The organism is Ornatilinea apprima, assembly GCF_001306115.1.
GTDB lineage: Bacteria > Chloroflexota > Anaerolineae > Anaerolineales > Anaerolineaceae > Ornatilinea > Ornatilinea apprima.
In genome coordinates this window covers 1-57,671 of the sequence record NZ_LGCL01000022.1, presented here as the reverse complement: position 1 = coordinate 57,671, position 57,671 = coordinate 1, and the positions used below count along the sequence as shown (strand labels likewise).

The following is a 57,671-nucleotide window of genomic DNA, read 5'->3' as shown; positions in this document are numbered from 1 at the left end:
AGGCGCGCCAATCCGCTGACAGGGTGGGTTGTTTTTGTTGGGTTGCTATTCTCTTGCAGGGCGGTTTCGAGGGCGGATCAACCGGATTTACGGTAATACTTTCTTGAAACCGCCCGAAACCCGCCGGTATTGGGTGTCCGCTGCCGGTACGGCGGCTCCGCGCCCGCTTTTTTCGGGCGGACGGCCGTCTCCCCCCTACAGAAGATTGGTTTCTACCCAATCGCCTGGCGCAGGGCGCGCGCTAATTCTCCAAAACGCGGGCTGTAGCGCACCTCTTCCGCGCGCGGGCGCGGCAGGTCCACCGGCAGATCCAGACAAATGCGTCCCGGCCGCGGCGTGAACACCAGCACGCGGTCCGAAAGCAGCAAAGCCTCCGAAATGGAATGCGTAACCATCAACACCGTCTTGCGGCTGCGCTGCCAGATGTGCAGCAGTTCAGTTCCCATGCGCTCGCGGGTCAGCGCGTCCAGCGCGCCAAACGGCTCATCCAGCAGCAGCAAGTCAGGGTCCTGAATCAGCGCGCGCGCGATAGCCACGCGCTGCGCCATGCCCCCTGAAAGGTCGCCCGGCCAGTTCTTCTCAAAGCCTTCCAGCCCCACCAGTGAAATCAGCTCGCGCGCCATCTTCTCTGCCTTGGGCTCTTCCACCCCCTGCATCTCCAGCGGCAGGGTAATATTTTGCAGCACGTTGCGCCACGGCATCAGATTGGCATTCTGAAACACCAGAGCGATGCGCGGCTCACGATTGCAGTGCGCGCAGGTCTGGTAGGTTACACTCCCCTGAGTGGGCGGCACCAAGCCGGCCAGCACGCGTAGCAGCGTGCTTTTGCCGCAGCCGCTCGGCCCCAGCAGGCACACAAACTCACGCGGCTGCACGCTCAAGCTCATTTGCTCCAGCGCCTCCAGCCCGCCGGTATCGTCGGGGAACACCACGCTCAAATCGCGGACTTCGAGGATGGGCGGCAGGCTCATTTTGTCTCCGTTACAAAGGCGTTCGACCAGGCCTGGCTCAAATCCTGATCGCCGGCCAGCAGGCCCATCGTCAGCAAGATATTCTGCATATTCTCCCAGGCTTGAGGCGCGGATTGGCCCAGCGGCTCGGTCTGGTAGAATTCCAGCGAGGTTTTTAGCACCTGCTTCTGCGCGGCTTCGTCCGCCTCGGTCAGATTTTCCACATATTTCTTGCAAATCTCGTAGGCGGCGTCCGGGTCGGCCAGCGTGTCGGCCACGCCTTTTTGCAGCGCGCCCGCCATGCGCCGCACCAGCTCGGGGTTCTCGGCGATGGTCTTTTCGTTGGTGATTAATCCGTTGCCCACCAGCGGCAGGTAATCGGCGGTGCGGATCACATTCAGCTTATAGCCCTGGTTGGCCAACTGCACCGGCTCGTTAGGCACATAGATCACCACCGCGTCTACCTGTCCGCTGCTTAACGCCTCCACCTGGTTGAATCCGATCACATCCAGGGTTACATCGCTCTCTTTCAGACCGCCGGCCTGCAGCAGGGCGCGGAAGCCGATGTAGCTGGCGCCATACAGCACCGGTGTGCCGATCTTGCGCCCGCGCAGGTCTTCGGGCTTCACAATCCCCGCCTCGGCCAGCGAAGCGATTCCCACCGGGTACTCGCCGTACCAGGTATACACATACACCACCGGCAGGTCTTGAGCGCGGCCCAGCAGCACCTGCTCGCCCGAAGCAATGGAGAAGGGCAGCTCATTGGCCCCCACCAACGCCACCGCGTCGGTCTCAAAGCTGTAGTCCAGGGTTACTTCCAACCCGGCCTCTTTGAAATAGCCCTTTTCCATGGCTACATACAAGGGTGCGAACTGCACGTTGGGAATGTACCCCACCGGCAGGCGAATGGCAGTCAATTCCTGGCTGGCTGGCGCGGAAGCCGGCGCTTGCGGCGCGCAGGCGGCCAGCAGCAAAGAAATTATTACGATCGAAAAAATTATTCGTTGTTTCATAAGGTCTCCCTGAAATGGTTCGAAGCATTCCTCCAGGCCAGCAGGCGCCGCTCCAGCGAAACGACCAGCCCATACAGCGCCAGGGCCATCGCGACCAGGGTGAAGATGGCCACAAACACCAGGGCGGTATCGTACTGCCCGCGCCCGACGTTGATTAAAAATCCCAATCCGCGGTCAGAACCCACAAATTCCCCCACCACCGCGCCAATCACCGAGAGCGTGGCCCCAATGCGCAGGCCGCCCAAAAAGATCGGCAGCGCCGCCGGAATTTCCAGGTAGCGCAGCACCTGGCGGCGCGTGGCGCGCATCGAGCGCATCAGGTCGCGCAGATTATCCGGCACGGCGCGCAGGCCCACAATCGTATTAACCAGCACCGGGAAAAAGACGATCAGCGCGCAAATCAGCACTTTCGACGCCATCCCCGGCCCAAACCAGATCACCAGCAGCGGCGCGATGGCCACAATCGGAATCGCCTGGCTGGCCACCAGATAAGGTGAGAGCAGCCGCTCCAGCAGGCGCGATTTCGCCAGCAGATAGCCCAGCGCCGTGGCGCTCACGCTGCCCGCCAGCAGGCCCAGCAGCACTTCCAGCAGGGTAATGCCGCTGTGGCGCAGCAGGCTGCCATCTGCCAGCGCGCGCACGAAGCGCTCGGCCACCAGGCGCGGCCCCGGTAAAATGAAGGCCGGGTAATCACGCCACGTCGTGATCAACTGCCAGGCACCGATAAACATGCCAATCGAAAGCAAGATCACCCACGGGCTGTGTTTGCCCGCCAGGTCGCGCATGGTCAGGCGGTTCTTCTCTGGAGAAATGGGTTCCACTTTGCGTTTTCCTTGCCACGGTAAGCTCATTTGCTCGTTCATTTTGCACCTGTTTACAGATGGGGCCCCGGGGAAAAACGGCCGCCCGTTGAGAAAGAGGCCAGAGACGCGTTCTACGGAAAAACACAAACCCCGAAAACACATGGTTTTCGGGGCGTCTCATCACAGGCTGCAGCAAATGGCTTTCCGCTGTTCTGCGACCTTCTTTCGTCCGGACTATACCGTCGACTCCGGAATTTCACCGGATCATGCGCTGGCGCGCTCGTGGGTTATACCACCGATCGGGAATCGGAAGATTTCTCTACCTCACCCTGCCCCGAAGGTTTGTTCTTCAATTTTCAAAACTTAGTATAGCCTTGATTAATGGGAGTGTCAATGTGATTTTTATCACATGGTACAATCTTGCCGGTCAATTTGCGTGCCCGCGGCACTCGATATATACTTGTCATTGTGAAGAACCAAACGGTTGAAACCCTGCACCCCCCCCGGCGCGTTAAACGAAAACGCCCGCCTCATCCTCGATATTGCCTGGCCGCTCTTCCAGCAAAAAGGTTACCGCGGCTTATCGTTGGACGAGCTCTGCGAGCGCTGCGGTCTCACCAAGCCCACGCTGTATTACTACTTTCAGAGCAAAGAAAACCTTTACCTGCAGGTGCTCAAACGCCAGATCGATGGCTACCATACCGCCATCAGCGATGAAACCCTCACCACCCCGCAGCGGCTGGAAAACTTGGCCGCCATTATGCTTGAACAAATGAATTCGAACTGGCTGGCCATGCTGCGCGATCTGGAGCACTTCAAAAACCCCGAAAATCTCACCCAGATTCGCGCCATCTTCGCCAGAGACCTGCTGCAGCCGCTGGCCAATTTGATGGAGAATGCCGCGCAGCAGGGTGAACTGCGTTCAGATGATCCCGAACTGCTGGCCTGGTCGTTCTTGGGGCTGGTCAGCACCTTCACCGGCCGCCTGGCTCTCTTCGATCAGGACGCCCAGGCCGGCGCGCGCTGGCTGGTGAACTTCTTTATGCAAGGGGCGCGCCAAACCCATTGAAAATCCCATTGGATAACCGTATTTAGGAAAAAGGAGGAATAAAATGTCTGGTATTGGAGAACGAATTCAACAAGCGGATTGGAAAAAAGAAAAACACGCGCCGGTGATCCACTGTCCCGATGCAGTTGTCGCGGGTCAGGCGTTTGAGATCAAGGTCAACATTGGCGAAGAGATCGCCCACCCCAACACCACCGAGCACCACATCAGCTACATCACCGTCTTCTTCCACCCCGAAGGCGAGAAATTCACCTATCAGGTGGGTCACTTTGAGTTCAGCGGCCACGGCGAAGCCGTTGCGGGGCCCAACCAGGGGCCGGTCTACACCGAACCCTCGGTAGTGGCAATGATGAAACTCAGCAAGCCGGGCACGCTGCACGCCGTGTCGTTCTGCAACATTCACGGCCTGTGGGAAAGCGAAAAGGAAATCAAAATCGCGGCATAGCTGCTTTGGGGCCACATATCAAACAGGGCGGCGCATGCGCCGCCCTGTCTTCATTTTCATAGGCCGCCAGCGCGCCGCTGGTTAACCTTCCGCCAGGTCGGCCAGATTGGCAATCTCGGCGATGCGCGCGTCCAGCTCGGCTCCCAGGCCCTCAATATCTGCCTGCAAAAAGCCGCGAATGATCATCGAAATGGCGTCGCGCTCACCGATGCCGCGCGCCATCAGGTATTCCACCTGGTCGGGGGCAATCTTGCCGATGCTGGCCTCGTGGCTCATCTGCGCGTCGGGGTTCAAGGCACGCAGCCCCGGGTTGGACTGAATAAAGCCTTCATCCCCGGCGTTCAGCAGCATGCCTGAGCAGTCGATATGCGCGCGGCAGGCGTTGCTGCCCACCAGCAGGCCTTCCTGCAAGATCTGCCCGCCGGTGCACACCGCGCGGTGAATCAGCTCGGTGCTGGAGTTCAGCCCGTTCAGGTACACCTCGCCGCCGCTCTGAATAAACGAGCCCGGCGCGCCCAGCACAATGGATTGAAAACGCGCCGTGGCACCCTCGCCGTTCAGCCAGGTTACCGGGTTGGTGATGATATCCGCCGCGGGGCGCAGCGAAATGTAATTGCTGTTATAGCAGCCGCCAGCCGCCACTGCCGTGCCGGCCTTGGGGCGCACGGTCACTTTGGGACCCCAGGCGTGCACCATGTTGTTGGTCAGCGTGGCCTGCTTGCCAATATAGAACTCGCTCACTGCCAGGTGCAGGCCCTCTTCCACGCCCTGATGGGTGGTGCAGCCGGTGATCAGGGTCAGCTCCGCGCCTTCTTCCACAATCACCACATTGTGCAGCGTCTGCGCGCTGTTGGCCTCGGCCATGTAAAGACCCGCCTGGTAGGGCAGTTCCACTTTCACCCCCGGCATCACGCGGATGAAGAAGCCCTGCGGCTGGCTCTGCGCGGCCACATGGCGGGTAACGTCATCGGCGTCGCGCTTCACCAGCTTCCAATAATATTTCTCTCCCAGCCAGTCATATTTCTCCAGCGCCTGGTGAATGGGCAGCACTTCCAAACCGTCTACATGTGCGTACGAGCACAGGGTGTGCGAATTGCGCATCACAAACGAGCCGGCGCGCTGCGCTTCGTTGGTGATCACGCCCACCTCGGCCAGCGAGGCCGAATCGCTGCCCTGCAGGCCGTCCAGGCTCACCAGCGGCAGATCGTCCAGCGCAGCCGGCTGAACATAGTGCTGGAAATTAATCGCTTTCCCGCCTGTCAGCATGGGGCTCATAGATGCACCTCCGGAATGTGATTGACACACTCCACACATTTTTCGTAGCCGCTATCGCAGACCATATCAAAGATAATGCCCGGGTTGCCCGTGCAAGAGATTTTGCCGCGCATAATGATGTGCGCGCGGTCGGCGTGCACGTATTCCATCACTTGCCCGGTGTGGGTGATGATCAGCCCCGAGCGGCGGCGCACCGGGTGACCATGCTCTACCGAGAAAAGCTGGTTGGCCATCGCGCCGATCAGCTCAAGGGCTTCCACATCCACGCCCGAGTCGATCTCATCCAGCATGGCAAAGCGCGGGCGCATGGCCAGCAGCTGCAGCATCTCTGAGCGGCGGATTTCGCCGCCCGACAGCCCAGCGTTGATCTCGCGGTCCATAAACGGGCGCACGCGCACCGCTTCCACCAGGGCCGCCACCTCAGATTTGTGGCCTTCGTCACTGCCGGTTAAGTACTCCACCACCTGACGCAGCCGCACCCCGGGGATAGTGGGCGGGCGTTGCTGCGCCACGGCAATCCCCATGCGCGCCCGTTCGGTCAGGCTGGCCTGGGTGATGTCTTGCCCCATGAACAGGATTTTTCCGCGGGTTACCTTGTAACCCGAAAAGCCCATAATGGTCATCATCAGGCTGGTTTTTCCGCTGCCGTTGGGACCCAACAGGGCGTGCACTTCTCCTTCTGGCACGGCCAGGTCTACCCCGTGCAAAATCGGCTCGCCGCGCACCTCTACGTGCAGATCATGAATCTCAAGAATATTTGCCATTCCACGCTCCACAACCAGTATCGCTGCCGGTCAATCCATTGGACTGACGCGCCCAATGATTGTACCGCCAAATATTTGTGAATTTCATCACGATAAATATACCCCGCTTCACCCCAGAAAACTACTCACTTTTGTCCAATTTTTAGTTTGACAGGTTTCTTAATTCTATATTATAAATAACATACCGCGCGCTGAACGGTAACCGACACTGCACCCCGTTTAGCGAGAGCGCGGCAGGCTGCCTGGTCTGCCTGTTGGCTGGCATGAGGGTGAACGTACCCGATGCCAGACTTTCAAAAAAATTAAAGAAAACCGAACTACTTCGCCGTATGTCATTTTTGAGCTTTGGCCCCACCCCCTGCCCCTCCCCGCTGGCAAACAGCTCGGAAGATTCTGTTCATGAACGGGGAGGGGTGAAGATTTCGCAAAAGTGAAGGGCTTTCAGCCCCTCACTTTTACAGAATTCTTTTCCTCCCCCGGCAAAGTGCCTGGGTGATCCTGTTTCCTGGCTGCCGGGGGAGGGCAGGGTGAGGGAACCCGTAAAATGTGGCAAATGGGCGCAAGATTTGTAAACAAAAATCCATGATGCGCTCATCCTGTTGGCTGTCATTCTTTTGCCGGTATCATCTTTTTTGTATAATCGAATCAGAGATTGCTTCAGGGGGCAACGCTCGTCGCTTTTCGCAGATTGATTCGCTTGTGTGTATTGAAAAGGTCAGGTATGAAACAACTCAAGATCGCGCTGATTCACTACGCGGCTCCGCCCATCATCGGTGGCGTGGAGAGTGTGATGGGCCAGCACGCCCGTCTGATGGCCGCCGACGGCCACCAGGTTACCATTTTCGCCGGGCGCGGAGCGCCGTTCGATGAGCGCGTGGCCTGGCAAGAAATCCCGCTGCTCGATTCCGCCCACCCGCGCGTGCTGCGCGCCAAGAAAAGCCTGAACAAGGGCAAGCTGCCCGCGGATTTTAACGGCCTGCAGGCCGAGATTCTGCAGGACTTGCGCCAGCACCTGGCTCCCTTTGATGTGATCATCGCCCACAATCTGTGCTCGCTGCATAAAAACCTGGCGGCCACCGCCGCCCTGCGCCAGTACGCCGCCGAAAATCCCGCCCAACGCCTGGTCCTCTGGCACCACGACCTGGCCTGGTGCGCGCCGCGCTACCGCGCCGAGCTGCACCCCGGCTGGCCGTGGAACCTGATCGCCGAAGACTGGCCGGAGACCAACCGCCGGCATGTGGTCGTCTCGCAGTTCCGGCGCGAAGAACTATCCGGCCTCATGGGCCTGCCGCCGGAGCAAATCGCGGTGGTGCCCTCCGGCCTGGAAGCCGCCCAGTTTTACAAGCTGCACCCCTTCACCGCCGGGTTCATCCAGAAAAGCCGCCTGCTGGAAGCCTGGCCCATTCTGCTGCTGCCGGTGCGCATCACCCGCCGCAAAAACATCGAGCTGGCTATTGAAAGCCTGGCCGCCCTGAAAGAGCAGTTTCCCCAGGCCGCCCTGGTGATCACCGGCCCCCCCGGAGCGCACAACCCGGCCAACCAGCAGTACTTTGAAGAACTGGTGCGCCTGCGCGACGGCCTGGGACTGCGCCCCCAACCCGGCGCGGGGGGCGGCGCGTACCTGATGGCCGAAATCGAGAATGATTTTTTGCCCAACGAAGTGATTTACGACTTTTACCGCGTGGCCGACGCGCTCTTCATGCCCAGCCACGAAGAAGGCTTTGGCATTCCGATTCTGGAAGCCGGGCTGGAAGGCATGCCAATCTTCTGCTCGGACATTCTGCCCTTCCGCGAAATTGCCGCTGAAAACGCAACCTACTTTCAGCTTAACCAACCACCGGCAGAAGTGGCCGCGCTGATGGCAGGCCAATTGGCGCGCGTGCCCGCCCTGCGCCATCGCGCGCGCGTGCGACAGACCTACACCTGGGAAGGCATCTACCGCGCGCGCATTCTGCCTTTGTTATCGGAGGTACCCCATGAATGAATCAGACACCACCCCCACCGAGAACCTGCCCCGCCCGCAGGTGCTGATCCCCATTTTGCCCGGCGGAGACAACGCCTCGCTGCTGCGCCTGGCAAGCTGGCTGGCCCCCGACCTGCCGGTGATGCTGGTTGGTCTCATCCCCATGCAAGACCCCGAGCAGATCAGCGCCGGGGCCAAAACCGCCGAAGACCTGCGCAAACTGATCAACGAAACCACCGACCGCGTCAACATCCGCGCCCGCTCGCGCGTGCGGGTGAGCGAGCAGCCCTGGGAAGACCTGTGCGAGATCATCCGCCAGGAACCCACCATTCACCTGTTGATTCTAAACTGGCCGGAGCATCTGGACAGCCTGCGGGTAACCGCCACCGAGCTGCTCTCGCGCCCGCCCTGCGACATTGCCGTACTGCGCGGCCCGCTGCCCGAAGCCCTGGAGCATGTTCTGGTGCTTAACCGCGGCGGCCCACACGCCGAAAAAGCCCTGCGCCTGTGCCTGGACCTGATGAAAAGCCACCCGATGGACATCACCTCCATGCGCATCAAGCGCACCAGCGAGGGCAGCGAGCTGGATGAGCAGCTTTCGGGCATGGAGCAGCTGCTGGAAACCTTCCCCTTCATTCACCAGCAGTTGGTGGTGGCCGAAGACGAATACCACAGCGCGCTGGAGGCCTCCAACCATTTTGACCTGACCGTGCTGGGCACCATGGCCAGCCCCACCGATTTAACCTCTTCCTTCGGTCAAATGACCGACCTGCTGTTCAACCAATCGTCTTCCCCGGTGGTGGCGATTAAGACCAAATATTTCTCTCCCACCTCGGCCGGCCAGGAGTTCAGCAGCAAGGCCATTTCCATTCTGGTGGACCGCTGGTTTGCCGAGAACACCTTTTCGGCCACCGAATTTGAGAACCTGGAAAAGCTGCTGGCGCTCAAACAAGAGCGCGGCCTCACCATCAGTGTGGCGCTGCCTGCCCTGAATGAAGAAAAAACCGTCGGCAACGTCATCACCTGCATTCAAAAGAATCTGATGCAAGACGTGCCCCTGCTGGATGAGCTGGTGCTGATCGACTCAGACTCGGAAGACCGCACGCGCGAAATCGCCGCCGGCCTGGGTGTACCGGTCTACATTCACCAGCAGATCCTGCCGCAGTACGGCGCGCGGCGCGGCAAAGGCGAGGCGCTGTGGAAGAGCCTCTACGTTACCAGCGGCGATATTCTGCTGTGGGTGGACACCGACATCGTCAACTTTCACCCGCGCTTTGTGTACGGCCTCATCGGGCCGCTGCTGCACAGCCCGCGCTGGAAATTTGTGAAAGGTTTTTACCGCCGCCCCTTGCGCGGCGAAGACGGCCAGCTTCACCCAGGGCGCGGCGGGCGCGTTACCGAGCTGACCGCCCGGCCGCTGATCAACCTCTTTTACCCGCAGCTCAGCGGCATCATCCAACCCCTGGCCGGGGAATACGGCGGGCGGCGCGAAGTGCTGGAGCGCGTGCAGTTCACCTCCGGCTACGGGGTGGAGATCAGCCTGCTGATCGACGTGTTTGAGCAGTTTGGCCTGGACGCCATCGCCCAGGTGGATTTGGAAGAGCGCGTGCACACCAACCAGCCGCTCGATAAGCTGAGCAAAATGTCGTTCGCCATCATCCAGACCGTCATCCACAAGCTGGAAAAACGCTTCGGCACCGAGCTGGTGAAGAACATCAACCGCACCATGAAGACCATGCACTACGAACCGGACTACTTCTACCTGGAGGTGGACGAGATTGCCGAGCGCTTCCGCCCGCTGATGATTGAGCTGCCCGAATACCGCCAGCAGCGCGGCCTGGACGAAACGGCGGGCGCGTGACGGTGCTCTACCTCATTCGCCACGGCCAAACCGACTGGAACCTGCAAGGTCGCTACACCGGCCAATCGGATATTCCCCTCAACGCCACCGGCGAGCAGCAGGCCCGCGCGGCCGCCGCCCAGCTCGCCGGGGTAAAGCTGGACGCGATCGTTGCCTCCGACCTGCAGCGCGCCCGCCACACAGCCGAGATCATCGCCGCGCAGATGGGCCTGCCGGTGCAAACCGACCCGCGCCTGCGCGAGATCCACCAGGGCGTGTGGGAGGGCATGCACTTCGCCGAGATCAAGACCCACTATGAAGAAGCCTTCCAGCGCCGAAAACGCAACCCGCTGGGGGTGGCGCCCCCCGGCGGCGAAACGGTGGGCCAGGTGCAAACCCGCGTGCTGGCCGCCCTGCGAGACATCTGCGCGCAATACCCCCACCAGCAGGTGGCCGTCGTCTCGCACGGACTGTCGCTGGCGATCATCAAAGCCAGCCTCAGCGGCCATCCCATCCAGCGCGTGTGGGAGCTGATCCCGCCCAACGCCCAGGTGGAGCGCCTGCCCATGGGCTGCGAAGACCGCCCGCGGCCAGGTGGGGTATAATCGAAACAGTTAACCGCACAATGGAGCCAAAACATGACGATGAATGATCCCCAGCAGGCGCTGTTCTTCTTCCGCAAAGTGGTCTTTTGCCTGTACCGCGAAGCCGGCGCGATGAATGAAAGCACGCACGAAGAGCTGGCCAAAAAAGCACACCTGAAAACCTCTTTCTTTCACGGCGCGCGCAAGCGCATGGCCGCGCAGCTTTACCACGACATCAAAAAAGAAACCCAGACCCGGCGCATTCTGACGCCCTTCATGCTGCGCACCGGGTTAAACCTGGAAGACCTGCAGCAGCTCTTTGCGGAAGGCAACTGGCAGGGCAAGTTTAAGAAAATCTTTCAGGGCGGTCCGCGCTGGGCGCGCATCGCCGAAGAAGCCATCCGCCTGCGCGACGCCATCGATAAAGAAGACTGGCCCGCCGCCCTGCTGGTGACCCACACCATGAAGGGCATGAAGACCAACAACGGCTTCCTGATCGACGAGTTTGAGCTGACCGATAGGAATGAGTAGAAGAATGGCGCGCGGAAAAAACTATTCTTTATAGTATATAATGTTGATCAGTATGCACCATGCAAAGTAACCAGCAACATATACACATAGGTTTGCTTTTAAAATAATTAATCGGTATTGCTATCCATCGATATAAAGTAAAATCAAAGCCGGAGAAAATGAAATTAATATGACCACTGATAATGAACCTGCTGGAATTGTATTACCTCGTTCAATTCGAGAAACAGCCGAAAATTACCGTACAAAGTTAGACATTGGAACAAAACGCACATGCACTTGTGCTCCGAATAATTTAAATTGCTTGCCTGCAAAAGAATGGCTTAAAAGCCAAATTGGAGTTTGGCAATTTTTTTATGAAGGTAGAGATATTAGAGATAAGAATTTACACCCTGCTACTTTTCCAATCTCTTTAGCCAAAAAAGTAATAAGCCTTTTTACTCATGAAGGCGAATTAGTTCTAGATCCATTTGTGGGAAGTGGTACTACGCTTGTTGCAGCCCAAGACTTAAACCGTAATGCAATTGGTTTCGATTTGCAAGAAAGTTACATTGAATTATGCGTTAAGCGCTTAGCCAGCAATAATTTATTTAATCATGCTCAGCAAGTTGCAATTCAAGATGATGCCCTACATATACCAAATTATTTAGAGCGGGGTTCTGTCAGCCTAATATGGACTTCTCCACCATACGCGAACTTACTAAATAGAAAACGAAAAAATAAATCACGGCGTGAGAGAAACAACGAACAATTACATAAAGTAGAGCAATATTCCCAAGATCCAAGAGATTTAGGAACTATGCCATTGGAAGATTACACAAAAGCAATGGGGGATATTTATGAAGGATTATTACCACTGCTTCATCCTAAAGGGCATTGTGTAATCAACGTTCCCGATATGTGGTGGGAAAATGAGCGTATTACTATCCATGTATCCCTCATTAACGAATTGCGCAAACGTGGTTATGAGCTGCGCAATACGATCATTTGGGATAGGACAAATATCGTTAATAAAATAGGTATTTTTGGATATCCGAGCAATTATATTACTATGGGTACTACTTTTGAATACCTACTAGACTTTTGGAGACCACCCGAAACATGAAAACCTATACCAAAGAATCGCTCATTGCCGCATTAAAAGAAATCAAAAATCGCCGATGGATACCAAATGCTCGCCCGGGTAATTCTGGAGGAATTGGCAACACGCTTGAAGACTTACTTGGGATTCAAGAAAACAATTTACCTATTCCAAACGCTGCTGAATGGGAATTAAAGTGTCAGAGAGCAAACACAAGTGCTTTGACTACACTATTCCATATGGAACCATCGCCGAGAGCCTTAAAATTTGTGCCAAATATACTTCTACCAAATTATGGTTGGAAACACGAACTTGCGGGCACAAAATATCCAGTGAACGAAATGAGCTTTCGTCAGACAATCCATGGACTGGACCGGAGCGATAGGGGGTTCATGGTAGAGATAGACAAAACCAGCCGAAAAGTATTAATTTCCTTTGACGCAAGCAAAGTTGACCCTCGTCACACCGAATGGTTAGCATGGGTTGATAGTCGTGCCGGTTTGGACGAATTAACCCCACAACCATATTGGGGGTTTGATGACTTATATCATAAAGCAGGCACAAAACTTTTAAATACATTTTATGTTCAAGCCGAAGTTATGAAGAATGGTGACGAGGAATTTTTTTACTACAATCGAATATTAATTCTGCGCGGTTTTAGTGTTGAAAACTTTGTCAAAGCTATTGTTGAAGGAAATGTACTTGTAGATTTTGATGCTCGCACAGGTCATAATCACGGTACAAAATTCAGGTTACGACAAAATGCACTACCAATGTTGTACTCAGAAATACAAGAAGTAGTTTAATGCAATAGTCGTATCAACATTGGATATCCTCGTCTAAAAAAGGTTAACGTAAACCTCTAAAGGATTGTTTTTGCATATTTATGGTGATGCAATATGGCCGAGAAAAAATCACGAGGAGCAAGTAATCAACAAGTCGGACGAGCGGGTGAGTATTTTATTGTCGCCGAATTGAACAAGCGTGGGGCTTTTGCTGTTCCATTTGCAGGTAATATGCCAACAATTGACATAATTGCTTGCAATAGTGACGAAAGCCGTACAGTATACATTCAGGTGAAGACCAAGCGGGGTGGAAAAACCTGGCATTCCAGTATTGTTGGTAGTAAGTTGATGTCGCCCAAGTCCGATGAATTGAATTTTTGGGCATTTGTTGATCTAGGCAGTTACGATGAACATCCTCGTTTTTGGATTGTGCCAGATTGGTGGATCAAAGATGATATATTCAAGGCGCATCAAGATTATTTGGGCAGGCACGGCGGCATCAGACCTGGCAATCCAGATTCAACACACCACGCGATTCATGAAAACCGATTATGTCAGTGGCAAGGGCATTGGGAAATTCTAGAAATTTTCGAATAATTATTACGGCTGAATTGATAGTTTAATAAACCTTTTTTGGTCAATTGAGAGACCTAAACACTCTTACATTAATACTGACGAATTTTGCAGCCCTTGTGGTGATCTAGCTCAAATTCTTTCTCCTCCACCAGACGACCCGGCTTCCAGAACTACAATCCACTGGTGGGTTTCTTTCTTTTATTCTAAACCACACCATTTCAAGGAGCAGGAATGATGAACATTGAAATCTGGAATGAAGTAGATAAACGTATTCAAAACCCAAATGAGGCCTGTCAATTCATTGGCAAATTGATGGAAAACAGCAAAGATAAAACATTCAACGGGCTTATTACCGCAAACTTTACAAATACCCCGAGTGAAATTCAAAACGCCATTAATAAGTTTATATACGAATGCAACAAGACATTTGAATTAAAAGCAATTTACCTTGAAATGAACGGTTTCGATATTAATCCAAGCCGATGGTTTTTTGATTTGTTTGGATATGAGGCATTACCAGAGGATGATAGTGATCTTGATTGGCTTTCTGACTGGCAATCCCCCGATTTTCCAGATGTAACACTAAAAGGGCTTGAATCTATACAAGAATTATTCAAACAATACAATCAAGAAAAAGCGGATTTGAATCTAGATAAACCGAATCAGGTTTTGAAAAACAATCATGAACTAGCAACTCTCATGGTAATGGCTAAATTTTGCAAACTGATTGACGAGAGCCTGCACAATACTCATCTTGGCCTGCATATTTATGCTACTGCACATGATTTTGAAATAATCTATCATAAACACGCTTAACACCACCCCCCACCAGGCGCAGACCCGGCTTTCAGCCTGTATACCGCAAACCCCTGGGCGGTTAATGGATATACCCTTTCAAAACAGGACTCCAATGAATTACAACTTTGTTCCCATGAACCGCGCGTACGCATCCACGATTGTGGATACCTGGAAGTATGAACAAGAATATTCCATTTACGATTACGCCAATGAGGCGGACCACATGCTGGATGAGGAAGGCTGGGGGAGAGGAATATTTGCGGTTCTCAACCCGCAAGGGGATCTGGTTGGTGAGCTTTCTGTTGAGTTCTTTGATGCGCAGGGGCAGCCCGCTGATTTCTGCAATTTTGATGATCAAGCCCTGATCAGTGAGCGTGAACTCTGGATTGGCTTTGGTCTCCGGCCAGATTTAGTGGGCCAGGGATTTGGGGTTGACTTTGTGACCGCTTGCGTTGAATATGCCGCCCGGAGGTTTGGGTATCGCGGCGAATATATCCGGCTGGGTGTGGCTATGTTCAATCAGCGGGCCATCAAAACCTATGAAAAAGCGGGGTTTCAAAAATTTGACCAGACCGTTGGTGAAATTAGTGGAAAAACGTTTGAATGCGCATACATGCGCAAGCGTCTGTGATTCACAACCTGGATAAATGCAACCCTTCGCGGCAACGATTCGCGCTCCAGGCTCGCGCCTGTCCCCGCCAGACGACCCGGCTTCCAAAGCAAAATCCATTGGTGGGTTCCAGGCGGGTCGTTATGCTGGTTTACATTTTGGGTAGCCTTTCCCGCCTTCCACCCACCCTACCACCGGATGGAGGTATCAGGGCAGGTTGAGAAGCCACCCGAAGGGTGGTAGCCACCCGTAGGGTGGGTGCAGGGCGGCCAGAAGATGCGCGCTCAAAGCTATTCCAAACCGCCCGCAACCCACCATAGAACAACAACCCCGGCTTCCAAAGCAAAATCCATTGGTGGGTTCCAGGCGGGTCGTTATGCTGGTTTACATTTTGGGTAGCCTTTCCCGCCTTCCACCCACCCTACCATCGGATGGAGGTATCAGGGCAGGTTGAGAAGCCACCCGAAGGGTGGTAGCCACCCGTAGGGTGGGTGCAGGGCGGCCAGAAGATATGCGCTCAAAGCTGCTCCACACCGCCCGCAACCCACCATAAAACACCCCCCTTTCCCCCATCCATCCAAAATCAAGGGGCAGCCCGCTGCCGGACTGCCCCGTTTGATTCTCTGGCGGTTCCCCCCGCAACCCACCAGAAAGAGAAGGTCTGCGTTTATTCGCCGCGGGATTGTTTGCGGCGGTAGTTGCTGTAGTGGTTGAGTTTGCGCTCGGCCTCGTCCAGGCCGCCTTTCATTTTCTCAGACAGGCTGCGGTATTCCTCCAGGTCTTTTTCTTCAAAGAAGGGCGCGGCCATCTGCAGGGCCACATCCAGGCTGGCGCTGGCCTCATCGCGGCGGCCCATGCGTTCCAGGCGCAGGGCCTGGGTGGCGCGGTCGGCCACCTCTACGCGCGCGTAGGCCTTCATCACCGTCTCGTCCAGCGTGGCGGCGCGCACCGCCTCATCGGGGGCGTAGCGCAGCTCCAGGGTTTGCGCGGCCGTCAGGCTGGCCTGGTCTTCGCCCTGGGCCGCGGCGGCCACGCCGAGCGTCAGGCGATCGCTGCCGGCCGCTTGCGGCGGGGTGAGCAGGCGCACAAACACGTCGCGTTCGGCCGTAGCCGGCAGATCGCCCAGGCGGATGGTGAGCCGCGCGGCCTGCTGGTCGTGCTGCCAGCCGCCCAGCACATCGGCCGAGGTTTGCTCCGGCAGGCTGATGGTGATCTCCAGCCCGCGGGCGGTGATGGCGGTCAGCTCGCCCATTTCCCGCGCGAAAATCTGCGGAATGTCGCGCGGGTGCTCAATGAAGTAGAACTGCCCGCCGCCCTGGTTGGCCATCCCTTCCAGCAGATGCTCGTTGAAGCCCTGCCCCACGCCAAAGGTGGAGGTGGCCACTCCGCGCTGGTGCAGCTGGCGGGCGTGGAACTGCAGCTCTTCGTCGTGGGTGATGCCCACGTTGGCCAGCCCGTCGGTGAGCAGCAGGCAGCGCGCCACGTTCTGCCCGCCGTTGAGCTGGGCGGCGATCTGCTGGCAGCCTTCCAACCAGCCGCCGGAGAGGTTGGTCATGCCGCCGGAGCGGATCTCTTGCACCATGTTGCGCAGCAGGGACTTACTGGCAGGCGAGGTCTCCACGCTGGGGCAGAGCAGGCTCACCTGGTCGTCGTAGGCCACCAGGGCGGCGCGGTCGCGCTCGTCCAGCAGGTCCAGCACGTGCAGGGCGGCCTGGCGCACGTAGGCCAGTTTCTCGCCGCTCATCGAACCGCTGCGGTCGATCACCAGCGCCAGGTTGAGCGGGGTGCGCTGCTGGCGCGCCTGGGCTTGCGGCGCGCGCAGGTGAATATGCAGCACGCGCTGGGTGGGCGTGGCGATGAGAATCAGATCAGTATCCAAACGGGCGGTCATGTCGAACGGTTTCGCGGTCATTTTTCCCTCCTGAAGGGGCAGCCCCTTCAGGCTGCCGGGTCTAAAACAGGTGTCTGGCAAATTCAATCAGCTTTTTCAAGCGAAATTCGTCTTTTTGGTGCAGCGGCTGGCGCACGTGCAGCTCGATGCCGGGAGCAATCTCGATGCGCTGCCAGTTTTCGCCCTGGGTGCGGACATCCGCCTGTTCCTGAAACAGCATGGGCGGCTGGCGGCGGGCCGGGGCGGGGCGGTTGAGGTTCTGGCGGTCGCGCAGTTTGGCCAGGTAAGCCGCCGCGTCGTCTTCTTCGCTCACGCTTTTCGGGCTGGGCATGCGCCGGCTATCACTTATACTCGTTGGCGGCTCGGTGATGTCCTCCTCCGGCTCCATCTGCGCTTCTGGCCGTGGCTCGATCCTCCTGGAATAAGTGCGCTCCTCAAGTTTTTCCCAATCAGAAGGCGCTTCGACAAACAGGGATTCCGCATGAACCACCGTCCCCTGGTTGGGGAAGCCCTGCGCGCGCATCTGCTCGATCAGGCCGCGCACTTCGCTTAAGCTCAGCCCGGCAATCTTGTCGCGGATCTCTTTGAGCGGCAGGTAGGCGTCTTTGAGCAGTTGGATCAGCTCCAGCCGGTACACATATTCTTCGTCGTAGGTGGTGTATTTGCCCTGCGTCTCAGGCGCAGGCAGCAGTCCCTCCTGTATGTAATAGCGAATGGTGCGGGTGGATACGCCTGTGCGATCGGCCAGCTCGCCAATCTGCATCTGTTGCTTCATCATCGCTTTATCCTTTCCCGATCGTCAGCCTTCAACTGACGACAACGTCATTATAACAGTATTACGTTATACTGTCAATAAGCAATTTTTAGGGATTTTTACTGTCTTTATTATACCGATCCGCATCAAAAAGCGGCGCCCTGCCCAGGACGCCGCCAAATCTCCCATTCCGCCGCCCGCTCAGGCCTGGGCGGTTTCTTTCCTGGCGGTCTTGTTGAACACAATCGTCAGCCCGGCCGCCAGGCCCATCGCTACCAGCATAGAGATGAGGAAGCCCATCGGGTTATTCGACAGCCCCGGCGCGACCACCGAAGGCACATAGGCCGTGCCGCGCGCGTCGAAGAAGCCGCAGAACCCGCCCGAGACCATGGCCGCCAGCAGCGCGCCAGCAAACACGCGTTTATCGGCGAACATGAAGGGGTAGGCCGCTTCCACAAAGGTGCCAAAACCCACGTTGACCAAAAAGCCCGGCAGCGCCACCGAGGCCTCGCTGCGGTCGCGCGGGGCGATGATGTTGGCCAGGGTAATCCCCGCCGAGACCATCACCAGACCGGTCATGTCCACCGCGCCCAAAAAGCTGTAGCCGGTCTGTTCCATTTCCAGCAGCACAATCGGCAAAATGGCGGCATGGTACACCCCGCCAATGATCGCCGGCCAGATGAGCAGCCCCGCCACCGCGCCCGCCAGCACCGGGCTGAAGGCCAGCGCCTGCTCGATCAGTCCGCGGATGCCGTTGCCCAGCCACAGGGTGATGGGCGCCAGCACAAAGTAGACCAGAATGCCAGCCGCCAGACCGCTGATCGCGCCCGCCACCAAGCTGGCGGTGGTCGCCGGGAATTTCATCTTGAACGACCAGCGCAGCAGGTAGTTGGCCAGCACGCCCGCCAGCACACCGCCCACAATGCCGCCCAGAATCCCGCCGTCCACCGAGAGCGCGCCGGCAATCACGCCAGCCACAATGCCCACTTCGTCCAAACCAGAGACCTGTTTGGCCGCCACCACCGCCACCACAATCGGCAGCACGGCGATCAGCTTGTCAAACAGCGGACCCACCGACTCGGTTAAGAAGGGTAGCTTGCCCACCGCCAGAATCAACGCCATGGCGATGAAGGCCGGCAGGGAAGACATCATAATGCTGCGCAGGTTGATGCGCTCGCGCAGGCTGCCCGTGGCGGCTTCGGCCGCTCTGCCGATGACGGGCGTGTATTTGAGCTTCCACTCGCTGGCAAAAGCCGAAATGTAGCCCACAGCGCGGGTGCGGTTGGTGCTGCCGGTGGTGCCCGACGCCGAGATGACGTTGACGCCCATGGCACGCGCGGCGGCCATCGAGCTGCCGCCCGTTCCGGCCACCGGAATCTTCGTCTCGGCGGCGGCTTCCAGCGCGGCGTGGTTCAGGCCTTTGGGGTCGGCGCTCACCAGCACCAGCCCGTCCACCTCCCCGGCGCGGATGGCCGCCGCCAGGCTGTCCATCTCGGCCTGGGCGCGGGCGTTCACGTCTTCCAGCGTACCGCTGAACACCTCGCGCGGGCCTTCCGCACTTTGCGTCCACAGCGCCGCCTGGGTAGAGGCGGTTACATGGTCCAGCGTGCCAGAGGCGGCCACAAACGCGATGCTGCTCACCTCCATACCGGCGGCCTGCGCCTGGCGTGTAATTTCTCCCAGCAGGGCCTGGGGGTCTTTACCGCCCAGCACATACAGGTGCCCGCCGCTGCTGCCGATCACTGCGATCTTCTTCATACCTTCCTTACCTTTCTGAATCAACAATGGATTTCAATAAGAAGATGAATCACTATCAGCGGCGCCCGCCAGCGCCGCGACTTGCTCAGACGGGGTACAACAGGTAACCCGCAGCCGCTCTGCGCCGGGGCGCACAGGTCTGCCGGAAACATTGTGATGGGCTTATTTCACTGGATGATAAAACGCGCCGCGAGCGCCAGAGGCGCGCCCGCATTGTAGAAGAATCGGGTAAAAAACGTTCTTCTTATTCTTACCGAAAATCCCACTTTGTCAAGACCTTTTCGCGCCGAATCCGGCGCGCGGCGCACACCCGCCAACCGGGGGCGGTTTTGCATCTTTTTCGCGCCCGCAGCGTATATAGCTGTGAAATTACCAAGACACTGAATTGAGGAGTTAACCGATGTTTGAACGCATTGTACGGGCCATTCGCCTGGATAAAAGTCTTTACCGTGAAGTTGCCGACCTGCCCGCCCTTACCTCGGAAGGCGCGCTGGTCGCTGTAGGGGTGGCGCTGATCTCGTCGCTGGGCATGCTGGGCGCGGGGCCGCGCGCGCTGTTTGCCTATCTGGCTCAGGTGGCCAACAGCCTGCTGTTTGGCTGGATCTTATGGTCGCTGGTGGCCTATTTTGTGGGCACACAGTTCTTTAAGGGCCGCAGCAATGTCGAAGAGATGCTGCGCGTGCTGGGCTACGCCAACGCGCCGCGCCTGCTGGGCGTGCTGGGCTTCATCCCCTGCGTGGGCTGGCTGTTTTCGGTCACCGGCTGGGTGTTGAGCGTGATCGCCGGGGTGATCGCCATTCGCGAGGCAATGGAGTTTGAAACCAGCGATGCCATCGTCACCGCCCTGGTCAGCTTTGTGCTGTACATCATCGCCAGCATCACCATCGGTCTGGTCTTCGCCGGACTGAGCCTGCCGTTTCACTTGCTCACCAGCCTGTAAGCCATCCGCGGGAAATCTTCTTTCCCCTTAAGGCTGCCCGCCCGGTCCCCGGGCGGGCGGTTGCTTAACCCACTAGCGGCTTTTGTAAACCCACACCTGCTGGCCGTCCGTAACCAGCTCCAGCCAGCCGCCCGGAGGCAGAGCGGGCTGGCGCGCCCCATTGATCTCCATTCGTCCCTGAGCGACGGCCAGCAGCGGGTCGCCGCCTGCCGTTTCCACCCACAACAGAGCCTCCTGGTCTTCTTCACAGCCGCCGGGCATGCGCGCGGAAAAATCACCGTAACGCAGCGTCAGCGCCGCGCCCTGCGCGCAGGGCGTTTCCAGTTCCAGCTCAACCCCGCCTTCCAACCCTATACGACCATTCTCCGCCAGGGACGTCCACGGCGATTCATCGGCTGGCTCTGGCACGGCAAACACCTGCCGCGCCGCCAGCCCTTGCAGGTTGGCCGCGGAAGGCGCACCGCCGGCCAGCAGCAGCGCATCGAGCTGGCGGTTCAGCAGCGGAAGCCGCCGCCCCAGCGCGCGTCGCAGCGCGGTTGGGCTGGCCGAATCACTCTCCACCAGCAGGGTTTGTCCGCGCGGGGTGATCACCAGCAAGCCGGGGCCGCCGCGGGCATCCAGCAGGATCAGGTGCAGCCGCCCGTCTGGGCGCGCCAGAACCGCCTGCCACACCAGCGCGCTGGCCGCCATCAGACCCGCCGCCAGGGCGGCAAAGCGCAGCGGCGCTTTTCGCGCGGCGATCTGCTTCCAGCGCAAGGTGAGCAGCAACAGCAGCGCGTAAAACACCAGCGCCCACAGCGGCAAGACCGCGCCCGTATCCAGCGCGCCGCCCGGCAGTTTGGCCAGCAGGTGCGCCGCGCGCAGGGTATAGGCCAGCAGCGGCCACACCAGCCAGGCCAGCAGCTGCCCCAGCGGCGCGAAGACCAGCCCGGCCAGCGCGGTCAGACTGCCCAGCACCATAATCAGCGGCTGCACCGGCAGCACCAGGGGGTTGGCAATCAGCGCGCTCAACGAGACGCGCTGGAAGTGCAGCACAATCACCGGCAGGGTGGTGAGCTGCGCGGCCAGGGTGAAGAGCACATACTCACTCACCGGACCGCCCCAGCGTTTTGCCGCCGCCTCGCCCCAGCGCCGCTCGACCCAGGCCTCAAACCCGTTCTGCAGCGGGGCGGCGTACAGCACCAGCCCCAACGTGGCCGCGAAGGAGAGCTGAAAACTGGCGTCGTAGGGAAGCTGCGGATTGAACAGGCACATCAGCGCGGCGGTGAAGGCCAGCGAGTTGACCCCGCTCTGCCGCCGCCCAAGCTGCTCGCCCAGCAGGCCCATTACACCCATCAGCGCCGCGCGCGTTACCGGCGGCTGGCCGCCCACCATCAGGGTGTACAGCACCACCCCCAGCCCGGCCAGCGGCGGAATCCACCAGCGGGTGAAAAAGCGCCCCACCAGACGCGCGAAGAGGGCGGCCAATATGGCAATATTGAAACCGGAAATCACCACAATATGCGCCGTGCCGGTATCTTGAAAATCGCGCTCCACCTCAGCGGGAATATCCGACTCGATGCCCAGCACAATTCCGCCCAGCAGAGCGGCTTCATCGTGGGGCAAAAAGCCCTGCAGGCGGCGGTAGGCCTGCTCGCGTAGGGCGTACAGGCCGCGCAGCAGGCCACTGCGCGGCGCGCTAGGCAGATCTTCCACCTGCGGGAAGAGCATATAAGAATAAATACCCTGGCGCTCCAGGTAATCGCGATAAGAGAAACCGCCGCCCTCCGGCGGGGTGAGCAGGCGTCCCTGCAAAGCGACAGCGTCGCCGTACTGCCAGTTTCCCGCTTGTTTCACGCGCGCCTGCAGCAGACCACTGACCGGGTAGATCTGGCCGTTCACCAGCAGGCGCTCGGCGCGCAGGCGCAGCAGCGTGCCGCTCTCGCGCTGGTCGGGCGGCACAGCCAGCACCCCTTCCACGCGCGCGCTGGCATACAGATCATTGTGCCAGCCCAGCTCCGAAGGCAGCCAGGCGGGCCTCGCCAATTGCGCGCGCAGGCCGCCCAGCATCACCGCCGCCAGCACCAAAGCCACAGGCAGGCGGCACCATTTGCGCCAGGCCTTCCACCAGCCGCGGCGCTGCTCCAGCCAGGCCAGCAGCCCAAGCACCGCCGCCAGCCCGGCATACACCAGCCAGGGCAAAGGCAGCGCTTCTGCCAGCAGCAGACCGAGGATGAACGCCATTGAAAGCCAGAGCAGGGGCATAGGGCAGCAGAGGGTTATTTTTTAGAGAATTTGATAAGGGGAATCAACATGGGTGTGCTTTGGCGGTAAGCGCGGTACTGCTCGCCAAAGGCTTGGATCAATTTCGGTTCTTCCAGCAGCCAGGCGCCCAGCGCCATGTAGGCGGTGGCCCCCAGATTAAACGCCAGCACGTTCCAGCTCATCAGCGGACTGAGCCACAAAATCACCAGGCTGAAGAAGTACAGCGGGTGGCGCACATAGCGGTACGCGCCGCGCACCACCAGCTCACGCGGGTGGTCGCCCGCCGATTCAGGCCTGGTCAATTGTTCCAGTCCTAAAAAGTGCAGCGGGTGGGTTTGCAGCACGCTCACCAGCATTCCCAGGGCGGCCGCCAATTGCAGCGCGCCGGTGAGCAGCGCCCAGGGCAGCGGAATGGCGTAGATGCGCCGGTCGGGCAGCAGGGCCACCAGCGCCAAAATGGGCGCGAAGCTGATCAGCGCGCTGAGATTAAAGAACAGGCGGTAACCGAGCCGCCCGGCATCTCCAAACCAGCGCGCGGCCAGGGCTTTGGCGCGCAGCGAGGCCAGCAGCGAATGCAGGCCGCCGAACATCACAAATCCCAGCAAAATCCAGACAAAACCGCTTTGCAGCATACCGCCCTCCCAGGCAGAGGATACCAACGCTATGGTATGATTGTAGGCGCAAGCACGATGGAAGAAAAGCGCCCGTACAGCCTCACTTCATGCAGAGAGCACGCAAGCCGTAAATTCACCACCACAGGAAGAGTTAAGCACCCATGACGCACTTTGAACGCTGGACACGCAAACCGTGGAGCTTCCCGCTGGCTTTATACGCCTTGATGCTGCTGGCACACAGCCTGCAGATCTGGCAGCCGGGTTTCTTTTGGGATGACTGGCAGGTGCTGCTTCTGGCGCGGCAGGGCGGGGCCGGCGCGTTTTGGAACTATTTTCTCTCCGACCGCCCGCTGTCCATCTGGACCTATCTGATCAGCGTGCCGCTGCTGGGCAATTCGGCATTGGCCTGGCAGCTCTACTCGCTGACCTTGCGCTGGGCGGCGATATTGGCCCTGGTGCACACCCTGCGGGTTGTTTTTCCGCGCCAGGCGGGGCTGGCGCATGCGGCTGGTTTTCTGCTGGCAGTGTACCCCGGCTTTACCCAGCAGGCCATTTCGGTGGCTTACAGCCAGCACTTCACCGCCCTGGCCTTGTTCAGCGCCTCGCTGGCGCTGATGGTTGAAGCGCAGCGCCAACCAGCCCGGCGCAGGCGGTTGTATACCACTCTGGCCGCCCTGCTGGCCGCCGTTCACATGCTGACCATTGAGTATTTTGTCGGCCTGGAGGCCGCGCGCCCGCTGCTGCTGTGGATTCTGCTGCGCCAGCCCGCCGAACCCGCCGCGCAAACGGCGCGACGCGTGTTCCGCCGCTGGTGGCCCTACCTGCTGGCCGGGGCAGCCTTCTTGGCCTTCCGGTTTTTCCTGTACCCCGCGCTCTACCCGCAATTTGAACCCAACCCGCCCATTCTGATTGAGAACTTGCTGGCCAGCCCGCTGCCCGCGCTGCTGCGCCTGCTGGAACTGGTTCTGCAAGACGGTCTGTTCGCGGTGATTTTCGCCTGGCTGAACGCCTTCGACCCCACCGCCCTGAACCTGGATGCGAAAATCACCTGGTTTGGCTGGGGATTGGGCCTGCTGGCCGGGGCAGGGGTCTTCTTCTATCTACGCGGGCAGCCGTCTGACGAAACAGCGGCGCGGCGCGACCTGCCGGGCTGGCTGGCGCTGGGTGGGCTGGCGCTGCTTTCCGGCGGTCTGCCGGTGTGGAGCACCAATCGCCAGGCCATCGCCGGGGCGTTTTCCGACCGCTTCACCCTGGGGATGATGTTCGGCGCGGTGCTGCTGCTGGCGGCGGGCATGCTGTGGTTGTCTGCTTCGCAGCGGCGCTGGAGCCTGGTGTTCGCCGTGCTGGTGGCAGGCGGGGTTGCCGCGCAAACCCTGGAACTCAACCGCTACCGCCTGCATTGGGAGATGCAGCGCAGTTACACCTGGCAGCTGCTGTGGCGCGCGCCTTCGCTGCCGCCCGGCAGCGCGGTGATCGGGCCTGTGCTGCCCTACGGCTACTCCGGCGACTATTCGGTGGCCTTTTACACCAACCTGGTCTATGCCGGCGCGCTCAACAGCGACGAACTGCCCTACTGGTGGTTCAACGGCACGCGCACCTGGAGCCCTGAGCAGATCAAAGGCAAAAAGCCCACCTCAACGCTCAAAGCGGAGTTTCGCAATCTGACCTTCCAATCCACCGTCAGCCAGAGCCTGCCGGTGGCCTATAACCCGGCCGGGGGCTGCCTGCTGGTGCTGGACCCGGTCTACGCCGCCGGAACTCCGCTCAACGCAGAACAAGACTTCTACGCCTGGGCCAACCCCGCGTACCCCGCGCGCGAAGCCGGTTACAATGCCGAATTTGTGCGCCAGGTGTTTGGAGAAGCCCCACAAGGAGAATGGTGCCAGTACTTTGAACAGGCTGACCTGGCGCGCGCCTACGCCGACTGGCCCGCCGTGCTGCGCCTGTGGCAGGAAGCCCAACAACAAAATCTCACGCCCCAACAGGCGCGCGAGTTTGTGCCTTTTCTTCAAGCATTTCTTGAAAGCGGTGATTTTGAATCTGCCCGCCAATTGAGCCAGGACGCCCTGACGTTGGACGAGCAAGCCGCCCCTCTGCTGTGCGGTCTCTGGCAGGCAGCGCCCGCCGCCGAAAAGCCAGCCCTGCCTTGCCTTCCTTAAAGGTGAACCGGCTCCGACTGATGCGCGGCGGCCAATTCGGCCTGAATCTCCTTAATGCGCGGGTGCCCGGTGTAAAAACCGTGATAGCTTTCGGGCATCATGGCAGCAATGCGGCACATCACTTCATCGGTGTACTTTTTCAGCAAATCGTGACGCTGGTCGCGGTCGAGCGGTGGGTAGGTGAAGGCTGGGCCGACGCGCACATGAATTTTTGGACGGCGCAAGCGGAGCAGTTGCTTCACACTCACCTCGGTGCCGGTAACGGCCACCGGAACCACCGGCACTTTGGCGCGGGTAGCCAGCAGCACCGCACCGGGCTTGCCTTCCAGCAGCGCGCCCACTTTGCTGCGCGTGCCCTCCGGCGCGATGCCCAGCGCGCCGCCTTTGCGTAAAAAGTCTACCCCCGTGCTGAAAGCCGAGAAATCGGCCTTGGAGCGGTCGAGGTAAATTCCACCGGCGGTTCGGATGATGAAATTAAAGAGGACATAGCTCTGATACTTATCGGCCACCAGGGCTGTGATGTCTTCGCGGGAAGAGACCATGAACAGCGCCGGGAAATCCAGGCGGCTCATGTGATTGGTGGCAATGATCACGCCTCCCACAGCAGGAATATTTTCCATCCCCTCGTAGGATAACCGGGTCAGATGTTTGAATAAGAACTTAAAGATTTTAACCAGCGTTTCACGCTTCATGCACACCGCTCCTGCAGAGGTTGAGTTTTTTTATCAATGCAAGTTGTAATGAGATCGCCCTGAGTTAACCATAACACAATTTTATGGTTTGAGTTGCTCCTGGCGCAACCAGGGTGACTGCATCGATTTTTTCATGGAACTTGCAATGGGTTTTACCCATCCCCCAACCCCTTCCCGAATCGGGAAGGGGAGAAAGATTTCTTTCTGCAGTTATTTTGCCCCGCAATGCGGGGCAAAATAACTGCTTTTTTCTCATTCCCTGCCCTGGGTCGAGACACCTTTGGCTTGGGTGGGATCAACCCTTTCATGGTTTGAAATATCAATTCTGATGGGATTGCCCTCTTGCCTCAGCAGGCTCGCGCCGCGCAGCAAAATCGAGAATAAAACCAGAAACAAAACGCCCAGCGCCAGCGGGGCAACCTGCGAGAGTCGCGTGAGGCCCTGCAAGTTCTGCGGAAGATCAACCGCGCCGCCCACCGGCAGCAGCCCCATGAGAATACCAAACAGATTCCAGATGCCATGCAGCAGCACCGCGCACAGATAAGCCAGCCCCAGGCGCAAGTAACGGCCCGCCTGCCATGCGCTGGCCAGCCCCCAGCCCACCAGGCCGGTGGTAACCACGTGCAGAAGCCCGGTGCCGGTACGCCCAATCACCAGGGTCAGCCAATCCTGCGCGCCTGCGGCCGAGGCCAGCATGCCCAGGCTTTCAAACAGAGCGAACATCGCCCCGGCCAGCAGACCGCCGCTGAAGCCCTGCGCGGGGGTGAGGCGTTTGCCGGCCAGCAGCCACAGCGCCAGCGGTTTGAACAGCTCTTCCAGCAGCGGAACCAGACCAGCGGTAAAGGTCAGCGCGCCGATGATAATTTGCGGGTTCTTTAAGAAAGGCGCAATGATCCGCGAGAGCGCTTCGGGGTCCATCTGGGCATTCGAGAGACGCTGCCCGGCGCGGTAGATCTGTTCCATCGCCTCGGGGTTGCTCGTCAACCACACCACCAGGGCCACCAACAGCAGCCCGCCCACCACACCTTCAGCGGCGATGGTTACCAGCGGGGTTATCGCCAGGCTAAAACTAACCGTTCCCCAATTTTGCTGGCGGGTAAGGCGCGGAAGGCCCATCTGACCCAACAGCACAAAGGCAGCCAGCGGCAGGGCCACCACAGCAATCTGCAGCGGCGGCAGTAAGACCAGCGACAGGCCGGGGAGTTGATTGACACCGTACCCGGCGGCCAGCGCCAGCGGCCAAGCGGCCAGCGCCAGCAGCAGCCAGCGACGCGGATTGCGCTCTTTTTGGGCCAGAGGCCAGTTGAGCAGGCGCGCCAGGCCAAAGACCAGCGCGGGCGCCTGCAGCGCGGCCCCCAGCGCCGCCATCCAGGCCAGATGAACCAGCGAGATCACCTCCTGCCCAGACGCGCCCTGCGCCAGGCCGCCCATCGCAGACACAACCAGCAGCCCGGCCGCCGAGGGCAGCAGCAAAATCAACATCAGGCCGCTTAAAGCGACCTGAAGAACGGAAGGCCAATGCGTTTTTTGCGTAGGCTGCACTATTGTTCCTCGATGGTAATGGAGAGAATGCGGTCCGCGTCGGAAAGTGGCGCGCCGGCCGAGGGGTCGCGCGGGGCAAGGCTTTTCACCACGTCCAGCCCCTGCACCACCCGCCCGAAAATGGGATACTTGCCGTTGAAATCGGGCTGGGGCGAAGTGTTGATAAAGAACTGGCTGCCGTTGGTGTTGGGTCCCGAATTGGCCATCGCCAGCATGCCGGGCTGGTCAAAGGTCAGCGTGCCGATCTCATCGGCGAAGGCGTAGCCAGGGTTGCCATAACCGGTGCCCGACGGATCGCCGCCCTGGGCGATCACCCCCGGGATGACACGGTGGAAGATGGTTTCGTTGTACCAGCCGCCACGCGCCAGGAAAACAAAGTTGTTGACTGCCGCGGGGGCCTGGTCGGGGTAAAGCTCCACCAGCACATCGCCTTTGCTGGTGTGGAAGGTAGCGGTGTAAGATCGGCCGGCTTTGATTTGCGGCGCGGGGCACTCACTGAACTGCAGTTCTTCCAGCTTATTGAGGTTGATGATGGTTTCCAGGCTGGCATAATCACGCGGGCCGGCATACGCCTTGCCGTTGATGATTACAAACGGCGTGCCGGGAATATTGAGGCTGCGCGCTTCGGCCTGGTCATCCAGCACCTTTTGCTGAACCGCTTCGCTGTTCAAATCGTCCAGAAAGCGCGCGCGGTCCAGTTCCAGGGTTTCGGCCTGCTCGCCCAACCAGCTTTGCAGCTGATTGAGCGGCAGGTCTTTCCATTCGCCGGGCGAACGGAACAAATAGCTCTTTAACAAATAGGCTTTTTCAATATCCTGCCGGGCAGCCGCCTCTACCGCCTGAGCGGCGAGAACCACAGTATCCTGCCCGCGAAAGGGGTAATGTCGCATAATGATGCGTAAATCAGCGGGGTAGGCGCTGCGCAGGTCGCTTAGAGTGATGTCCAGCGCGGCGCAGTGACCGCAGAGAAAATTGGTGTACTCCACCAGGGTTACCGGCGCGCTGTCGGGGCCAAACACCAGGTCGGTCTGGCGCACGCCAGGGTAAGCCGAGGTCTGCGTTTGAGCGCCCTCCGCCGGACTGGTGACGGTGCAGCTCTGCGCGATGACTTCTTCCAGGTTGTCAGCCGCCGCGGGTGGCGGCGCCAGCACGGGCTGGGTGGGCGGCAGCGGCGTCTCTACAGGCGCAATCTCAACCTGCGACTGGCAGCCTGCCAGGAAAAGCACCGCAGCCACACACAAACCGGCCCATCCCCATTTTACGTTTCGATTCATTCCGCCACCCCGCTGCGCGTTACTGTTCGCTGATGGTTACCTTGATGATACGGTCCGCGTTTTCAACCGATTCGTTGGCTGACGGATCGATTTTGTTCAAGCTGGAGACCACGTCCATGCCTTCGGTTACCTGGCCGAAGACGGTGTAGTTGCCAGAGAGCTGCTCCACCGGCGCGAGGGTAATGAAGAACTGGCTGCCGTTGCTCTCAGGGCCGGCATTGGCCATGCCCACCACACCGGCTTTATCAAAGCCCAGGTCACTGATCTCATTGCTGTACTGGTAGCCAGGGCCGCCCAACCCCAAACCGCTGGGGTCGCCGGTCTGGGCAACAAAGCCGTCGATCACGCGGTGGAAGGGAATATCGTTGAACCAGCCTTCGTTGGCCAAAAAGACAAAGCTGTTGACCGTTACCGGGGCTTTGTCGGCGTACAGGTCCATCACAAAGTTGCCTTTGGTGGTCTCGATGGTGGCGGTGTATTTCTTGGTCGGGTCAATCACAGTCGGCGGGCACGCGTCGTAGATGCGGTCGCCGAGGGTTACGCTGAGCTGGTTGTACAGGCCAACAATTTCAACCACGTTCTCGGGGGTGTACATAAAGAGCTGGCGGGGAACGCTGGCGAGAAAGTCCTCTCCGTATTGTTTCTGCAGGTCTTGATAGGTCTGCACCACCAGGTCCACCGATTCGGGCGTGCTGATGATCATGGGGGGAATCTGGGCCAGGGCTTCGGCGCCGATTTTTTCTTCCAGGGCAACCAGCGCGTCAGAAATGGCCTTCAGAGCTGGCACGGTGCGCTCGCCTTCGTAGACAAAACCGTTAATGGTTACAAATGGGGTGTAAGCCACACCGGCATTTTGCGCGGTCTCCATATCAGCCAGCACTTTTTCTTCAATGGCCGGGTCTTGCAGGTCGGCCTTGAACTGTTCGGCGTCAAAACCCACCGTGCCGGCCTGGTCGATCAGCCACTGTTCAAATTCAGCTTCGGTCTTTTCGCCCCATTCGGCCTGCTTGTTGAAGGCCAGGTTTTTGAGATCTTCAAAGTATTTGGGGTCCTGGCGGCCAGCGGCTTCCAGCGCGCGCGCGCCCAGCAGCGCTTTGTCGTGAATGCTGGTGAGCGGGAAGTGGCGGAAAACAGAATTCGCCAGGTCGGGGTAGGTTTCAATGAACTCGGTCAGCACCGGCTCAAACTGGCCGCAGTAAGGGCACTGCAGCTCAGAGTATTCAATAATGGACACCGGAGCTTCGGGGTTGCCGTGCAACCAGTCCGTGTCGCTCAGCGGAGCAAAGCCGCTGGTCTCAGGCACTTCCAATAGACCCACCACGCGGCACACGGCCGGGCTGGTCTCAAAAGACTGGACGGGAGCCTGGGTAGGCTCGACGGCTGCCGGCGCGGGGCTTTCTGCCTCGGCGGTGGGGGTAGCCGTTTGCCCGCCGCAGGCGGCGAGCAGCAGCATGGCAAAGATACTGGCTGCAAATAACATCTTTTTCATTCGGTTTGTCCTTTCAGACAGGGAGAAAATAGGGTGCGCCCTGCCATTGTGTACAGTTTTAACAACGCTCTCATCCTATAACAACTTAAGGAATGAGTGTGTAATTTTACTTCTTTAATCGCTGTGTGACGATGCGGCGCAGCTCTTGCTGCACAACCTGCATGGGTTGTCCGGCGTCCACGGTTACCCAACGCTGCGGCTGCTGGGCGGCCAGTTCCACATAGCCCTGGCGCACGCGGCGGTGAAAGGCCAGGGCATAATCGTCGAGGCGGTTCCATTCGCCGCCGCCGCTCTTGCGGCGGTTGAGGCCGGTTTCAGCGTCCACATCCAGGTAAAGGGTCAGGTCGGGCCACAGGCCGCCGGTAGCGAAGTTGAGCAGCGAGCGCAGAAAGTCCAGGTCGTAGCCGTGACCGTAGCCCTGGTAGGCGAGGGTTGAATCGGCGTAGCGGTCGCTGAGCACAATCATTCCCTTTTCCAAAGCCGGGCAAATCACCTCTTCCACCAGTTGGGCGCGCGCCGCGCAGAAGAGCAAAATCTCGGTGCGCGGGTGCATGGATTTGTTCTCCATGCTCTTGAGAACATCGCGCACCTGGTTACTGATGGAAGTGCCGCCTGGCTCGCGGGTGGTGATGACGGAAAAACCCTGCTGGCGCAGATACTCGGCCAGGGGCTCAATCTGCGAAGATTTGCCGCTTCCATCGGGTCCTTCCAGGGTAATGAACATGCGCTGCTCCTTGGCCTGAAAAAAGTGGGTTACTCACGGTAGATGCGCACGCGGCGGCGCGGCTCTTTGCCGTAGGAATGCGATACCAGGTTGGCCTGGCGGGCCATCTCGTGCTGCAGGCGGCGAATGGCGGCCGTGGCGGGGGGCAGGTCGATAAAGCGCTGCCCGTTGAGCACCGCCTCAATGGCCGAAGCGGTGGAGTTGGCCACCTGCTCCCAATCGGCTTCCGAGCGGTCAACCTGCAGATTGAAGATCTCGGCCAGGGCCTGTTCCATTTGCGCCACCGTGTTGGCGCGCAGCACATAAATGGGCATGCCGCGCGCTTCAGCGTCTAAAATGGTGCGCTGGCGGTTGCGGTAGTAGGTTCGCAGGGTGATGAGCACATCCGCGTCGCCAAAGTCTTTGACCAGCATAATCGGCACATTCAGGCGGCGGGCGGCCTGCTGAATGCGGTTGCGCGCCACCCCATAAGCAAAAACGCGCATTGGTTGAGCCGGTATGGGCGGCTGAGAGGCTTCTTCAAAGCGCTCGCGGCTCTCGCGCACGAATTCGATGTTTTCAGAACGGCTCTGAGCCACGGCTGGCGCTTTTTCGCGCTTGCCCGCCGGGGCGATGGGACGACGTTGCCCGCCGTTCTGGAACGATTCCATCACCGGGGCGGAGGATTTTTCGATAACGATCTTGCCGTGTTCATCACGCCGGCGAATTTCGATCTGCGGCTCAAAGCCGCGCACCAGAGTATCCACGGCGTCAGCCACATCGGGGTGAATCACCAGGTAATCGCGCTCTTTGATCTCGATCAGCACGTCAAAGGTGGGCGGCGAGCGGCGCTCCAGCACGGTTTTTTGCGTGCCGCGGCGGCGGGCTTCTTCGTCCGAAAGGGTAACCGCCTCAATGCCGCCGATCAGATCGGAGAGAGTGGGGTTCATCAGCAGATTTTCCAGCGTGCGGCCGTGGGCGGTGCCGATGAGCTGCACGCCGCGCTCGGCAATGGTGCGCGCGGCGGCGGCTTCCAGCTCGCGGCCAATTTCGTCAATCACGATCACTTCAGGGTTGTGATTCTCCACGGCCTCGATCATCACCTCATGCTGAAGGGAAGGCTGGGCCACCTGCATACGGCGGGCTTTGCCCACCGCGGGGTGGGGTACGTCGCCGTCGCCGCCAATTTCATTGGAGGTGTCCACAATCACCACACGCTTGGTTTCGGCCAGGGTGCGGGCGGCCTCGCGCAGGATGGTGGTCTTACCAATTCCCGGCTGGCCGAGGATGAGCAGCGATTTGCCCGAGTCGATCAGGTCTTGCAGAATATCAATGGTGCCATAAACGGCGCGGCCTACCCGGCAGGTAAGGCCCACAATTGCAGAGCGGCGGTTGCGAATGGCCGAAATACGGTGCAGGGTGCGCTCCAGGCCGGCGCGATTATCGGCGTCAAAATCACCGATGCGCTCAACCACATAGTCAATTTCTTCGCGCAGCACTTCGTGATGGCTGAGCGGCAGCTCGCCGTCGACAAAGCGCGCCATCGGCAGCCGGCCCAAATCCATGACAATCTCAATCAATTTATCCGAGTTGTTTGCGGCCTCAATCGCGTGTGAGATGTGCGGCGGCAGCACCTCCAACAGGTTTTCCAGGTTATCAGTTATTCTTCTTTGTGTCATTCTTTATTTCCATGCCCGGTCAGGCGGGCGGGTTCGCTTTTCGGTTCCAAAAAGTGATTCATGATCGGCGCGGCGGGTTTGGCGTTGGGGTTTTCCATCACCGCCCGCGCGGCTGCGGGCACAGCGCTGCGCTGCGGTAAGGTAAAGTATTTTACCAGAAGGGCGTAACGCTCGTACAATTGCGCGCCCATTTGGCTCAGCACGGCTTCGAGCCAGCCCTGATACGAGCGCACTGCCAGGTACACCGGCCGTCCCATCAACGGCTGAAGCTGGCCGGGCAGGCTTTGGATAAGCTGGTTCACGTCTTCCACCGATGGATGAATCAAGGGGTTCACATAAAATCCGCGCGGACCGGATACACCCTCCACATAGGCGCTGATTTCGCCATTTTGCTCGTAGACCAGTCCGTTCAACTGGTGATCATTGAATACCTCGGCGCACTGCACCAGCGAAGGCACCAACGACTGGTAAAGCGAGCGCACATGGAACTCGTCCGCGCTTGAGATCGCGCGCCAAAAGCCCCCCTTAGACGTGTCTACATGCTCCTGGATGGGAAGCTGCCAGACCTGCTGCCAGCCATAAACCACAAACCCGGCGCGGCGCAGGCGCACAAAAAGCAGGCTGTCTTCGGGTAACTCGGCCACCAGGCTGTACGCGCCCAACTCACCAGCTTTGTGAACCAGACCGTCCAGCAGAAAAGCCAGCCGGGCGGGGTCGGGCGCATCATCGGATAGCAAAAAGGCCAGGTGAGCGGCGCGCTCTCCCAGGGTGAATTGGATCTGGCCAATCAGAGACTCTTGCGCGTTGTTCGCGGCGTAAACCCCGGTGAAAATTCCGCGGTTGGGGTTGAGATAATCCAGCATCGCGGAGAGGCCAATGGCATTTCCGCGAGTGAGCAGCGCGGCGCTATCGAGCAGCAGAACCTGGTCTCGGCGGCGGTAGAGGGTGATTAAATCATGCCAGGCAAGCGAGCGGATGTTAATGTGATTCTCCTTGAACATGCAGGCAGAAAGGAATTCGCGGGTGAGAAAACCTTCTTTCCGATTCTACCACGCCGCCATAAATGCGACAATCAAAGGTAGAATTGCGGAGCGGCGCGCGGTTAAGAGTTTTTTCATACAAGCAGTTAGCAGAGCAGCCAACCCACCAATGGTTTTATCACCGGCGGGTTTCGAGCGGGGACAAAATGATTTAACCTCAATGCCGTTTGACCCGCCCAGTAGACGAATCCCGTTCTTCCGTAGGGGCGGATGGCCATCCGCCCCAAAATACGGGCGTTCAGCCCCGCGCCCCTGCCGGAGAATGGCAGCCCAATGAAAACAAACACCATCCCGAAAATGCGTTCCCCAGCATTTTGGAGAGGGCTTGGTGTGGGGTCAGCAGGGTAAAAAAAGAAAAGCGCGCCTTCCGGCGCGCCTGATGTTGTATCCGCGAGAATGCAAATTTAGAATTTGCGCGCGCGCCAGAAATATACGCCCAAACCAATACCGCCAAGCAACAGCAGCCCACCCACAATCGCCATCACCGGCGAGCGCCCGCCTTCACTGGGAGCAAGGGGCTGGGCTTCAGAACTGAGCTGGGCGCCAAAGTCGAGGATGGAGCGGTCGCCGGCGCGCAGAATGAGGGGGTAGTTCATGGCGGTGGTGGGGTTGTAGCCTTCGGGCGGCGCAACGCTGATGTTGTATTCGCCTTCGGCCAGCTCGCTAAAACACAACGGCTCCGGGTCGGTGGTGGTTTCTCCGGTGAGCGAAACCTCGCCTTCCCGGTCGGTAATGCTCACCGCGCCGCCCGCAATGGACAGTTCCAGTTCTTCGGCCAGGGCGTTGCCGTTCAGGTCTTCAAACAGGAAGACGCAAATTTCACCGCTGCCGTTGAACGGGGTGGGGGTGGGCAGCGCCTGGGTAGGGGTAGGCGACGGGCCGGGGGTAACGGTAGGCTCGGTAACGACGCCCAGCAAAAGCTGTTTGCCCTCGGTGAGCAGGCATTCTTCGTCCAGATTGTTGAGCAGGCGCAGATCGTTGAGTTCAACGCCGGTGAGCAACGAAATGCTCAGGCAGCTATCCCCCGGTTTAACGATATAGATGATGCGCCCGTCCGCGCCGGGGGTGGGCGTCTGATAAAAGGCCTGGGGCTGCTGCGGGGTGGCGGTTACAGGGGCCGCCAACAAAGCCAGCAAACCGGTCAGGATTAAGCTTGTGAGAAGGAACAGTCTTTTCTTCATAGGTTTTCGCATTATAACATTTTTCAAATCCGCAAGGGGCGGCAGAATCAGGCGGTGATTTCGCGGGTGCGGCGCGAGACGTACTGCAGCGCCTCGCGGGCGGCCTGACGGTTGGCGTCGCTGCTGCCGCCCAACATCAGGGCCAGCTCTTCCTGGCGGGATTCACCGTGCAGGGCTTCCACCTGGGTGTGGGTGCGGCCGCTGCTGACCTGCTTGCGCACATGGTAGTGCTGGTCACCAAACGCGGCCAACTGCGGCAAGTGGGTAATGCACAGCACCTGGTGGCTGCGGCCCAATCGCCACAACTTTTCTCCCACCACTGTGCCCACGCGCCCGCCAATGCCCTGGTCAATTTCGTCAAACACCAGGGTGGGAACGTGGTCGGCGCTGGCAAGGACGTTTTTCAGCGCCAGCATCAGGCGCGAGGTCTCACCGCCCGAGGCGATTTTAACCAGCGGTTTGAATCCCTCGCCCTGGTTGGGCGCGATTAGAAATTCCACACGGTCCACACCGTTCTCATCATAGGCAAGGCTGCCTTTACCGGGCAGCGGCAGGCCTTTCTCATCGGGCAGGGTCTGAAAATCAACCTGAAAGCGCGCGCCAACCATGCTCAGGTCGTTCAACTCACGCTCAATGCCACGCGCCAGGGTTTTGGCGGCCTCGCGGCGCGCCTCCGAAAGCGCCCTGGCATGCTCGGCCAGGCGCGGCAGCAGGGCGGCCTCCTCGGCTTCCAGCTCTGCGATGCGCTCGCCAGCGTGGGTGATCTGCTCCAGGTCGGCGCGGGCGCGCTCGGCAAACGCCAGCACGGCCTCTTCGCTGCCGCCGTACTTGCGCTTAAGACCATTGATCAGGTCGAGGCGCACCTCCACCTGTTCCAGGCGGCGGGGGTTAAATTCAATCTGCTCCAGGTAATCGCGCAGTTCAATGGCGATATCGGCAGTGATCTCTTCCAGGCTGGCCGCCCGTTCGTGCAGTTCTGCCTGTGAAGAATCGATGCGGCTAAGCGAGGCCAGCGATTCGACCACCTGCCCCAGCAGGTCAGAGATGGAAGGCATTTCGGGGGTGCCTTCATCGAGGGCCGCCACGCTCTGCTGGGCCAGGGCGGCCAGCTTTTCAGCGTTGGCCAGGCGGCTGCGCTCCTGGCGCAGTTCTTCCTCTTCGCCGGGTTTCAGGCGCGCAGATTCGATCTCTTGAATCTGGAAGGTCAGAAATTCTGCGCGCTGATGGGCGTCGCGCTCGCCGGCGCGCAGGTCTTTCAACTGGCGGCGCAGCGCCTGAAGCTGGCGGTAGGGCGCGCGGTAGGCCTCCAGCAGGCTGTCGGCGGCGGCGTAGCGGTCTAACAGGCGCAGATGCTGGCGCACGTTGAGCAGGGAAAGGTGTTCGGACTGGCCGTGAATATCCACCAGGTATTCGCCCAGCTCGCGCAGCAGTCCAACGCTGACACTGCGGCCGTTGACGCGGGCGGTGTTGCGCCCTTCCAGGCGAATTTCGCGGCTGATGAGAATCTCGTTGGGGTCATCCAGCAGATCTTCGCGTTCCAAAATAGCCAGCACTTCCGCGCGGGTCTGTTCGGGGATGCTGAACAGCGCCTCCACACTGGCGCGTTCCGCGCCGCTGCGCACAAAGGTGGTGTCGGGGCGGCCGCCCATCAGGGCTTCCACCGCGTCGAGGATGATGGATTTGCCCGCGCCGGTTTCACCGGTAAAGGCGATCAGGCCGCCCTGAAAGCGCAGCTCAAGGCTTTGGATGATGGCGAAATTTTCAATGCGCAGTTCGAGGAGCATAGGACTTGTGTCTTCTCTATCGAATCTGGATACCGCTTAAGCGGTAGTATACCGTACTGCCCACCAAAAACGTGTAAATGCCCGGCCAGATCACCGACCAGATGATCGACAGAATGGCCTGCGGTTCGCCGGAAAGCAGCAGCACCAGCAGCCCCAGCAGAGCGGGCAGCAGCGAAGCCAGGCTTCCCACCACCGCCGCGGCAGTGGTAACTTGAAACAGGAGTTTGGAGCGGCGCTTTTTCACCATGAAACGCACCGCTTCGGCGATGATCATGCCCACTAAGGGCGCCGCCAGCAGGGTAAAAAAGCCCAGCCGCCCGGCCACCAGGCTGCCCAAAAAGGCCAGCACGCCCGCGATGAGCGCCGCCGCCACATAATCGGTGACCACGGCGGTTTCATAGGTTTTCTGCTGCACGCGCACGCACTCGCGGCAGCGATAGCCGGTGGGGGTGCGCACGGCACAGGCTGTGCAGATGGGCCGGTCGCAGCGATTGCAGCGCAGCAGGGTTTCGCGGTCGGGGTGACGGTAGCAGTATTGTTTTTCGGTTTCTTCAGTCATTCAACTACCTCAATGGAAGGCCGGAGGTTGGGTTTTGCTCCATGTAGGCCGTCAGGTTGCGATAAAAATAACCCGCGTCCTGAAAGCGCACAAAGGAAACACCGTGATCGCCGGCGTAGGCTTTAATCAGGTCGCCTTCCAGCACCTGTTCGGGGTTCTGGCCGTCCACGCTGACGACGGTATCGTAGCGTGATTCAACATGAATGGTCACACACACGCCTTCCGAGAGGATGACGGCGCGGTCCACCGAGAGATGGGGGGCAACCGGGATGATGAGAATATTGCGCAGCTCGGGGGGCATAATCGGGCCGCCAGCCGCCAGGGCGTAGGCCGAAGAGCCGGTCGGCGTGGCCGCGATGAGACCGTCGGCGACGTAGGTGGCCAGCTGGTAGCCGTCCACACAGGCGCGCAGGCGAATGGGGCGCACGTCTTTTCCACGGCAGACCACCACCTCATTCATCACCGTCCAGGCGTTAAGGCAGGTGTCACCGCGCCAGTGTTCCGCCTGCAGCATCATGCGGTCTTCCAGGCGAAAATGGCCGGCAAGCAGAGGGGAAAGGAAATCCCGCCATTGGCCGCGCTCCACTTCCATCAGAAACCCAAAGCGGCCCATGTTAATGCCGAGGACGGGCACATGGTTGGGACCGCACAGCCGCCCGGCGCGCAGCATGGTGCCGTCTCCGCCCAGGGCCACCAGCAGATCCACCGCGCCGGCGCCCACGCTGGCGTGCAGGGCTGCATCTTGCAGCGACGCGGCGTGCACCTCGCTCAACCCGGCGGCGCGCAGGGCGCTCTCCATCTCGCGCGCCTCGCGGTCAGCGTCGGGCACGTCAGGGTTCCAGGCAATGGCAATTCTTTGCGGAATGCTCTTGGGATCTCGCATTTTTCTATTATAGCCGTTTCTGCGGCAGACTGAAGTCAGCCGTTAAATGTTGGGGTGAGGCCGCGCGGAACCTCACCCTTAAAAAGTTTCGATGGACTTCCAACCGGGTTTAGCGGTTGGCCTCATCCAGGCGATTTTGCAGCGCCTCCATGGATTGCTTCAGGCGCTCTTCCTGCAAGGCGATGGTCATATCGCCGCGGGTGCGTTCCACAATGCCGCGCACCAGGTCCGTCTGGCGGCGCAGACCGTTGGTGATGGCGTCGGGGTAGTCAATCGTCACCAGAACGGAGTAAATCTCATCCATGATGGTGAGCAGGCGCTCGGCCTCTTCCGAGTAGCCGTGGCGCAGAATATCCAGCACGCGCCGGCGCAGCTCGCCGGTCACTTCGGCCAGGCCGTTGAGGTAGGTGGCCGGTTCCACGCCCAGGTCTTGCGGGGTGGGCAGCGGATCGTCTACGATGAGCGCGTAGGTGATGCTGGCTTCCACAAACTCTTTGATCGCGTCCATGGTGTAGCCGGCGTAGAGCAGGGTGGGGTAATTGGCCAGGTCGGTGTTAAGTTTATGCTGCAGCTCGCACGCCTCGGCCAGCAGGCTCTGCGCCTCTTCGCGCTCCAGGCGGTGAATGGCGCGAATGGTATGCGCCGATTTGCGGGTGAGCTGGCGGGCGTTGATCAGCGCCTGGTCGCGCGCGTGGGTTAACTCTTCAAAAACTTCCACAACCTGATCGGCTATTGTTTGTAAATTTTTCATGGCAATCCTGATAACCCAAACCCCGGGCAAACCGGGAAAAGAAGGGGGATAAACGGCCTGGCACAGGCACGCGCGGCCAGGAGTGTGGCTGCGCGCCAACCCAACCGGCCCCCATTAACTGCGCGGCGGGGCTGCTGACATACACGATGGCGGCGGATTAAAACGGCAAGTCGCCCGCGTCGCTCATTTCGTGTGAATCCATGCTGTATTCGTCCTCTCCGCCGCCGCCTTCACCGCGGGTGGAGAGAAATCGCACGGTTTGGGCGCTGACCTCAAAAGCCGCGCCGGAGGAGCCGTCTTGCCGGGTGTAGACACGCGGGCCGCCGGTGGAAGCGTCGCAGGTGAGGCGGCCTTCAACCAACACTTTGGAGCCTTTTTTCAGAAAATTATTGCAGTTTTCCGCGGTTTTGCCCCAGGCTGAAACGCGCACCCAGATGGTGCGTTTGTTTTCGCCAAAATCGTCATTCACCGCTACCGAAAAACTGGTTACCGCCTGGCCCGAAGGGGTGTAGCGCATTTCGGGATCACGTCCCAGATTACCGACCAATATGATCTTATGGTACATGTGATTGATCTCCTTTTTTAAGTTATACAGAACAATTGTACATCGAATTGATCTAGCTATGTTCTGTTTTTTACGCTCTGAACCAGGGGATGTTGGCGTTCTATAATCAGTATACCCGAATTCGGGCGGCCGGGACACCGCCCCACACTCAGGCATTTCTAGAGCAGGTGGTCAATCCGAGACAACGTGTTTTCCGATACAATATTATATAATTTGCCAAAAAAGGGGAAAAGAAGGCAGGTTCCCTCCTATTACCAACCGACCAGGAGAATGGCGTATGAATTTTTACCCTCCTTTATTCCGTCCAAATATTGCTCGGCTCAAAATGAAACGCGACCTCAAGGGACTGGTATGTGCATTCTTGTATGGGGAAGAAGAGGCCAAACAGGTATTGAGCGCGCTGGAGGAAATCAACTCGTTGGAGTGCGCGTTGATGATAACAACCGTACTTAATGAGCGCGGAATTTCTGACGAAAACAAGGAAAAATTTCTGAGCGTGCTACAAAAGCTCGATGCTGCCCATGCGATTGAAGGCTTGCTGGCTTACGCGCTCAACCAGTCTTTGCTACAGCACTCCACACACCCCCTGGACGTGGAGGTAAAGATGCATCTGATGCGATTATCTGCGCTAGCCAGTCCGCAGCAGCTCTCGCGTTACCCTAAGTACCTGCTCCCTGCCCCTTCTGAGCGTGATGAAAACTATATCCAACAACTTCTGGAAACCATTCAAGCGGAGACGCCAATCACCTACCAGCGTGAAGTAGACCAACTGCTCGAGATGGGTTGGCAGCCTCAGACGGCCTATCATCAGGCGCTGGTATTGGCTAGGCGCGGCGATTGGGAAGCCGCTGCAGCCATAGGAATGGAGGCTTTCTCCCCTCTAATTGCCTGGCGAGTGCAAGTGGAGCGAGGCTATCAAGAGTTGGAAAAAATGCGACACCTAGATCCCATCGACTCACAAAAAACCCAGGCGTATCTCGAGGAGGCAGCGCGTCTGAATCGGTTGTTGTTGAGTTTAGGAAGCGAAATTATTGAACCTCTTCTGAAAATGTGCGAAAGGTATTCATTTGCCATTGGTGTAGATCAGCCCAGAGTACGGGTCGCGTGCGAACTGCTGGTCGAATCGGCCAAACGCCACCCCGAATTCCAGAGCAAAATCATCAAGGATTGGATAAAATTGCTTGAAGACGGACATGCACCACACGAAATTGGAGCGGCGCTGTATGAAATTGCGCCGGGGAGCAACGTGCGTTTGATGCTCGCCAAACAACTTCCCCACCTGATCGAGCAGTTTGGAGAGCTGGCCATTACGCCGTTGTGCGAAATCGACCACGACGAGCGCATTCCACTTTCAGATAACGATCGGGCACTGGCTGCGAAAATCCTAATAAAGTTGCTGGCACAGTACCCGCAGTACACCAGCCAAATTGGGCGGTTTTTTGAAGCGCGCCTGGTCAGTTCAGAAAGCAATGAATACTATTGCATACGCCAGGGGCTGTGCCTAATGGATTGGCACCCTCAAACTCCACTCCTTCAGATTTTCCAGTATATATTTCAACACAACTGGCAGGGCTGCCTGGAAAGCGGCGCGGCGGCAATTTTTCCACTCTTAAAAGACCTGAATTTTTACTGCAAAACTGCGCGTGATTATCCTACCGCTCAGGGAATCAACGACATACTCAATCGGCTGTACATGACAGGAAATCTGCTCCAGGATCATCGAAAAGCCATCGAAGCGCAGGATGGTCAGGTGATCATTAAAGCATTTACGCCCGCGTCATTGACGGTATATTGGGACGACTGGCGGGATCGGCCGTCGGACGAAACAATTAATGACATCCTTTCATCAGAACAGCCAAAATCCCAACCTGCTTTTATATTTCGATTGAAACGAAATGGGTGAAAATCAATTCGGAGTGGGCGTCAGCGCGGCGGCGGGGATGGCGGCGCCCTCCAGGCTGTAAACGCTTAGATCACGAAAGCTGACCGAGACGGACGTCTCGCCGCTGGAGCGGGCCAGCACGCCAAACGTGCCCGATTGCCAGACCGGGTCGCGGGTTTCAAACTGAAAAACACCGTCCACAAACACGCGCAGCACATCGCCGCTGGCCAGAATGCCGATGCGGTTGGTTACCGGCGCGCCGGGACGCACCTGGCCGGAAGGCGTCCAGTCTTTCAGCAGGGCAACTTCGCCGTTGCGCAGGCGTTCCAGACGCAGTTGACCATCACAGCGCACCCACAAGCGGTAGGCGTTGTATTCCGACGCGGCGCGCGCCAGCACGCCGTAGGCATCTTCGCCGCGGCACAGGTTCACCTGGGCGGTCAATTCCATATAAAAATCCGAGTAGATATCGCCAGCGCGCAGACTTTTCAGGGTAATGCGCGGGCTGGCCACCGCCAGCGACAGCTCCTGGTTGCCAAAGGCAATATTACCGTCCGCGCTGCTCAGCGTGGTCCAACTCTTTTGTTGGGCGAAACCATCCTGGACGAGCATATCTCCCAGGGCGACCATGCGGTCGGGGGTGGGGGTGATGGCGCGTGTGGGCAGTTGGGTGGGCGTGTCGGTGGGCGGGAACCAGACAATCGTGGCAGTGGGCTGCGGTGACGGCGTGGCGCTGGGCAGCACCTCTTCCAATGGAAGGGGCTGCGGCGCGCAAGCAGCCAGCCAGATCACCACGATCAGACCCAGAATGGCGCGTATTTTTGCAGGGCTGCGCCCTTGCGCAGAAGTAGAAAAGATTTTCAACATAAACTGGAAGTATTATACTCTGGCTGGTTAAGCTAAAAATGAAGAAGGCGCTTCATTTTATCAAACCATCACAAGATTTTTTTCTAATTTGAAAAAACGCGCGTGAATGAGGTAATATTATTTAATGCGGATCCATTCTATTCTGGGGGAATAATGACAATGAATGAACAACCGGTTCAAATTCTTCTGCTAGGCTCACCGCTCATTCTGGTGAACGGTGAGCCGCTTCAGATTCAGCGGCGAACGGTACGCTCGACGCTCTTCTTCCTGGCCTGCCAGGGTCAGCACACCGGGCGGTCAGATCTATTGGTGTTGTTCTGGCCAGACGAACCAGAGACCAAAGCGCGCGCGAATCTGCGCGACATGATCAGCAAACTGCGCAGCCAGCTGCCGGTTGAAGGCGCGGTTTTATCGCAGGGCGATTTTGTGGCGCTCAACCCGGAAAAAGTCTTTGTGGACGTGGTTGAGTTCCGCAGGTTGGCCGCCAGCGTGCTGCAAGCATGCGAGCAAACTCCGTATTACCAGCCGCTGGACGCGGACGTGGTGCAGCAAATGGAACAAGCGGTCGGTTTATGGCGTTCTGACCGCTTCCTGGCCGGCTCCAGCCTGCCTTCCACCTGGGAATTTGAACAGTGGGCCATCTTAACCACCAACGAGTTAGAGTCGCTGCGCCTGACGCTGCTGGAACGGCTGGCGCGGCACTTCTTTTTAGCCAACGCGCCAGAGGTTTCCATCCGCTATTTGCGCGCCGCCCTGGAGACGGATGAATTTAACTTTGACCTGCACGCGATGATGCTGGCGTGCCTGGATAAATTGGGCCGCACCGGAGAGGCCGCCAATTACTGCCGCTACCTGCGCAGTCTGTTGGAAAACAACGCCTATGAGGAAATGCCACCCAGTCTGAAAGAATACTGCGACAAACATCACGCCAGTACCCAGCCCCTGAGCAAACCCCGCTTTGAGTGGCCGGTCTCCATGCCCATCCGCACGCCCTATGTTGGGCGGCAAGCGCTGCTGAACCAATTAAAACTGCTTTACCAGGCCAACCAAGTGATTTGTATAACCGGTGAGGCCGGCATTGGAAAAACCCGCCTTTTGTACGAATTCTTCCAGCGTATGGAGAGCATACCACGCCTGTTTGTTTTGCAGAGCAACCCCAATGAGACGGATCTGCCGCTGATGCCGCTGGGCGAGGCGCTGCGGCGTAGTGTTAACCAAGACACCTGGATGGAATTTGACTCGTATTGGGCAGCGCAGCTTTGTTCGCTGGTGCCAGAGCTGGAAGATTGGCGCCCGGAGCTGAGATCGGTTGAGATGAAAGGGGCAGAAAACCGCTTCTTAATTTTCGAGGCTGCCCGCCAACTGCTGCTGACCAGCGCGGAGAGAGAGATTTGCATTGTTTTGGAAGACGCGCATTGGGCGGAGGTGGATACCCTGGCGTTTTTAGATTATCTGGGTGAAAAAGGCTTTTTTAACAATGGCCATCATCTGATGCTGGCGCGCCGCGAAGACGTGCATCACCCAGCTTTGGAGAACTTTCTGCGTTCGGCGCCGTTTTATGGGGCGTATACGTCTCTGGAAATTCCACCCCTCACCAGGCCAGAAATCAGCGACCTGGCCAACTATTTATTGGGCTCCAATATTGGAGAAACCGTCAGCGCGCAGTTGGCGCAAGAAACGGGCGGCAACCCCCTGTTTCTGATTGAAATCTTAAAAGCGCTTTCGGTCCGTTCATTTAACGAACAAGATTTCGCCGAGCAGCTGCGCGAAACCCCCATTCCCGGCAGCATGCGCATGCTCATCCGTGACCGGCTGGCAACGCTGCAAATGGCAGAGCAGCAAATCCTGGTGACCGCCGCGTTGATCGGGTCTTCTTTTGAGCCAGGCCTGTTGGAGGCCGCCACCGGACAAAGCCCCGAGCAAGTGACCTCGGCGTTGGAATTGTTGGAACGGCATTACGTGATTCAATCCGACCCGCAATACCCGGTGCCTGGGGCGTATAAGTTTGTTCACGAAAAAATTCGCGAATTGATTATCCAGGACCTGAGCGCGGCGCGGCGGCGGCTGATTCATCTGCATATCGCCCAGGCGATGGAACGGCAGGGGCAGGTGGGCATTAACCGCTCAGCAGCTCTGGCCGTCCATTTTGAGGCAGGTGGGGCAGCCCAGCGCGCCTTCCACTACTGGCTGCAAGCGGCCAATTACGCCCGCCGCCTGTATTCGCAGCACAGCGCCTATTCCGCCTACACACGCGCCGACCACCTGATGCGGCAGCAGGAACACCTTTTTACCGATGAAGAAGTTTTATCGCTGTACGCGGCCTGGGGTGAAATGGCCTACGATCTGGAAGACAAGGAAACCGTCGCCACGGCCTATCACACGCTGGAACGCATTGGGCAGGAACGCGGCAGCCGTTTGTTGGTGGGCAGCGCGCTGAGCGGCAAAGCGGTTGAGAACCTGCTCCATCACCGGATGTCAGAAGGTCTGATTTACCTGGAACGCGCCCTGGCTTTGCTGGAATCATCGGAGCATGTGCTGGAGAAAACCAAAGCGCTGCTGCGCCAGGGAATCTTATTGGTCCATTCCTACCGCTATGCGGAAGCGGCCGAATCGCTGAACAAGGCCATTCAATTGGCACAAACATCAACCCACAGAGACTTAAAGACAGTGCGGCTGAATGTGGAAACCTGGTTGTCCATTCTTTTCCTACAAACGGGCTGGCCCGCCCTGGCCTTGCCGCACGCCCAGACCGCGCTGAAAGAAAGCCTGAATGAATATTTCCCGCTGATTGCCCTGCGCTCGCGCTCGGTACTGGCGCAAATCTATTATTACCTGGGAGATTACCAATCCGCCTACCGAGAGGCGATGAACGGCATTCACCAGGCCGAAACGGCTCAAATCCATCACGCCGCCGGCTGGCTGTATGCTGTAGCGGGCCGGGTGCGGTTTGCCAGCGGCTGCCTGGATGAATGCTGGAAATTCGCCCAAAAAGCGCTGGAGATCGGCCGGGAATGGAATTATTCCGATGTATTGAGTGAAGCGAACTGTTTATTGGGTGATATTTACCGCATTGCCGGAGATTTAGACCAGGCTTGCCGGTATTACGGAATGGGTGTGAAGACGGGCACAGATCATACCCTCACCTTGAACAGCATGGCGCGTCTGGGTATGGCCCGGCTGGAGTCTGGCAGTGTGGAAATTGGCCAGGAAACACTGGAAAAAGCCATCAACCTGGCGCGGGAGAACGGCCTGGGGGCCATTTACCTGATGGCGCGAGTTGCCAGGTTCGTCTATCTGGCCCATTCAGGTCAGGTCGCGCCGGTTGAAGAAACTGAGCTTGAACAGATGGAGCAGGAAGCTAAAGACCGCCAACTGGCCACCCTGCCGATGACGGTACAGATGCTGCGCGCCCGCCTGGCCTTCAACCGCGGGCAGTTGGACGAGGTGAAACAGCAGCTTGCCAGCTTTTTAACGAGCGAAGATCAATGCGAGAATTTTTGGGTGCGGTTTCTTGCCCAACGTGTGTTGTATCAATGTCTGCCTGAAGAAGACGCAGATCACCGCAAGGCGCGCGATTTATTACAAAAATCGCTGGAAATGATACGTCAGAACAGTACAGAATCGGTATTACAGTCTGTTGTGCGCCAGTTTGAGAAAAGTTTGTTCAAAAAATGAGCGAATTGGATTGCGATGTCTATGTTCTGTCTACGCCCCTTGAATATGATGTAGTCATAGCGATTACTTGAAAGAAATACCGGGACGCAGACAAAGGGGACCTGCGCCAAGAGGCTGGTTGTGTATAGGGGAACGCACAATCAGCCTTTTCTTTTTCATGCAGCAGCGGGAAAAATGACCACGATTAAAAAAGCGTGCCGCATCGGCGGCAGCGCGGGGATGAGAACCGGCAGGCTATTCGGTAACCATGTGTGCCACGGTTACGCCGTCGCCGCCTTCCGGCTCGGTTGCCACCATCCAGCTTTTCACATGCTCGGCGCGGCGCAGGGCTTTGCGCACCAGTTCCTTTAAGCGACCAGTGCCTTTACCGTGGATGATGCGCACAAAGGGCAGGCCGGCCAGATAGGCTTTTTCCAGGTAGCGGTCCAGCTCTTCCAGGGCGTCTTCACCGCGCTGGCCGCGCAGGTCCAACTCCATGCCGGGCGAGGGGTAAAAGACATTCTCAGGGGCGGCCGAAGGACCGCTGGCGCGCTTCTTTTCCGGCTCGGGGGCGGGCTTTTCCACCTCGCCAGGCCGTTGAAGATCGGCGATGCGCGCGCGCACGCGCAGCGAACCCAACTGCACCTCCACCTCGCTGTCAAAAATCGCGGCTACTTTACCGTCCATGCCCAGGCTGCGCACATGCACCTTATCACCAGCGCGCAGCGGGCGCGCCTCGGGGGTTTTTAACGTGCGGCGGCGCTCAACGGGCTGGGTGGTTTCAGCCTCCAATTTTTCCACTTTATCCTGCAGCTCGCGGATATCCTCAACAGGCTGGCGGGTGCGGCTGAGGGCGCGGCGGGCGTCTTCCACCTCGCGGTTCAGGGCGGCAATTTCATTCTGCGCCTGCTGGCGGGCTTTCTCCAGAATGGACAGACGTTCATCCTCAATGTGTTCCAGGCGATTGGCCAGCTCAGCGCGGATTTTCTCGGCCTCGCGGCGGGATTCGTCGGCTTCGGCGCGCGCCTGGCGGGCGCGGTCGCGCTGGTGGTGAATTTCATCCAGCAGGTCTTCGGCGCGCAGTTCATCCGGGTCAATCACCGTGCGGGCGGCTTTCAATATATCGCCGGGCATGCCCAATCGCTGCGCGATGAGCAGGGCGTTGGAGCGCCCCGGCAGGCCGATATTAAGGTGATAGGTGGGGCGCAGGGTTTTGACGTCAAACTCCATGCTGGCGTTCACCACCCCCGGCGCGCCGTGGGCGTAGGCCTTCAACTCGGGGTAATGGGTGGCCACCATGCAGGTGATGCGCCGGCGCACCAAATGCTGCAGAATGGCGCGCGCCAGGGCGGCGCCTTCCTGCGGATCGGTGCCCGCGCCTAACTCATCAAACAGCACCAGCGAGCGCTGGTCGGCAGCCTCCAACACGCGGATGATGTTGGTGATGTGCCCGGAAAACGTGGAAAGCGACTGCTCAATAGACTGCTCGTCGCCAATATCGGCAAACAAATTCTCGAACACGCTCAGCTTGGAACCGGATTGGGCGGGAATGTGCAAACCACTCTGCGCCATCAGCACCAGCAGGCCCACGGTTTTTAGGGTAACCGTTTTGCCGCCTGTGTTGGGGCCGGTGATGACCACCGCGAAGGTTTTTTCAAACAAATCCACATCAATCGCCACCACTTTTTGCGGGTCAAGCAGGGGGTGGCGCGCCTGGTAAAGCAGCAGCGTGCTGCCGGGGTGATTTTCCTGCTCGCGGAAAGGCTCCAGCACCGGCTCGCAGGCGTCCAGGTCGTCGGCGTATTTGGCGCACATCAGCGCCAGGTCGAACTCAGCCAGGGCGTCTACCACCTGCTGGATGGCCTCGGCGTGCAGGCCGATGCGGGAGGTCAGCTCGGCCAGAATGCGGCGCTCTTCGTCGCGCTCGGCCAATTGCAGCTCATGCCACTGGTTGTTTAATTCCACGGTAGCCAGCGGCTCCACAAACAGGGTCGCCCCTGAGGAAGACTGGTCGTGGATGATGGCGCGGATGCGCCCCTTAAACTCGGCGCGCAGGGGGATAACGTAGCGCCCGTTGCGTTGAGTGATGAGATTCTCTTGCAGCATGGGGGCGGTATCAGCGTCGTTGACCATGCGCTCCAGGCGCGAGAGCAGGCGCTCGTGTGCGGTTTTCAGCTCGCGGCGGATAGCAGCCAGCTTGGGCGAGGCGCTGTCGAGCACCTCACCGCGATCAGAGATGGACTGGGAAATCGCGTCCACCACGCCGGGCGGTGGGGCCAGGCGGGCGGAAATGGCCTGCAATTGGGGGTAGGGTGCCTCCTGGCGCTCCACGCTGCGCGCCAGCTCGCGGGCGGCGATGAGCGTGTTCTTGATCTCCAGCAGGTCGGGGGCTTCCAGCACGCCGCGCCGGCGGGCCAGTTCCACCTGGGGGCGCACATCGCGCGCGCCGCCCACCCCAATTTCATCGTGAACGCTGAGCAGGTGGCGCGCTTCCGTGGTGCGCGCCTGGCGCTCCAGAACCTCCTGCCGGTCGGTAGTGGGGCGCAGTTCGCGCGCCAGCGCCGCCGAATAGCTGAAGGCCGCGTAAGCAGCCAGCCGCTCCAGCACTTTGGGGAACTCAAGGGTTTTGAGCGTTTTCTCGTCCATCATCAAAGCGAGTTTACCATGAATCTGATTTCAAAAATGCTTGGCGTGGAGAAGGGCGGGGAAAATCTGGTCAAGTGGTCAGGGTGAAAAGCCCCGCTTAAACGCCCATTCCCCTTCGCTGCCAGGCAGAAAAGGGGAATGGGAAGGGTAAGAGAAACAACAATTACTTGACTTCGTGGGCAGCGCCGGTGGGGCAAACATCCGCGCAGTTGCCGCAGTCTTTGCACAGCGCCGGGTCGATCACATAGTAGCCATCGGCCTCAGAAATCGCGTTCTCCGGGCAATCCGCTTCGCAAGCACCGCAAGCGATGCACTCGTCTGCATCAATAATATAAGCCATGTCAAACCATCCTTTCAAATTTTTTGACAGTCATTGCTGGCAAAAGAATAGCATGAATCTCGCCAAATTGTCAACGCTGGCGGCATTGCCGTTTGTCATCGAATCGGGGGGTAAATGTCATAAAATTGGACAAGCCAGGCTGAATTTAGCGAATTCATCGTCCCACTACCAGCGAGTTAAAAATTTCTTATGCGGGCACCCAATGGAATGGGTGATTTAGGGGTAAAATTCGAAGGATATTCTCACAACCGGATCCATCCGGCGCAAGAGGAGGCTGTTTTTGATGACCGAGATCTGGCTGGTGCGCCACGCCCAAACCGATTGGAATATGGAGCGCCGCTTTCAGGGGCAGTCGGATATTCCCTTAAATGAAACCGGCCGCCAGCAGGCCCGGCAGCTGGCCGGCAGCCTTGCCGCAGCCGGTAAGGCCTTTCAGGCCGTTTACAGCAGTCCGCTTTCGCGCGCCATGCAGACTGCCAGCGCGGTGGCCGAGCGGCTGAACCTGCCGCTGCAAGCCGAGCCGCGCATCCGCGAGGCCAACCTGGGGGAATGGGAAGGCATGCTGGCCGAGGAAATTCCCCTGCGCTACCCCGACCTGGTGGAAGCACGCCGGCGCGACCCGTTCAATGTGCCCCCGCCCGGTGAGCAGGCCGAAAATGTGGCCTCGATTGCCGGCCGCGCCAGCCAGGCGATGGATGCCATTGCGCGCCATCACAACGGCCAGCCCGTGCTGGTGGTTACCCACGGGTTGGTAATTGCCACCCTGGTATGCCTGAACAGGCAGATCGCCTTTGAAGAAGTGTTTCAACAAATTCCACACAACGCTCAACCGGTGGTGCTGCATTGGAAAGTCGCCGGAAACGCATAAGGAGTGAAAAAATGAGTCACGATCACGATCACAATCACCGCTGTATGCAGTCGGATTTTGTCTTTTCCACCATCTACGGTGACGAAGAAGCCCAAAAAACTATTCTCTGGCTGCAGGCGCTGCGCGAGGCCATGCCGCTGCCTGCGCTGGACGCCGAACACCGTTTCAGCGCCGGTGACCTGTTTCTGATGGCCAACCCAACCGACTTTCTCGGCAGCGCGCCAACCGCCCTGGCAGGGCTGCGCCAGTTCGCCGAACGCTGGCTGAAGGGTTGGGTGAGCGGTTTGCACCTGCTGCCCTTCTACCCTGCCGAAGAGAACGACCCGCACGCCACGCAAGACTTCCGGCGGGTGCGTTCGGAGGTGGGGAACTGGAGCGACATTCTGGCGCTGGGCGGGCAGTTCCATTTGATGACCGACCTGCCCCTGCAGCGCACCGCGCGCGCCCATCACTGGTTCCAGGCCTTCTGCCAGGGCGAACCGGACTTTGAGGCGTATTACCTGGGGCAAGAAAACCCCACCCTTAACTATCTCAACCCGCAAATTCTGCGCGAAATGTCGGCGGCCTTGCTGCACACCGTCTACCGTGGAGCGCGCCTGGCGCGCCTGGTGGACGTGGAGCGCTTGTGGTACCGTGACGGAAGCCTAAAGCTCAACGATACCCGCTGCCACCTGGCCGCGCGCTTCTTGCGCTCGGTGGTCAATGAATGCGCCCCTGGTTTCCGGCTGATGGCAGGGGTGAGCAGCGATCAGGGCGACACGGCGCTCTACGGCGGCAACGGTGAAAACGAAGCCCACCTGCTGCCCAATAACGCCTTCGCGCCCCTGTTGCTGCACGCGCTGTGGAACGGCGACACGGCCCCGTTCCGCACCTGGGCTAAGCGTATGTCATTGCCCTTCCCGGAAGTGATGTTCTACAACCAGATCGACACGCTGGAAAGCTTCGCCGTGCAGCCGGCCGCGCGCGTATTAAGCGCCGAACAACGCCGCTCGCTGGGGCGGCAGGCGGAAGCCCGCGGCGGGCAGGTAACCTGGCAGAGCGGGGCAGACGGACAGCCCGACGCGCTGGAGCTGCGCCTGCGCCTGTGGGACGCGCTGCGCGCGGCCGACGGCGAAACTGAAGACACCGGCATCGCCCGCTACCTGGCTGCCCACGCCGTGCTCTTCTCGCTGGTGGGCCTGCCGGCGCTGTCGCTCTCCAGTCTGCTGGCCCCGGCCCTGCCCGCGCGCATCTCCGGCGAAGGGCGCATCGCGGTGTCTCAAACGGTGGATTTGAACGCGGTGGAAAACCAGATGGCGCAAGAAAACAGCCCGCTGCGCCGCGTGTACGACGGTCTGCGCCAGCTGGCCGCGGCGCGCGCTGCGGTGCCCGCCTTTGACCCAGCCGGGGTGCAGACCATTCTGGACGCGGGTGAGGGCGTGTTTGGCGTGCTGCGCTTCTCTTTGTTTGAGGCCGGGCTGGTGGTATGCCTGACCAACTTTACCAACCAAACCTGCGGCGCGTGCGCGGACATCAATGAAGAAGGCTTTGAGGTGAGCGCGTGGCGCGATGTGCTCAGTGACCAGACCTTCAGCAACGCGCAAGCGCGCCAGCTTTCCTTGCAGCCCTACCAATCACTGTGGCTGGTGCCCGTCGAAGCCTAGGCGCGGAGGTATTTACAAAAAACTTACAGCGTTTTTAGATAGGGCGACAGGTTGGTTGTGATATAGTAAAATGAGTTTATCAATATCGACTAATTTAGTAGTATTCAAAAACCTGGTTGCCGCTGTATGAAACCCGCCCTGATTCGCCCAATCACATTCGCCCTGATCGCTGCCCTGATTGCGGCGGTTATCGGGGCTTTGCCCGTTTTGGCGCAGGACTCCGCGCCAGCCGTGTTTGATGACCCGCAACAGGCCAGCTACCCGCGCCTGGCGCCCACCCCGGAGCTGGTGCGCGCGCGCAATGTGCAGGTAAACTACGACCTGCTGCGCCAGGCAGCTGCTGAGCTGCAAAGCGGCGGAGGCCCGTTCAGTATTACCCTTAACCTGTTCAGCGACGCCACCTTCATCGCCGAGCTGCAATCCGCCGCGGTGGACGCCAACGGCGTAACCACCCTCACCGGCGCGGTGAGCAGCCAGCCGGGCAGCGAGGTCAGCCTGGCTTTCACCGAATCCGCGCTGGCGGGCACGCTTAACCTGGCCGGCTCGTTCTACCGCCTGCGCATGCTGGACGCCAATCAGGCCCTGCTGGAGCAGGTGAACCTTGCCAACCTCACCCCCGACAGCACCTCACCCACACCGCCCAACACCGCTTATAACCTGCAGGCGCAGGGGCTGGTGGGCGACGACGACGGAACCCTGCTGGACGTGCTGGTGGTTTACACCCCCACGGCGCGCAGTACCGCCGGGGGCGACAGCGCCATCCAAAGCGAAATCGCCAACGCCATCGCGCTGGCCAATACCAGCTACAACAACAGCCAGATCAACACCCGGATGCAATTGGTCCACACCAGCGAGGTCAGTTATTCCGAGTCTAGCTTTGCGTATGAGACCAACCTCGACCACCTGACGTATACCAGCGACGGTTATATGGACAGCGTGCACAGCCTGCGCAATACGTACAACGCCGATCTGGTGGTGCTGATCCGTGCAGGCGGCAGCTACTGCGGCATCGCCTGGATGCTGCAGCAGGGCTACGAGAGCTTTTTTGACCAGTACGCCTTTGCGGTTGTCTCGCGCGAATGCCTTTCCGGCTACACCCTGGCGCACGAAACCGGGCACAACATGGGCGCACATCATGATTATCAGGCGGCGCAGCTCTATGGCGGAACCGGCTATTTCAGCTATTCTTACGGCTTCCTCAGCCAGGCGGGTAACTTCCGCACCATCATGTCTTATGCAAACTTCTGTCCAACCTGCACACGGATTAACTACTGGTCGAACCCCAACGTTACGTACAACGGGTATGACACCGGAAGCAGCAGCGCCGACAACGCGCGCACACTCAATACCACCCGCACCACCGCGGCGCGCTTCCGTGACGGCCCGCCGCCCGCTGTGCCAACCAATGTAAACGGATCGGCGCTCTCACGCACTTCCATTCAGGTCACCTGGACGGACGCTTCCACCAATGAAGCGGGGTTTCGCGTGGAACGCGCGGCAATCGGCAGCACAGCCTGGGCGCCCCTCGGCGGCACCGCCGCCAACCAGGCCAGCTTCACCGACAGCAGTCTCACCTGCGGCACCAGCTACCGCTACCGGGTGAAATCGTATAACGGCAACGGCACCTCGGCAGCCAGCGCCGAAAAAACGCTCACCACCCAATCTTGCCTCTACCCGCCCAACGGCCTCACTGCCACAACTCTGAGCGGCACGCAAATCCGCCTGAACTGGACGGACACCAACACCAGCGAGATCGGCTACCGCGTGGAGCGCGCGCCGCAGGGCAGCAGCAGTTGGAGCGCCATCGGCACCACAGCCGCAAACGCTACCAGCTACACCGATTCCACGCTAACCTGCGGCAGCACCTACCAGTACCGGGTCATCGGACTGGACAGCGTCAGCGAGAGCACGCCCAGCAGCACGATCACCGTCTCCAGCGGGTTGTGCGCGCCGGGCAGCCTGTCGTCCGCGGCGCTCTCCATGCAGCGCATCCGCCTCACCTGGAGTGACTCCAACAGTCTGGAAGGCAATTACCGGGTGGAACGCTCTCCGGACGGCGCAGCCTGGACGCTGCTGAGCGATCTGCCGGCGAACAGCACCCAGTTTGAAGAAGCCGGCCTCACCTGCGGCACCACCTATTATTACCGTGTCACCGCCACCGGCAGCGGACTGGTCTCCAGCACACCGGCACAGGTAACGCGCGCCACGCGCGCCTGCGGTGTGCCGTTGGCTCCTCAGGGAGGCGAAGGTAAAGGCTTTTCGCTCACGGCCATCCAAGTGGAATGGCAGGATGTGATTGACGACGAAACCGGCTACCGCGTGGAGCGCTCGCTCAACGGCAGCAGCGGTTGGACGGCGGTGGGCACCACCGGGCAGAACGAAACCTCTTTTGTAGACCTGAATCTGCAGAATGGGGTAACGTATTACTACCGCGTGATCGCCACCAACAGTTACGGCAGTTCCACGCCCGGCACGGTCTTCAGCGCGCGCCCGCACACCAAAGGCTTCTTCCTGCCCGGCTATTAACCGCCATTCATTCCCACGAATTCAAAAACAGGGCGCGAAGCCACCCGCGTAAATTTCACCATCAAACAAACAACACCAGAATCCCATCCTTCCGTAGGGTTCGGCGGTCAACCACCTTCATGGGTAGGGTGGGTGGAAGGCGGAAAATCCACTTCAAAGGTAAACCAGCGTATTGGCCCGCCTGAAACCCACCAACAGATTGATCAACGGCGGGTTTCGGGCGAGCTTCAAGATGGTTTTGATTCACAGCAGATCATCCGCCCTCAACACCGCCCTACAAGACAAACGTTCGGCGGTCAACCACCTTCATGGGTAGAGTGGGTGGAAGGCGGAAAATCCACTTCAAAGGTAAACCCGTGTAGCTACCCGCCCGAATCCCACCAATACGATACCGGCGGGTTTCGGGCGGGCTTCAAAATGGTTTTGATTCATAGCAGATCATCCGCCCTCAACACCGCCCTACAAGAGAATCGCAATCTTCCGCAGGGCGGTTTGACCTATCGATACTGATATGCATCAATCCAGGCGAATCGCTTGACGAATCCGCGATTCATCCATAAAATTAAACTACACGGGAGAAGGTGTCCGTGTGTATATTATTCGATTATGTAAGGAGTTGTAATGGAGCTTGAAGGCTCAGATAACGCCGAAAGCGTCCCTCCCAGTACGGACGATAGACAGGTGTTATCGAAAAAGGTGTTGAATAGCGAATTGCGTCGTGACGGCGGCGAAGGCGTTTCCCTTCACGTCTTTACGATGGAGCAATTCAAAGGGGGAAACCCAGCTTGAGGTTCTCAACAATCTCCTGAGGCGCGCTAAAGTCTCCGCCGGCTGGTTTCCCTCTCGGATCCGCCGGTTTTCATTTTAAATCTGGCCACCAGGTTTGGTGAATTTACAGGAGGCTGCTATGCGCTATTTTCGTTGCACGAACTGAAAATCTAACCAAAATTTATGGCACCCGCGCCGGGATTGATTCATTAACCCTGGAAGTGGAACCGGGTGAAGTGTTTGGCTTTCTCGGCCCCGATGGGGCGGGCAAAACCACAACCATTCGCCTGTTTATGGACCTGATCCGCCCAACCTCCGGACGCGCCCTGCTCTTTGGCATGGACAGCCACGCCCAGAGCGTTCACATCCGCAAGCTGGTGGGCTACCTGCCCGCGCAGATGTCGCTGCCGCGCTTCACCACCGGGGCCAATGTGCTGCGCTATTTCTCCAAACTGCGTGGTGGTGTTTCTTTCAGCAAGATTGAACATCTTGCCGGGCGGCTCAAGGTCAACCTCAACGCGCCCATCCAGCGCCTGGATGAAGCGGATACCTTCAAGATCGGATTGGTGCAGGCTTTTATGCACGACCCCGAACTGCTCCTCTTAGACGAGCCGACCCGCTACCTGGATGACGCCGGGCGTGAGGCGCTGTATGAATTAATCGCCGAAGTGCGCCGCGAAGGCCGCACCGTCTTTATCTCTTCGCGCTCGCTGAATGAAATGGAACGCATCACCGACCGGGTGGGCGTGATCCATAACGGGCGGCTGGTGGCGGTGGAACGCGCGGTTCACCTGCGCGCGCGCGCCTTCAACAAAGTGGAGATGCAGTTTGCCGGGCCGGTTACGCATGAGATCTTTGAATCTCAGCCGACCATTCGCAACCTGCGCTGGCAGGAAAACCGCCTGCAGTGCCTGGTTACCGGCGACCCGCAGGCGCTGTTGGAACTGGCTCGTAAACAAAGCGAGGTGATGGACTTCAAGGCTCGCCAACCCAGCCTTGAAGAGGCGTTCTCCCTGTACTATGGGGTTGGCCATGCCGGGTGAAGTTTTCATCCAGACATTACGATCCACACTCAGCAGCTGGCTGAAAAGCCTGCTGCTGCTGTGCGGTTTGCTGGCAGGCCTGTTGGGCTGGCACGCGGCCGGGGTGCCGCTGCCGGTCCAGCAGGTTTTTGCGCGCCTCAGCGGGGCTTCTCTGCCGCTCTCCGGCTGGGAGGCGTGGCTGTTTGCCGCCGGCTTTAACCTGCTCTTCGGGCTGGTGCTGTGCGGCTGCGCCATCCTCACCGGCAGCCGCCTGATGGCCGGCGCCGAAGAACGCGGCGCGCTGGCGCTGATTCTGGCTTTTCCCATTCCGCGCTGGCAGATTGTGGTGGAAAAAGCCCTGGGGCTGGCGGCCGGCATTCTGCTGGTGTGCACGGCGCTGCGTCTGCTGGCCGCGGCCCCTGGGTTGTTCTCGCCGCGCTACACCCTCAACGCAGACGCGCTGTCGCTGGCCGCTTTCACCCTGGCCCTGCCGCCTATTCTGCTCGGCAGCCTGGCGCTGGCGCTGGCCAGCGCGGGCGGGCGCTTGGGCTTCGCGCGCTGGGTGAGCCTGGCTGGGTGGGGAGTGTGGGGCGGCCTGGCGATTCTCTCGCGCGCGGTCAGTGGGATGGGCTTTCTCACGCCGGTAACCGGGATTTACACGGCCAACCCCAACGGAGGGCGCCCTTCTGTATGGCTGTTGCTGCTGGGAACTGCCGCCTTGCTGGCAGTGATGTGGAGCGCGGCAGCCAGCGGGTTTGAACAACGCGATCTCAGCGATTAAGGAGCTGAACATGCCACTTGAATGCACGTACACCCATACCAATATTGTTGCCAAAGACTGGCGCAAACTGGCCGCGTTTTACCAGCAAGTATTTAACTGTCAGCCCGTGCCGCCGGAGCGCGACCTGCAGGGTGAATGGCTGCAGCGCGCCACCGGGGTGGAAGATGCTCACCTGCGCGGGGCGCACTTGCGCCTGCCCGGCTGCGGGGAGAATGGCCCCACCCTGGAAATCTTTCAATACAACACCCTGGCAGCCGAGTCGCCGCGCGCGATCAACCAGCCGGGGCTGGCGCACCTGGCCTTCGCGGTGAACGATGTGCGCGCGGCGCGCGCCGAGGTGCTGGCACACGGCGGCAGCGACCTGGGCGAGGTGGTAACGGTGCAGGTGCCAGGCAAAGGTGAAATTTGCTTTGTTTACATGCGCGACCCGGAAGGCAATATTCTGGAGCTGCAGCGCTGGGGATGAGTTTTTTTCAATACGCATGCGCCTAAACAGACAACAAAAAACGCCCGCGCGGGCGTTTTTTTATTGGCTCTTCCCCGGGCGGCTGGCGATCACCAGGAAGGGACCCAGAATGGGAATCAACACGGCGACCAGCCCCCAACCCAGATAGTCCCAGAAGGTGAGCTTGCGCCTGAAAAGATAGAAAAAGGAGAGGAACAGCATGGCGAAGCTGAAAACGACCAGGAGAAGGCGCAAGATGTCGGCTGCTTGCATCTGGGGCTCCTTGGAGAGAAGATTAGTTTCATTTTAACGTTATTAGAACATTAATGCAAGGAATTAAAAACCATCCATCGTCGCGCATTGCTCAGGTGTTCTTAAATGGTTTCCCCCCTCTGCCCGGAGGGGGGAACTTGAGGAGAACAGAAGATAGAAACCAGCAGTTGCCCGACTGCCAGGTTCATCACAAAAGAATTAGATCCAGCCGCGCAGCTCCATGGCTTTGACCACACGGGCGATGGAGACCATATAGGCCGCGTCGCGCATGTAAGCCTTTTCCTTGAGCGACATCTCCAGCACGGCGTGGAAGGCTTCGGTCATCTTGGTGTCCAGCTTTTCCAGCACTTCCTGCTTGGTCCAGTAGAAGTTC

Annotated in this window: 48 protein-coding genes, 1 pseudogene and 1 riboswitch; of the genes and pseudogenes, 21 read left to right on the top strand and 28 right to left on the bottom strand. The window is 59.0% G+C overall.

The features are described 5' to 3' along the window. Positions 1 to 212: 212 nt before the first annotated feature. Genes ADN00_RS08905 through ADN00_RS08895 form a run of 3 tightly spaced genes read right to left on the bottom strand, consistent with a single transcriptional unit; the run spans position 213 to position 2,826 of the window. Entirely contained in the window at positions 213 to 971 is a 759-nt protein-coding gene (locus ADN00_RS08905; protein WP_075062619.1) for an ABC transporter ATP-binding protein, read from the bottom strand. After that, the gene (locus tag ADN00_RS08900) at positions 968 to 1,963 is read right to left on the bottom strand and encodes an ABC transporter substrate-binding protein (RefSeq protein WP_082390006.1); all 996 of its coding nucleotides are present in this window, start codon (positions 1,961 to 1,963) and stop codon (positions 968 to 970) included. Before ADN00_RS08900 ends, ADN00_RS08905 begins: the two co-directional genes overlap by 4 nt. Beyond that, the gene (locus ADN00_RS08895; RefSeq protein WP_236691498.1) at positions 1,960 to 2,826 is read right to left on the bottom strand and encodes an ABC transporter permease; all 867 of its coding nucleotides are present in this window, start codon (positions 2,824 to 2,826) and stop codon (positions 1,960 to 1,962) included. The genes ADN00_RS08900 and ADN00_RS08895 overlap by 4 nt, the downstream gene beginning before the upstream one ends. Before the next feature lie 153 nt (positions 2,827 to 2,979). Beyond that, positions 2,980 to 3,112: riboswitch (FMN riboswitch) on the bottom strand. Positions 3,113 to 3,250: 138 nt separating this feature from the next. Between ADN00_RS08895 and ADN00_RS08890 the strand changes: the two genes are divergently transcribed. Together ADN00_RS08890 and ADN00_RS08885 are read left to right on the top strand one after the other, a co-directional pair. Next, entirely contained in the window at positions 3,251 to 3,835 is a 585-nt protein-coding gene (locus tag ADN00_RS08890) for a TetR/AcrR family transcriptional regulator (RefSeq protein ID WP_075062617.1), read from the top strand. A gap of 43 nt (positions 3,836 to 3,878) precedes the next feature. Continuing rightward, a complete protein-coding gene (locus tag ADN00_RS08885) occupies positions 3,879 to 4,277 on the top strand; it encodes a class II SORL domain-containing protein (protein WP_075062616.1) in 399 nt (132 codons plus the stop codon). An 81-nt stretch (positions 4,278 to 4,358) separates the two neighbouring features. Here ADN00_RS08885 and ADN00_RS08880 read toward each other — a convergent pair whose 3' ends face one another. Continuing rightward, on the bottom strand, positions 4,359 to 5,552 hold the full coding sequence (locus tag ADN00_RS08880) for a SufD family Fe-S cluster assembly protein (protein ID WP_160317496.1): 1,194 nt from the start codon (positions 5,550 to 5,552) through the stop codon (positions 4,359 to 4,361). Then, on the bottom strand, positions 5,549 to 6,316 hold the full coding sequence (locus ADN00_RS08875; RefSeq protein WP_201781170.1) for an ABC transporter ATP-binding protein: 768 nt from the start codon (positions 6,314 to 6,316) through the stop codon (positions 5,549 to 5,551). The genes ADN00_RS08880 and ADN00_RS08875 overlap by 4 nt, the downstream gene beginning before the upstream one ends. A 721-nt stretch (positions 6,317 to 7,037) precedes the next feature. Between ADN00_RS08875 and ADN00_RS08870 the strand changes: the two genes are divergently transcribed. The 9 genes from ADN00_RS08870 (at position 7,038) to ADN00_RS08830 (ending at position 15,102) form a co-directional block, all read left to right on the top strand. Continuing rightward, positions 7,038 to 8,300, top strand: a complete 1,263-nt coding sequence (locus ADN00_RS08870) for a glycosyltransferase family 4 protein (protein ID WP_075062615.1) — start codon at positions 7,038 to 7,040, stop codon at positions 8,298 to 8,300. After that, positions 8,293 to 10,140 (top strand): glucosyl-3-phosphoglycerate synthase, encoded by a 1,848-nt coding sequence (locus ADN00_RS19520; protein ID WP_082390005.1) that lies wholly within the window; start codon positions 8,293 to 8,295, stop codon positions 10,138 to 10,140. The genes ADN00_RS08870 and ADN00_RS19520 overlap by 8 nt, the downstream gene beginning before the upstream one ends. Next, on the top strand, positions 10,137 to 10,724 hold the full coding sequence (cobC, locus tag ADN00_RS08860) for an alpha-ribazole phosphatase (protein WP_075062614.1): 588 nt from the start codon (positions 10,137 to 10,139) through the stop codon (positions 10,722 to 10,724). Before ADN00_RS19520 ends, cobC begins: the two co-directional genes overlap by 4 nt. A 33-nt stretch (positions 10,725 to 10,757) precedes the next feature. Further along, on the top strand, positions 10,758 to 11,234 hold the full coding sequence (locus ADN00_RS08855; RefSeq protein ID WP_075062613.1) for a hypothetical protein: 477 nt from the start codon (positions 10,758 to 10,760) through the stop codon (positions 11,232 to 11,234). A gap of 169 nt (positions 11,235 to 11,403) precedes the next feature. Next, positions 11,404 to 12,336, top strand: a complete 933-nt coding sequence (locus ADN00_RS08850) for a DNA methyltransferase (RefSeq protein WP_082390003.1) — start codon at positions 11,404 to 11,406, stop codon at positions 12,334 to 12,336. Continuing rightward, positions 12,333 to 13,118, top strand: coding sequence for an MvaI/BcnI family restriction endonuclease (locus ADN00_RS08845; RefSeq protein ID WP_075062612.1), 786 nt, complete (start codon positions 12,333 to 12,335; stop codon positions 13,116 to 13,118). Before ADN00_RS08850 ends, ADN00_RS08845 begins: the two co-directional genes overlap by 4 nt. A 93-nt stretch (positions 13,119 to 13,211) precedes the next feature. Continuing rightward, positions 13,212 to 13,694, top strand: coding sequence for a hypothetical protein (locus ADN00_RS08840; protein WP_075062611.1), 483 nt, complete (start codon positions 13,212 to 13,214; stop codon positions 13,692 to 13,694). Positions 13,695 to 13,904: 210 nt separating this feature from the next. Then, positions 13,905 to 14,489, top strand: a complete 585-nt coding sequence (locus ADN00_RS08835; RefSeq protein WP_075062610.1) for a hypothetical protein — start codon at positions 13,905 to 13,907, stop codon at positions 14,487 to 14,489. A gap of 94 nt (positions 14,490 to 14,583) precedes the next feature. Beyond that, positions 14,584 to 15,102: a GNAT family N-acetyltransferase gene (locus ADN00_RS08830; protein ID WP_075062609.1), complete on the top strand. Its 519-nt coding sequence runs from the start codon at positions 14,584 to 14,586 to the stop codon at positions 15,100 to 15,102. 646 nt (positions 15,103 to 15,748) lie between these two features. Here ADN00_RS08830 and ADN00_RS08825 read toward each other — a convergent pair. The 3 genes from ADN00_RS08825 to ADN00_RS08815 all read right to left on the bottom strand — a co-directional run bounded on the left by ADN00_RS08825 (position 15,749) and on the right by ADN00_RS08815 (position 19,484). Continuing rightward, positions 15,749 to 16,993, bottom strand: coding sequence for a vWA domain-containing protein (locus ADN00_RS08825; RefSeq protein ID WP_075062608.1), 1,245 nt, complete (start codon positions 16,991 to 16,993; stop codon positions 15,749 to 15,751). 40 nt (positions 16,994 to 17,033) lie between these two features. Then, positions 17,034 to 17,750: a MerR family transcriptional regulator gene (locus ADN00_RS08820; RefSeq protein WP_075062607.1), complete on the bottom strand. Its 717-nt coding sequence runs from the start codon at positions 17,748 to 17,750 to the stop codon at positions 17,034 to 17,036. Between the two features lie 177 nt (positions 17,751 to 17,927). Then, entirely contained in the window at positions 17,928 to 19,484 is a 1,557-nt protein-coding gene (locus tag ADN00_RS08815) for a PTS sugar transporter (protein WP_075062606.1), read from the bottom strand. Positions 19,485 to 19,884: 400 nt separating this feature from the next. Here ADN00_RS08815 and ADN00_RS08810 point away from each other — a divergent pair, with 400 nt between their 5' ends. Then, on the top strand, positions 19,885 to 20,424 hold the full coding sequence (locus tag ADN00_RS08810) for a YIP1 family protein (protein ID WP_075062605.1): 540 nt from the start codon (positions 19,885 to 19,887) through the stop codon (positions 20,422 to 20,424). Between the two features lie 72 nt (positions 20,425 to 20,496). Here the strand turns inward: ADN00_RS08810 and ADN00_RS08805 are convergent, their stop codons facing one another. Then, positions 20,497 to 22,668 carry a ComEC/Rec2 family competence protein gene (locus ADN00_RS08805; protein ID WP_075062604.1) on the bottom strand — a complete coding sequence of 724 codons (2,172 nt, stop codon included), beginning with the start codon at positions 22,666 to 22,668 and terminating at the stop codon, positions 20,497 to 20,499. 14 nt (positions 22,669 to 22,682) lie between these two features. Then, complete coding sequence (locus ADN00_RS08800; RefSeq protein ID WP_075062603.1) at positions 22,683 to 23,300, bottom strand: methyltransferase family protein; 618 nt, start codon at positions 23,298 to 23,300, stop codon at positions 22,683 to 22,685. Between the two features lie 143 nt (positions 23,301 to 23,443). Between ADN00_RS08800 and ADN00_RS08795 the strand changes: the two genes are divergently transcribed. Continuing rightward, a complete protein-coding gene (locus ADN00_RS08795) occupies positions 23,444 to 25,441 on the top strand; it encodes a hypothetical protein (protein WP_075062602.1) in 1,998 nt (665 codons plus the stop codon). Here ADN00_RS08795 and ADN00_RS08790 read toward each other — a convergent pair. The 13 genes from ADN00_RS08790 to ADN00_RS08725 all read right to left on the bottom strand — a co-directional run bounded on the left by ADN00_RS08790 (position 25,438) and on the right by ADN00_RS08725 (position 39,583). Next, complete coding sequence (locus ADN00_RS08790; protein ID WP_075062601.1) at positions 25,438 to 26,133, bottom strand: lysophospholipid acyltransferase family protein; 696 nt, start codon at positions 26,131 to 26,133, stop codon at positions 25,438 to 25,440. The genes ADN00_RS08795 and ADN00_RS08790 overlap by 4 nt on opposite strands. Positions 26,134 to 26,385: 252 nt before the next feature. Then, on the bottom strand, positions 26,386 to 27,675 hold the full coding sequence (locus ADN00_RS08785; protein WP_075062600.1) for a PrsW family glutamic-type intramembrane protease: 1,290 nt from the start codon (positions 27,673 to 27,675) through the stop codon (positions 26,386 to 26,388). Next, on the bottom strand, positions 27,675 to 28,949 hold the full coding sequence (locus tag ADN00_RS08780; protein ID WP_075062599.1) for a peptidylprolyl isomerase: 1,275 nt from the start codon (positions 28,947 to 28,949) through the stop codon (positions 27,675 to 27,677). The genes ADN00_RS08785 and ADN00_RS08780 overlap by 1 nt, the downstream gene beginning before the upstream one ends. A 19-nt stretch (positions 28,950 to 28,968) precedes the next feature. Continuing rightward, positions 28,969 to 30,438, bottom strand: a complete 1,470-nt coding sequence (locus tag ADN00_RS19515) for a peptidylprolyl isomerase (RefSeq protein ID WP_082390001.1) — start codon at positions 30,436 to 30,438, stop codon at positions 28,969 to 28,971. A 106-nt stretch (positions 30,439 to 30,544) separates the two neighbouring features. After that, positions 30,545 to 31,162: a dTMP kinase gene (tmk, locus tag ADN00_RS08765; RefSeq protein ID WP_075062598.1), complete on the bottom strand. Its 618-nt coding sequence runs from the start codon at positions 31,160 to 31,162 to the stop codon at positions 30,545 to 30,547. A 29-nt stretch (positions 31,163 to 31,191) separates the two neighbouring features. After that, positions 31,192 to 32,820 carry a R3H domain-containing nucleic acid-binding protein gene (locus ADN00_RS08760; protein WP_075062597.1) on the bottom strand — a complete coding sequence of 543 codons (1,629 nt, stop codon included), beginning with the start codon at positions 32,818 to 32,820 and terminating at the stop codon, positions 31,192 to 31,194. Beyond that, a complete protein-coding gene (locus tag ADN00_RS08755) occupies positions 32,817 to 33,821 on the bottom strand; it encodes a hypothetical protein (protein WP_075062596.1) in 1,005 nt (334 codons plus the stop codon). The genes ADN00_RS08760 and ADN00_RS08755 overlap by 4 nt, the downstream gene beginning before the upstream one ends. 443 nt (positions 33,822 to 34,264) lie before the next feature. Next, positions 34,265 to 35,041, bottom strand: a complete 777-nt coding sequence (locus tag ADN00_RS08750; RefSeq protein WP_075062595.1) for an SdrD B-like domain-containing protein — start codon at positions 35,039 to 35,041, stop codon at positions 34,265 to 34,267. Between the two features lie 47 nt (positions 35,042 to 35,088). Next, entirely contained in the window at positions 35,089 to 36,825 is a 1,737-nt protein-coding gene (gene recN, locus ADN00_RS08745; RefSeq protein ID WP_075062594.1) for a DNA repair protein RecN, read from the bottom strand. Positions 36,826 to 36,841: 16 nt separating this feature from the next. After that, on the bottom strand, positions 36,842 to 37,384 hold the full coding sequence (locus tag ADN00_RS08740) for a B-box zinc finger protein (protein WP_075062593.1): 543 nt from the start codon (positions 37,382 to 37,384) through the stop codon (positions 36,842 to 36,844). Between the two features lie 4 nt (positions 37,385 to 37,388). Then, complete coding sequence (locus ADN00_RS08735; protein WP_075062592.1) at positions 37,389 to 38,267, bottom strand: NAD(+)/NADH kinase; 879 nt, start codon at positions 38,265 to 38,267, stop codon at positions 37,389 to 37,391. Between the two features lie 109 nt (positions 38,268 to 38,376). Then, complete coding sequence (locus tag ADN00_RS08730; RefSeq protein ID WP_075062591.1) at positions 38,377 to 39,018, bottom strand: translin family protein; 642 nt, start codon at positions 39,016 to 39,018, stop codon at positions 38,377 to 38,379. A gap of 157 nt (positions 39,019 to 39,175) precedes the next feature. Continuing rightward, positions 39,176 to 39,583 carry a single-stranded DNA-binding protein gene (locus ADN00_RS08725; RefSeq protein ID WP_075062590.1) on the bottom strand — a complete coding sequence of 136 codons (408 nt, stop codon included), beginning with the start codon at positions 39,581 to 39,583 and terminating at the stop codon, positions 39,176 to 39,178. A 277-nt stretch (positions 39,584 to 39,860) separates the two neighbouring features. Here ADN00_RS08725 and ADN00_RS08720 point away from each other — a divergent pair, with 277 nt between their 5' ends. Then, the gene (locus ADN00_RS08720; protein WP_075062589.1) at positions 39,861 to 41,486 is read left to right on the top strand and encodes a hypothetical protein; all 1,626 of its coding nucleotides are present in this window, start codon (positions 39,861 to 39,863) and stop codon (positions 41,484 to 41,486) included. Between the two features lie 3 nt (positions 41,487 to 41,489). Here the strand turns inward: ADN00_RS08720 and ADN00_RS08715 are convergent, their stop codons facing one another. After that, a complete protein-coding gene (locus ADN00_RS08715) occupies positions 41,490 to 42,332 on the bottom strand; it encodes a hypothetical protein (protein WP_075062588.1) in 843 nt (280 codons plus the stop codon). A 159-nt stretch (positions 42,333 to 42,491) separates the two neighbouring features. Between ADN00_RS08715 and ADN00_RS08710 the strand changes: the two genes are divergently transcribed. Continuing rightward, positions 42,492 to 46,007 carry an AAA family ATPase gene (locus ADN00_RS08710; RefSeq protein WP_075062587.1) on the top strand — a complete coding sequence of 1,172 codons (3,516 nt, stop codon included), beginning with the start codon at positions 42,492 to 42,494 and terminating at the stop codon, positions 46,005 to 46,007. Between the two features lie 234 nt (positions 46,008 to 46,241). Here ADN00_RS08710 and ADN00_RS08705 read toward each other — a convergent pair whose 3' ends face one another. Next, positions 46,242 to 48,635: an endonuclease MutS2 gene (locus tag ADN00_RS08705; RefSeq protein ID WP_082389999.1), complete on the bottom strand. Its 2,394-nt coding sequence runs from the start codon at positions 48,633 to 48,635 to the stop codon at positions 46,242 to 46,244. A 160-nt stretch (positions 48,636 to 48,795) separates the two neighbouring features. Further along, the gene (locus tag ADN00_RS08700; protein ID WP_075062586.1) at positions 48,796 to 48,972 is read right to left on the bottom strand and encodes an indolepyruvate ferredoxin oxidoreductase subunit alpha; all 177 of its coding nucleotides are present in this window, start codon (positions 48,970 to 48,972) and stop codon (positions 48,796 to 48,798) included. Between the two features lie 283 nt (positions 48,973 to 49,255). On the opposite strand from ADN00_RS08700, the gene ADN00_RS08695 reads away from it, so the two are divergent. The 6 genes from ADN00_RS08695 to ADN00_RS08670 all read left to right on the top strand — a co-directional run bounded on the left by ADN00_RS08695 (position 49,256) and on the right by ADN00_RS08670 (position 57,046). Then, complete coding sequence (locus tag ADN00_RS08695; protein ID WP_075062585.1) at positions 49,256 to 49,840, top strand: histidine phosphatase family protein; 585 nt, start codon at positions 49,256 to 49,258, stop codon at positions 49,838 to 49,840. Positions 49,841 to 49,851: 11 nt separating this feature from the next. After that, a complete protein-coding gene (locus ADN00_RS08690) occupies positions 49,852 to 51,483 on the top strand; it encodes an alpha-amylase family protein (RefSeq protein WP_075062584.1) in 1,632 nt (543 codons plus the stop codon). Positions 51,484 to 51,609: 126 nt separating this feature from the next. After that, positions 51,610 to 54,009, top strand: coding sequence for a fibronectin type III domain-containing protein (locus ADN00_RS08685; protein WP_075062583.1), 2,400 nt, complete (start codon positions 51,610 to 51,612; stop codon positions 54,007 to 54,009). A gap of 890 nt (positions 54,010 to 54,899) precedes the next feature. Beyond that, positions 54,900 to 55,820, top strand: coding sequence for an ABC transporter ATP-binding protein (locus ADN00_RS08680; protein WP_082389998.1), 921 nt, complete (start codon positions 54,900 to 54,902; stop codon positions 55,818 to 55,820). Continuing rightward, positions 55,810 to 56,580, top strand: a complete 771-nt coding sequence (locus ADN00_RS08675) for an ABC transporter permease subunit (protein WP_160317494.1) — start codon at positions 55,810 to 55,812, stop codon at positions 56,578 to 56,580. The genes ADN00_RS08680 and ADN00_RS08675 overlap by 11 nt, the downstream gene beginning before the upstream one ends. Positions 56,581 to 56,590: 10 nt before the next feature. After that, the gene (locus ADN00_RS08670) at positions 56,591 to 57,046 is read left to right on the top strand and encodes a VOC family protein (RefSeq protein ID WP_075062580.1); all 456 of its coding nucleotides are present in this window, start codon (positions 56,591 to 56,593) and stop codon (positions 57,044 to 57,046) included. 60 nt (positions 57,047 to 57,106) lie between these two features. Here ADN00_RS08670 and ADN00_RS08665 read toward each other — a convergent pair whose 3' ends face one another. Together ADN00_RS08665 and ADN00_RS08660 are read right to left on the bottom strand one after the other, a co-directional pair. Further along, positions 57,107 to 57,298: a hypothetical protein gene (locus tag ADN00_RS08665; protein WP_075062579.1), complete on the bottom strand. Its 192-nt coding sequence runs from the start codon at positions 57,296 to 57,298 to the stop codon at positions 57,107 to 57,109. A 198-nt stretch (positions 57,299 to 57,496) separates the two neighbouring features. After that, a pseudogene (locus tag ADN00_RS08660) lies at positions 57,497 to 57,671 on the bottom strand (glutamate dehydrogenase); the annotation flags it as partial.

Bases quoted from the DNA above. Each gene is read 5' to 3' on its own strand.
- ADN00_RS08885 (WP_075062616.1), top strand. From the start codon at position 3,879: ATGTCTGGTATTGGAGAACGAATTCAACAAGCGGATTGGAAAAAAGAA.
- ADN00_RS08880 (WP_160317496.1), bottom strand. From the start codon at position 5,552: ATGAGCCCCATGCTGACAGGCGGGAAAGCGATTAATTTCCAGCACTAT.
- ADN00_RS08665 (WP_075062579.1), bottom strand. From the start codon at position 57,298: ATGCAAGCAGCCGACATCTTGCGCCTTCTCCTGGTCGTTTTCAGCTTC.
- ADN00_RS08810 (WP_075062605.1), top strand. From the start codon at position 19,885: ATGTTTGAACGCATTGTACGGGCCATTCGCCTGGATAAAAGTCTTTAC.
- ADN00_RS08855 (WP_075062613.1), top strand. From the start codon at position 10,758: ATGACGATGAATGATCCCCAGCAGGCGCTGTTCTTCTTCCGCAAAGTG.
- ADN00_RS08900 (WP_082390006.1), bottom strand. From the start codon at position 1,963: ATGAAACAACGAATAATTTTTTCGATCGTAATAATTTCTTTGCTGCTG.
- ADN00_RS08695 (WP_075062585.1), top strand. From the start codon at position 49,256: ATGACCGAGATCTGGCTGGTGCGCCACGCCCAAACCGATTGGAATATG.
- ADN00_RS19515 (WP_082390001.1), bottom strand. From the start codon at position 30,438: ATGAAAAAGATGTTATTTGCAGCCAGTATCTTTGCCATGCTGCTGCTC.
- ADN00_RS08825 (WP_075062608.1), bottom strand. From the start codon at position 16,993: ATGACCGCGAAACCGTTCGACATGACCGCCCGTTTGGATACTGATCTG.
- ADN00_RS08715 (WP_075062588.1), bottom strand. From the start codon at position 42,332: ATGTTGAAAATCTTTTCTACTTCTGCGCAAGGGCGCAGCCCTGCAAAA.
- ADN00_RS08685 (WP_075062583.1), top strand. From the start codon at position 51,610: ATGAAACCCGCCCTGATTCGCCCAATCACATTCGCCCTGATCGCTGCC.
- ADN00_RS08805 (WP_075062604.1), bottom strand. From the start codon at position 22,668: ATGCCCCTGCTCTGGCTTTCAATGGCGTTCATCCTCGGTCTGCTGCTG.
- tmk (WP_075062598.1), bottom strand. From the start codon at position 31,162: ATGTTCATTACCCTGGAAGGACCCGATGGAAGCGGCAAATCTTCGCAG.
- ADN00_RS08850 (WP_082390003.1), top strand. From the start codon at position 11,404: ATGACCACTGATAATGAACCTGCTGGAATTGTATTACCTCGTTCAATT.
- ADN00_RS08675 (WP_160317494.1), top strand. From the start codon at position 55,810: ATGCCGGGTGAAGTTTTCATCCAGACATTACGATCCACACTCAGCAGC.
- ADN00_RS08835 (WP_075062610.1), top strand. From the start codon at position 13,905: ATGATGAACATTGAAATCTGGAATGAAGTAGATAAACGTATTCAAAAC.
- ADN00_RS08815 (WP_075062606.1), bottom strand. From the start codon at position 19,484: ATGAAGAAGATCGCAGTGATCGGCAGCAGCGGCGGGCACCTGTATGTG.
- ADN00_RS08725 (WP_075062590.1), bottom strand. From the start codon at position 39,583: ATGTACCATAAGATCATATTGGTCGGTAATCTGGGACGTGATCCCGAA.
- ADN00_RS08730 (WP_075062591.1), bottom strand. From the start codon at position 39,018: ATGAAAAATTTACAAACAATAGCCGATCAGGTTGTGGAAGTTTTTGAA.
- ADN00_RS08700 (WP_075062586.1), bottom strand. From the start codon at position 48,972: ATGGCTTATATTATTGATGCAGACGAGTGCATCGCTTGCGGTGCTTGC.
- ADN00_RS08800 (WP_075062603.1), bottom strand. From the start codon at position 23,300: ATGCTGCAAAGCGGTTTTGTCTGGATTTTGCTGGGATTTGTGATGTTC.
- ADN00_RS19520 (WP_082390005.1), top strand. From the start codon at position 8,293: ATGAATGAATCAGACACCACCCCCACCGAGAACCTGCCCCGCCCGCAG.
- ADN00_RS08670 (WP_075062580.1), top strand. From the start codon at position 56,591: ATGCCACTTGAATGCACGTACACCCATACCAATATTGTTGCCAAAGAC.
- ADN00_RS08895 (WP_236691498.1), bottom strand. From the start codon at position 2,826: ATGAACGAGCAAATGAGCTTACCGTGGCAAGGAAAACGCAAAGTGGAA.
- ADN00_RS08870 (WP_075062615.1), top strand. From the start codon at position 7,038: ATGAAACAACTCAAGATCGCGCTGATTCACTACGCGGCTCCGCCCATC.
- ADN00_RS08760 (WP_075062597.1), bottom strand. From the start codon at position 32,820: ATGACACAAAGAAGAATAACTGATAACCTGGAAAACCTGTTGGAGGTG.
- ADN00_RS08820 (WP_075062607.1), bottom strand. From the start codon at position 17,750: ATGATGAAGCAACAGATGCAGATTGGCGAGCTGGCCGATCGCACAGGC.
- ADN00_RS08735 (WP_075062592.1), bottom strand. From the start codon at position 38,267: ATGCGAGATCCCAAGAGCATTCCGCAAAGAATTGCCATTGCCTGGAAC.
- ADN00_RS08790 (WP_075062601.1), bottom strand. From the start codon at position 26,133: ATGAAGCGTGAAACGCTGGTTAAAATCTTTAAGTTCTTATTCAAACAT.
- ADN00_RS08740 (WP_075062593.1), bottom strand. From the start codon at position 37,384: ATGACTGAAGAAACCGAAAAACAATACTGCTACCGTCACCCCGACCGC.
- ADN00_RS08875 (WP_201781170.1), bottom strand. From the start codon at position 6,316: ATGGCAAATATTCTTGAGATTCATGATCTGCACGTAGAGGTGCGCGGC.
- ADN00_RS08845 (WP_075062612.1), top strand. From the start codon at position 12,333: ATGAAAACCTATACCAAAGAATCGCTCATTGCCGCATTAAAAGAAATC.
- ADN00_RS08705 (WP_082389999.1), bottom strand. From the start codon at position 48,635: ATGATGGACGAGAAAACGCTCAAAACCCTTGAGTTCCCCAAAGTGCTG.
- ADN00_RS08795 (WP_075062602.1), top strand. From the start codon at position 23,444: ATGACGCACTTTGAACGCTGGACACGCAAACCGTGGAGCTTCCCGCTG.
- recN (WP_075062594.1), bottom strand. From the start codon at position 36,825: ATGCTCCTCGAACTGCGCATTGAAAATTTCGCCATCATCCAAAGCCTT.
- ADN00_RS08840 (WP_075062611.1), top strand. From the start codon at position 13,212: ATGGCCGAGAAAAAATCACGAGGAGCAAGTAATCAACAAGTCGGACGA.
- ADN00_RS08710 (WP_075062587.1), top strand. From the start codon at position 42,492: ATGAATGAACAACCGGTTCAAATTCTTCTGCTAGGCTCACCGCTCATT.
- ADN00_RS08720 (WP_075062589.1), top strand. From the start codon at position 39,861: ATGAATTTTTACCCTCCTTTATTCCGTCCAAATATTGCTCGGCTCAAA.
- ADN00_RS08750 (WP_075062595.1), bottom strand. From the start codon at position 35,041: ATGAAGAAAAGACTGTTCCTTCTCACAAGCTTAATCCTGACCGGTTTG.
- ADN00_RS08690 (WP_075062584.1), top strand. From the start codon at position 49,852: ATGAGTCACGATCACGATCACAATCACCGCTGTATGCAGTCGGATTTT.
- ADN00_RS08905 (WP_075062619.1), bottom strand. From the start codon at position 971: ATGAGCCTGCCGCCCATCCTCGAAGTCCGCGATTTGAGCGTGGTGTTC.
- ADN00_RS08780 (WP_075062599.1), bottom strand. From the start codon at position 28,949: ATGAATCGAAACGTAAAATGGGGATGGGCCGGTTTGTGTGTGGCTGCG.
- ADN00_RS08755 (WP_075062596.1), bottom strand. From the start codon at position 33,821: ATGTTCAAGGAGAATCACATTAACATCCGCTCGCTTGCCTGGCATGAT.
- ADN00_RS08830 (WP_075062609.1), top strand. From the start codon at position 14,584: ATGAATTACAACTTTGTTCCCATGAACCGCGCGTACGCATCCACGATT.